This window comes from Kitasatospora sp. NPDC053057 (assembly GCF_044546945.1).
GTDB lineage: Bacteria > Actinomycetota > Actinomycetes > Streptomycetales > Streptomycetaceae > Kitasatospora.
Map to the genome: position 1 here is coordinate 1 of NZ_JBITZP010000020.1, position 57,671 is coordinate 57,671.

Consider the following 57,671-nt stretch of genomic DNA (forward strand, 5'->3'; position numbering starts at 1 on the left):
AACTACTTCCGGGTCGGCAACCTCACCGCCCTGCGCGAACTCGCCCTGCTCTGGGTGGCCGGGCGGGTCGACGAGGGGCTGCGCGACTACCGGGCGGCCCACAGCATCGACCGGGTCTGGGAGACCCGCGAGCGGGTGGTGGTCGCCCTCACCGGCGGCCCCGAGGGCGAGACCCTGATCAGACGCGCCGCCCGGATCGCCGACCGCACCGCCGCCGGCGACCTGCTGGCCGTCCACGTGACCCGCAGCGACGGCCTGGCCGGCGCCTCCTCCGGCGCGCTCGCCCAGCAGCGCCGGCTGGTCGAGACCCTCGGCGGCAGCTACCACGTGGTGGTCGGCGACGACATCCCCACCGCGCTGCTCGCCTTCGCCCGCGCCCACGACGCCACCCAGCTGGTGCTGGGCACCAGCCGCCGCGGCCGGATCAACCGCTTCCTCACCGGCCCCGGCATCGGCGAGACCACCGTGGACGCCTCCGAGGACATCGACGTCCACATGGTCACCCACGAGTTCACCGGCCGCGGCCGGCTGCCCTCGCTGGGCCGGCGCCACTCCCGGCGCCGCACCGTCGCGGGCTACGTGGCCGGCTTCGTGCTGCCCTGGCTGCTCACCGCCGTGCTCTCCCAGGCCCACGCCAGCATCAACCTCACCACCGACGCGCTGATCTTCCAGCTCGGCGTGGTCATCGTCGCCCTGCTCGGCGGCGCCATGTCCGCCCTGCTGGCCGCGTTCATCGCCTCGGTGCTGCTGAACTACTACTTCATCCCGCCGATCCACAGCCTGACCATCGGGGAGACCAACAACATCGTCGCCCTGGTGGTCTTCGCCGCCATCGCGCTCGCCGTCTCCACCGTGGTCGACCACGCCAGCCGGCTCACCAGCCGGGCCGCCCGCGCCACCGCCGAGGCCGAGACCCTCTCCACCCTGGCCGGCAGCGTGCTGCGCGGCGCCGACGCACTGCCCGCCCTGCTGGAGAAGTCCCGGACGGCCTTCGGCATGCGGACCGTCGCGCTGCTCTCCCGCTCCGACGGCGAGGTGCTCGCCCACTGCGCGGCCGAGCACCCGGACGACGGGGAGGCGCCGCACGAGACCACCGAGGTCCCGGTCGGCGCCGACGCCGTCCTGGTCCTGACCGGCCGCCGGCTGCCCGCCGCCGACCAGCGCGTCCTCACCGCCTTCGCCGCCCACGTCGGCGCCGCGCTGGAACGCGACCGGCTGGCCGTGGTCGCCGCCGAGGTCGAGCCGATCAAGGCCGCCGACCGGATGCGCACCGCGCTGCTCGCCGCCGTCAGCCACGACCTGCGCACCCCGCTCGCCGCCGCCCGCGCCTCGGTCGGCTCGCTGCGCAGCCCCGACGTCGAGTTCTCGCCCGAGGACCAGGCCGAACTCCTCGCCACCGCCGACGAGTCGCTGGTCAAACTCACCCGGTTGGTGGACAACCTGCTCGACATGAGCCGGCTCCAGGCGGGCGCGCTCACCCTGCACCTCACCGAGACCCACCTGGACGAGGTCCTGCCCAGGGCGCTCGACAGCCTCCCCGACCCGTACGCGCCGGTCCAGCCGATCGACCTGACTGTTGACATCCCCGAGGGCGCCCCGCCGGTGCTCGCCGACCCGCCGCTGCTGGAACGGGTGCTCGCCAACGTGATCACCAACGCGCTGCGCTACAACGCCCCCGGCGCGCCCGTCCTGGTCACCGCCAGCCACCACGCCGACCAGGTCGAGATCCGGGTGATCGACCGCGGCCCCGGCATCGCCCCCGAGGACCGCGACCGGGTCTTCCTGCCCTTCCAGCGCCTCGGCGACACCGACAACACCACCGGGGTCGGCCTCGGCCTCGCCCTCTCCCGCGGCCTCGCCGAGGCCATGGGCGGCAGCCTGGAGGTCGAGGACACCCCCGGCGGCGGCACCACCATGCTGCTCACCCTGCCCGCCGCCACCGAGCACACCGCCGAGCCCTTCGCCACCGAGCACACCGCCACTGGGGAGGCGCCACCGCATGAATGAGATCCTCGTCGTCGACGACGAACCGGCCCTGCTGCGCACCCTGCGGATCAACCTCAGCGCCCGGCGGTACGCCGTCCGCACCGCCGCCAGTGGCGGGGAGGCGCTCGACCGGGCAGCGCACTCCGTCCCGGACGCCGTCCTGCTCGACCTCGGCCTGCCCGACCTCGACGGCATGGAGGTGCTGCGCGGACTGCGCACCCGCAGCCCGATGCCGATCATCGTGCTCTCCGGCCGGTCCGACGCCGCCGACAAGATCGGAGCCCTCGACGCGGGCGCCGACGACTACCTCACCAAGCCGTTCCTGATGGACGAACTGCTGGCCCGGCTGAGGGCGGTGCTGCGCCGGCCGCTGGGCGCCGTCCCGCCGGAACGGCCGGTGATCGGCGACCACACCGTCGACCTCGCGGCCACCACGGTGCTCGGCCCGGGCGGCCCGGTACGGCTCACCCCGACCGAGTGGCGGATCCTCGGCCTGCTGCTCGCCAACCCCGGCCGGCTGGTGCCCGGGCGGCAGATCCTGCGCGAGGTGTGGGGGCCGGCCCAGGAGTCGCGCGGCAACTACCTGCGGGTCTACCTGGCGGGGCTGCGCCGCAAGCTGGAGCGCGACCCGGCCCGTCCGCGCCACCTGATCACCGAGCCGGGGATCGGGTACCGGTACGTGCCGTAGCCGTAGCCGTAGCCGTAGCCGTAGGGGCGCGCGACGCAAGGCGCGCGCCCCTTTGGCTGCCACCCTCAGCAGTCCGCGCCGCCGGACTGCCGGGGCAGCGCCAGCGCCACCGTGTCCGCGAACTCCCGGACCGCGCTGGTCCGGCTGACCACCCGGCCGCTGTGCACCACCAGCCGGCTGTGCCCGCCCGCGAGCGCCCCGGCCATGCTGTCCCCGCGCACCGCCAGCAGCTCCGCCGGGAACCCGGCGTCCACCCGGACCGGCGGCAGCCCGAGCGCCGCCCGGGCCTGGTTCGCCACCGCGTCGTACGCCGCCTCCGGCGTCAACTCTCCGCCCGCCGCGAGCAGATAGGCGGACTCCAGCGGATCGGCCCGGCCGACCGGGTTGGACTGGTCCCGCAGGGCGCCGCTGCCCGCCGCCAGCGGCACCCGGGCCGCGGCCAACTCCCGGACCAGGCCCGGCCGCGGACCGGAGGGCCGGCCTTCCAGCCCGGTGCAGCCGCCGTTCTGCGGCAGCCAGACCACCCGCACCCCGCTGGTCGCCAGCACGGTGGACGCGCCGGGGGCCAGCGCCCCGCACGGGCCGAGCGTCACCCGCGGCCGCATCGGCGCCAAGACGCTTGCCAGCCGGGCGAGTTGGGCCGCGTCCGCGGCGGTGGTGTGGAGGTCCACCGGGCAGTCCGCCTCCCGGGCGGCCTCCAGCAGCAGGTGCACGTACCCGGACGGGTCCGGGTCCAGCTCCGGGCAGCCGCCGGCCGCCGTGGCGCCCAGCTTGAGGGCCTCGCGCAGCTGGGCGCGACCGTCCGCGCCGGCCCGGCCGGTGAGCAGCCGGGGCATCGCCACCGCCTGGAGCTCGGCCAGGCCCCGCAGCGCCTGGCGGGCGGTGAGCACCGCCTCCAGCCGGCTCAGCCCGTGCACGTCGCCGATCCGTACGTGGGTGCGCTGGGCGGTGGCGCCGTAGCCGAGCGAGGTCAGCGCGGCCTCGGTCACCCTGCGGGTGAGGTCGGCGGGGGCGTCCGGCGGCGGGGTGGGCAGGGCGGCGGAGAAGGCGGTGTCGTAGTGGGCGTGCGCCTCGGCGGGGGCCGGGAGCAGCAGGTAGCCCCGGAGGTCGATCCGGGCGCCGGTGGTGACGGTGGGGGCACCGGGCAGGGCGGGCAACGGGCCGAGGCTGCCGACGGTGCCCACCGCCTGGATCCGGTCGCCGCTGATCCGGACGTCCACCACCCGTCCGTCGGCCAGTCGGGCTCCGGTGAGCAGCAGGACCGGGCCGTGTCCGAGCGGGTTGGCCGCCGGGCCGGGCCCGGAGTCCGGCCCGTCGGCGGCTGCGCTGTCCATCGACGGCTCCTTCTCGTGACCCGGCCAATGAGCGTCGAGCCTATGGCGCACGGGGGCGGGCCGCCGGGAGGCGGGCAATAGTCGTATCGGCTCGGGGCGCGCGGCTCGCGGGCCGATCGAACGCCCGGCCTTGGATCGGCCGTCCGTGCACCTCGCCGACCTGCGGTCTTCGCCCCGGGATACGGATTTCACCTCTGGGCGCGGAACGTGTAATCTCTTCCTCGTTCGCCCCTATAGCTCAGTCGGTAGAGCGTCTCCATGGTAAGGAGAAGGTCTGCGGTTCGATTCCGCATGGGGGCTCTGGTGAAAGGCAGTCAGCTTCGGTTGTGCTGCTGATCACTGTGGCGGTGTAGCTCAGTTGGTAGAGCAAGCGGCTCATAATCGCTGTGTCACCGGTTCAAGTCCGGTCACCGCTACCCCGCGTAGTCGGTCGGGAGATCGCACTCCCGGTCGGCTACTCTTGTTGTGTTCTTATTCGTTGTCCAAGGAAGGCACTCCCGTGGCTGCCACCGACGTCCGCCCGAAGATCACGCTGGCCTGCGTGGAGTGCAAGGAGCGGAACTACATCACCAAGAAGAACCGGCGTAACGACCCGGACCGTCTTGAGATGAAGAAGCACTGCCCCCGCTGCAACTCGCACACTGCGCACCGCGAGACCCGCTGACCCTGTCGCAGGGCGCCGGGCCTGTGTGAATTCAGGTCTTCGACTCCGGGCCGCATCCCTCAACAGGGGTGTGGCCCGGAGTCTTTTTCGTATCCGTCCGCGTTTCCACCCGCGTTCCGAGGAGCTGCCATGGCGCTCGACCCGTCCTTCATCGGGCGTAGTTACCCGCCCACCGATCCTTACGAGGTCGGCCGGGAGAAGATCCGCGAGTTCGCGATCGCGATCGGGGACGCCAATCCGGCGTACACCGACGCGGAGGCCGCGAAGGCGCTGGGCCACCCGGACGTGATCGCCCCGCCGACCTTCCCGTTCGCGATCGCCTTCCAGGCGGCCGGCCAGGTCGTCGAGGATCCGGAGCTGGGCCTGGACTACAGCCGGGTGGTGCACGGTGACCAGAAGTTCCGGTACACCCGTCCGGTGCGGGCCGGCGACCGGCTGACGGTCGCGGTCACCATCGACAACATCAAGTCGCTGGCGGGCAACGACGTGCTCACGGTGCGCGGCGAGGTGGCGGACGAGACCGGCGAGCACGTGGTGACGGCGATCATGACGCTGGTGGCCCGGGCCGCCGACGAGGCGGGGGAGTGAGCGCGATGGCGATCAACTACGACGAGGTCGAGGTCGGCACCCAGCTGCCGGCACAGTCCTTCCCGGTGACCCGCGCCACACTGGTGCGCTACGCGGGCGCCTCCGGCGACTTCAACCCGATCCACTGGAACGAGAAGTTCGCGCTGGAGGTCGGCCTGCCGGACGTCATCGCGCACGGCATGTTCACCATGGCCGAGGCGATCCGGGTGGTCACCGACTGGGTCGGCGACCCGGCTGCGGTGGTCGAGTACGGCGTCCGCTTCACCCGGCCGGTGCCGGTGCCGAACGACGGGGTCGGCGCGGTGATCGAGGTCTCGGCCAAGGTCGCCAAGAAGCTGGACGACCGCACGGTGCAGGTCGACCTGCTGGCCACCTCGGGCGGGCAGAAGGTGCTCGGGATGTCCAGGGCGGTCGTCCGGCTCGCCTGAGGCCCTCGTTCTCCGGCCTCTTCCCGGCGCTTTCCCAGGCCGTTCTCCGAGGTCAGCCGCCCCGGGGCCCGTTCGACGGGCTTCGAGGCGGTTTTTCGCGCTTGCAGAGATAGTGATTGGTCACTAACTTGGTTTCCGTGGCGAAGACGAGCATGCGGATGAGTGCGGAGGAGCGGCGTGAGAGCGTCGTCCGGGCTGCGGTGATCGAGTTCGCCAGGAACGGCTACCGGGGCACCTCCACCGAGGCGATCGCCCGTCGGGTGGGCGTCTCGCAGCCGTACCTGTTCCGGCTGTTCCCGAGCAAGCAGGCGATCTTCACGGCCGCCGCGGAGCGCTGCATCGAGGAGACCTGGCGGGTCTTCGACGAGGCGTCCGTCGGGCTGACCGGGGAGGAGGCCGCCGCGGCGATGTCCGAGGCGTACATGGGCCTGGTCGAGGACAGCGAGCAGCTCATGATGCAGATGCAGCTCTACGTCTCGGTGTTCGCCTCCCGGATGGCCGGGGAGGACGAGATCGGCGAGACCGCCCGGCAGCTGTGGGGGGAGCTGTTCGAGCGGGTCCGGGAGCGGGTCGGCGGTGACGTGCAGGGCACCACGGAGTTCTTCGCGTACGGCATGCTGATCAACGCCCTGGTGGCGCTGGGCTTCCCCCGGGAGCACCGGGTCTGGGACGGCTTCGGCGATCGCGAGGACGGGCGCGAGGACGATCGCGAGGACGGGCACGAGGGCGGGGAGTAGCGGGTCGCACGGCGGAGTCCGTGCGGCCTTTTTTCGGCCCTCGAAAGTTAGTGATCAATAACTATCTGGGAAACTCTGGGGGAAGTGGAGTCATGACGGAGATCACGACGAAGAACACGACGGAGCCCGCGACCGAGAAACCGGGCCTCGGACGCACCGGCGTCTGGACCCTGGTGATCACCAGCCTCGCCGGTTTCATGGCGGCCCTGGACAACCTGGTCGTCACCACCGCGTTGCCGTCCATCCGCGAGGAGCTCGGCGGCGGGCTGTCCGACCTGGAGTGGACGGTCAGCGCCTACACCCTCTCCTTCGCCGTGCTGCTGATGTTCGGCGCGGTGCTCGGCGACCGCTTCGGCCGCCGCCGGATGTTCGTGGTCGGCCTCTCGCTCTTCACCGCCGGCTCCGCCGCGGCCGCGCTCTCGCCCGGCATCGGCGCGCTGATCGCCGCCCGTGCCGTCCAGGGCGTCGGGGCCGCGGTGTCGATGCCGCTCACCCTCACCCTGCTGACCGCCGCCATCCCAGCGGTCAAGCGCGGGATGGCCTTCGGCATCTGGGCCGGCGTCAACGGTCTCGCCATCGCCACCGGGCCGCTGGTCGGCGGCACCCTGACCGAGAACCTCTCCTGGCAGTGGATCTTCTGGGTGAACGTGCCGGTCGGCGTCGTGCTGATCCCGCTGGCCGCCTGGCGGCTGCGCGAGAGCCGGGGGGCGAGCCCCGCGCTGGACGCCGTCGGCACGGTGCTGGTCAGCCTCGGCCTGTTCGGCGTGGTGCTCGGCCTGATCCGCGGCAACCCGGACGGCTGGACCAGCCCGCTGGTGCTGGGCGCGCTCACCGGCGGCGCGCTGCTGCTGCTCGCCTTCGTCCGCTACGAGCAGCGCGGCGCGAAGCACCCGATGCTCCCGATGCGGCTGTTCCGCAACCGGACCTTCACCGCCGTCAACGCCTCCGGCCTGCTGATGTCGCTCGGGATGTTCGGCTCGATCTTCCTGATCAGCCAGCACCTGCAGACCGTCGGCGGCTACACCCCGCAGGAGGCCGGCGTCCGGATGCTCCCGTGGACCGGGGTGGGGCTTATCGTCGCGCCGCTCGCCGGCATCCTGGCCGACCGCTTCGGCGGCCGTCCGATCGTGGTGCTCGGCCTGACGCTGCAGGGCGTCGGCCTGGCGCTGTACGCGGTGATCAACACCGGGATGGACCACTACGCGTACGGGCCGGTGGTGCCCGCCGTGGTGATGTGCGGCGTCGGGATGTCGATGTACTTCGCGCCGACCGCCGCCATGGTGATGGACAGCGTCCGGCCGGAGGAGCAGGGCATCGCCTCCGGGGCCAACAACGCGCTGCGCGAGGTCGGCGGCGCGCTCGGGGTGGCGGTGCTGGCGGCGGTCTTCTCGGAGCAGGGCGGCGACGGCACGGCGGGGACCTTCGTCCACGCGATGGGGCCCGCGCTGTACGTCGGCGCCGCGGTGGTGCTGGCGGCCGGGGCCTGCGGGCTGCTGCTGCCGGGCCGGCGGAAGCCGGGCGGGCGGCCCGCGGTGACCGAGTCGCCCGCGGTGGCCGCTCTGGTCGAACCGGGAGCGGCGGCCGCGCCGGTCGAGTCGGGAACGCCGGCGGTCGAGGACGCCGTCCCGGCCGAGGTCTCGAAGGCCTGAGCGGTGGGCGCGGGCCACCGGGGGCGGCCGACCGGCCGCCCCCGTCCCCGTACGCTGGTGGGCGTGCTGGTAGAAAACGACGCCCCCCTCGCCCCGCTGACCACGCTCCGGCTCGGCGGCCCGGCCCGCCGCCTGGTGACCGCCCACACCGACGACGAGGTGATCGCCGCCGTCCGCGAGGCCGACGCGGCGGGCGAGCCGCTGCTGGTCCTCGGCGGCGGCTCCAACCTGGTGATCGGCGACGCCGGCTTCCCCGGCACCGTGCTGCGGATCGCCACCACCGGCTTCGCCCTGGACGGCACGGTGCTGGAGCTGGCGGCCGGGGAGGTGTGGTCGGAGGCGGTCACCCGCGCGGTGCGCGAGCACGGCCTGGCCGGGATCGAGTTCCTGGCCGGCATCCCCGGCTCGGCCGGCGCGACCCCGGTGCAGAACGTCGGCGCGTACGGCCAGGAGGTGGCGCAGACCGTCACCGAGGTGGTCGCCTACGACCGCGCGGCGGGCGAGGTGGTCACCCTCACGAACGCCGAGTGCGCGTTCTCCTACCGGCACAGCCGCTTCAAGGCCGAGCCGGACCGCTACGTGGTGTTGCGGGTGCGGTTCGCCCTGGCGGACCGCGCGGGGCTCTCCACCCCGGTCAAGTACGCCGAGGTCGCCAGGCACTTCGGTGTCGAGCAGGGCGAGCCGGTGCCGCTGGTCGAGGCGTACGACGCGGTGCTGGGGCTGCGGGCCGGCAAGGGCATGGTGCTCGACCCGGCGGACCACGACACCTGGTCGGCCGGCTCCTTCTTCACCAACCCGGTGCTCACGGCGGCGCAGTACGAGTCCTTCCGCACCCGCCCGGGCACCGAGAACGCCCCCGCCTACCCGGCCCCGGAGGGCTGCACCAAGACCTCGGCGGCCTGGCTGATCGACCGGGCGGGCTTCGGCAAGGGCTACGGCGACGGCCCGGCGACGCTCTCCACCAAGCACACCCTGGCGCTCACCAACCGCGGCGCGGCCACCGCCGAGGACCTGCTGGCCCTGGCCCGGGAGATCCGGGACGGGGTCCGCGAGGCCTTCGGGGTGGAGCTGGTGAACGAGCCGGTGATGGTGGGCGTCAAGCTCTAGGCCCCCGTAGGGGCGTGCCCGTCCACCAGCCAGGCGTCGATGTCCGCCAGCAGCTCCTTGCGGACGGACTCCGGCGCGCACGAGCCGCGCACCGACTGCCGTGCCAGCTCGGCGAGTTCGGTGTCGCTGAAGCCCAGGACGTCCCGGGCCAGGTCGTACTGGGCGGCCAGTCGGCTGCCGAACAGCAGCGGGTCGTCCGCGCCGAGCGCCAGCGGCACCCCGGCGTCGAACAACCGGCGCAGCGGCACCGCCTCGGGGTGCTCGTAGACGCCGAGCGAGACGTTGGAGGACGGGCAGACCTCGCAGGTGATCTGACGGTCGGCCAGCCGGGCCATCAGCCGCGGGTCCTCGGCGGCCCGGACGCCGTGGCCGATCCGGCCGGCGCCCAGATCGTCCAGGCAGTCCCGGACGGACTCCGGGCCGGCCAGCTCGCCGCCGTGCGGGGCGGCCATCAGCCCGCCCTTGCGGGCGATCTCGAAGGCCCGGTCGAAGTCCCGGGCCAGGCCGCGGCGCTCGTCGTTGGAGAGGCCGAAGCCGACCACGCCGTGATCGGCGTAGCGGACGGCGAGCCGGGCCAGCGTCCGGGCGTCCATCGGGGACTTCATCCGGTTGGCCGCGACCAGCACCCGGATGCCCACCCCGGTGGCCTCGGCGGCGTGCTTCACCGCGTCCAGGATCAGTTCCAGCGCGGGGATCAGCCCGCCCAGCCGGGGCGCGTAGGAGGTCGGGTCGACCTGGATCTCCAGCCAGCGGGAGCCGTCCCGCCGCTCGTCCTGGGCGGTCTCCAGGACCAGCCGGCGGATGTCCGACTCGTCGCGGAGCACCGAGCGGGCGGTGTCGTACAGGCGCTGGAAGCGGAACCAGCCGCGTTCGTCGGTGGCCCGCAGTTTGGGCGGCTCGCCGGAGCTGAGGGCCTCCGGCAGCCGGACGCCGTGCTTGTCGGCCAGCTCCAGCAGGGTGGCGGGCCGCATCGAGCCGGTGAAGTGCAGGTGCAGGTGGGCCTTCGGGAGGCCCCTGACGTCTCGCGGGTTCAACAGGCGTTCCATTCGGCGATACTGCCGTATGCGGCCCCCAAACGGGAACCGCCCTCTTTCCATCCCCCGAAGGGGTGAAAGAGGGCGGTATGCCGGGTGAATCCCGTATGTCAGGTTGACGCCCGGGGTCGGCGAGAGGTCAGTCGCGGGCCTCGCCGAGCAGCTTCTGGACCCGGCCGATGCCCTCGACCAGGTCGGCGTCGCCGAGCGCGTAGGAGAGCCGCAGGTAGCCGGGGGTGCCGAAGGCCTCGCCCGGGACGACCGCGACCTCGGCCTCGTCCAGGATCAGGGCGGCCAGCTCACCGGAGGTCTGCGGGCGCTGGCCGCGGATCTCCTTGCCCAGCAGGGCCTTGACCGACGGGTACACGTAGAACGCGCCCTCGGGCTCGGGGCAGACGACGCCCTCGATCTCGTTGAGCATCCGCACGATGGTCCTGCGGCGGCGGTCGAAGGCGGTGCGCATCTCGTGCACCGCGGACAGGTCGCCCGCGACGGCGGCCAGCGCGGCGCGCTGGGCGACGTTGGAGACGTTCGAGGTGGCGTGCGACTGCAGGTTGGTCGCGGCCTTGATCACGTCCTTGGGGCCGATCACCCAGCCCACCCGCCAGCCGGTCATCGCGTAGGTCTTCGCGACGCCGTTGACCACGATGCACTTGTCGGCCAGCTCGGGCAGCAGGGCCGGCAGCGAGGTGAAGCTCGCGTCGCCGTAGACCAGGTGCTCGTAGATCTCGTCGGTGAGCACCCACAGGCCGTGCTCCAGCGCCCAGCGGCCGATCGCCTCGGCCTCGGCCTCGGTGTACACCGCGCCGGTCGGGTTGGACGGCGAGACGAAGAGCACCACCTTGGTGTTCTCGGTGCGGGCGGCCTCCAGCTGCTCGACCGAGACCTTGTAGCCGGTGGTCTCGTCGGACACGACCTCCACCGGGACACCGCCGGCCAGCTGGACGGACTCCGGGTAGGTGGTCCAGTACGGGGCCGGGATGATGACCTCGTCGCCCGGGTCCAGGATCGCGGCGAAGGCCTCGTAGATCGCCTGCTTGCCGCCGTTGGTGACCAGCACCTGGGAGGCGTCCACCTCGTAGCCCGAATCGCGCAGCGTCTTGGCGGCGATCGCGGCCTTCAGCTCGGGCAGGCCACCCGCCGGGGTGTAGCGGTGGTTCTTCGGGTCGCGGCAGGCCTCGACGGCCGCCTCGACGATGTAGTCCGGCGTGGGGAAGTCGGGCTCGCCGGCACCGAAGCCGATCACCGGACGGCCGGCCGCCTTGAGGGCCTTGGCCTTGGCGTCCACTGCGAGGGTCGCGGACTCGGCGATCGCGCCGATCCGGGCGGAGACCCGGCGGTCGGCGGGGCGGATGGACTGGTCGGGCTGCGGGGTGGAAGCGCTCATGCCTGCATCGTCGCAGAACCGGGACGGACCGGTCATCGCGGTTTCACCATCCGTACGGCCCCGTCCGCATGGCGGCCCCCGCCGATCCGCCGGTGATCGCCGCGCCGGGCCGGACATCCGCCGGGCGGGCGGTGGCCCCGGAAGAAGAGGTTCGACCAAACAGCCTCCGACCACGTACACTCGCTCCTCGACGGCCCACCGAAAAAGACCGGAGCTTTCACCGCCTGTACAGACGGCGGGGGGAGATACGGTAGGTTGGTCGCCACCAGGAGCCGCGAGGTTCCGTAGGGCAATAGCTCAATTGGTAGAGCACCGGTCTCCAAAACCGGCGGTTGGGGGTTCGAGTCCCTCTTGCCCTGCTGCTTGATCCGTATTCAGCCCGTTCGCTCCACAGAGCGAGCGGGCTTGATGCGGAGAGGGCACCGATCAGCACCGCTTAAGCCGACCGCTCGTGCCTGAAACGGGTACGCAGGCGATGTTCGGCCGGACCCGGATTCAGGTGAGGACGAGTGACGGAGACCACGGGCTCCACCGCAACGCCTGAGAGCGGCAACCCCGAGGGGACCGACGGCGCTGCCGAGACCACTGCTGCCGAGGGCGACAAGAAGTCCGGCAAGCAGAAGAAGTCCGGCAAGCGGGCGAAGAAGGGCCTGTTCGCGCGGATGGGCCTGTTCTACCGCCAGATCATCGCCGAGCTGCGCAAGGTCGTCTGGCCCACCAGGAGCGAGCTCACCAACTACACCGCGGTCGTGGTGACCTTCGTCGTGGTCGTGATGGGCTTCGTCTACGGCCTCGACTACGGCTTCGCCAAGCTGAGCCTCTTGGTCTTCGGCTGATCGAGCCCCCACCTCCGAACCACCTCCCGACCCGGGCCGAATCATCGGTCCGGGTCGAGCTGTCGGCGGCGGACGTACGCGCGCGTACCGTGGACTCGGTACTGTTGAAGTCTCCGAGACCTTTCCTGGCGCCCGCGCGAGCGGCCGCGCGCCGGTCCGGTTTCGGAGCGCGCCACCTTCACCATCTCCAGGAAAGAAGCAGCCACCGTGTCTGAGTCCCCCCTGTACGACGCCGACGAGACCGTCCGCGAGGCGGATGTCGCCGCCGAGCTGGACGCGGCCGAGCTGGCTGACGACGCCGAGTCCGCCGAGCAGATCGTCGACGCCGCGGACAGCGACGAGGACGAGGTCGAGGCGTACGACGAGGCCGAGGCCGGCGAGGCCGCCGAGGAGTCCGCTCTGCACGTGGAGGTCGCCGCGGCGGAGGCCGGCACCGAGGAGCTCGCCGACGAGGAGTCCACCGAGGAGGCCGAGGAGGCCGCCGAGGCCGAGGTCGAGGTCGACCCGGTCGCCAAGTTCCGCGAGGACCTGCGCTTCATGCCGGGCGAGTGGTACGTGATCCACACCTACGCCGGCTACGAGAACCGGGTGAAGCAGAACCTGGAGCAGCGCGCCGTCTCGCTGAACGTCGAGGAGTACATCTTCCAGGCCGAGGTGCCGCAGGAGGAGGTCGTCCAGATCAAGAACGGCGACCGCAAGACCATCCGCCAGAACAAGCTCCCCGGCTACGTCCTGGTGCGCATGGACCTCACCCCGGAGTCCTGGGGCGTCGTGCGCAACACCCCGGGTGTCACCGGCTTCGTCGGCAACGCCTACGACCCGTACCCGCTGACCCTGGACGAGGTCGTCAAGATGCTCGCCCCGGACGTCGAGCGCCAGGCCGCCAAGGAGGCCGGCAAGCCCTCGCCGGTCAAGCCGACCGAGATCCAGGTGCTGGACTTCGAGGTCGGCGACTCGGTCACCGTCACCGACGGCCCGTTCGCGACCCTGCAGGCGACCATCAACGAGATCAACCCCGACTCGAAGAAGGTCAAGGGCCTGGTCGAGATCTTCGGCCGGGAGACCCCGGTCGAGCTCTCCTTCGACCAGATCCAGAAGAACTAGTCATACGGTCTTCGGATCCGGGGCGGGGCCGAGGGCCCTGCCCCGGATCCGTTTTGGTCCAGCGGCGCTGACGCGTTAGCCTGGTCCGATGTGTGTGCTGGCGACCGGGTGTCGCCCCGGTTCCGCACGCACCAGCAATCACCTCTCGGAAGGACCCGGAGAGACATGCCTCCCAAGAAGAAGAAGGTCACGGGGCTTATCAAGCTCCAGATCAACGCCGGCGCGGCCAACCCGGCGCCGCCGGTCGGCCCCGCGCTGGGCCAGCACGGCGTCAACATCATGGAGTTCTGCAAGGCCTACAACGCTGCGACCGAGTCGCAGCGCGGCATGATCGTGCCGGTGGAGATCACGGTCTACGAGGACCGTTCCTTCACCTTCATCACGAAGACGCCGCCGGCCGCGCGCCTCATCCTGAAGGCCGCCGGTATCGAGAAGGGCTCGAGCGAGCCGCACAAGACCAAGGTCGCCAAGCTCACCAGCGCCCAGGTCCGCGACATCGCCACCACCAAGATGCCCGACCTGAACGCCAACGACCTGGACGCGGCGGAGAAGATCATCGCCGGCACCGCCCGGTCGATGGGCATCACGGTCGAGGGCTGACCAGCCCCCGTTCCGTCAGGGACAGATCCGGCTCAGCCGTTCCCCGTGGTAGGGCCTGCGCAGGCCCGTTGACTACCACAACTCCCATCACCATTCAGGAGCAGCAGTGAAGCGCAGCAAGGCTCTGAAGGCCGCGGACGCCAAGGTCGACCGCGAGCGCCTTTACGCCCCCCTCGAGGCCGTCCGCCTCGCCAAGGCGACCAGCACCACCAAGTTCGACGGCACCGTTGAGGTCGCCATGCGTCTGGGCGTCGACCCGCGCAAGGCCGACCAGATGGTCCGCAGCACCGTGATCCTCCCGCACGGCACCGGTAAGACCGCTCGGGTCCTGGTCTTCGCGACCGGCGAGCGTGCCGAGGCCGCGCGTGCTGCGGGCGCCGACATCGTCGGTGCCGACGAGCTGATCGACGAGGTCGCGAAGGGCAAGCTGGACTTCGACGCCGTCGTCGCCACCCCGGACCTCATGGGCAAGGTCGGCCGCCTGGGCCGCGTGCTCGGTCCCCGTGGTCTGATGCCGAACCCGAAGACCGGCACCGTGACCCCGGACGTCGCCAAGGCTGTCAACGACATCAAGGGCGGCAAGATCGAGTTCCGCGTCGACAAGCACTCGAACCTGCACTTCATCATCGGTAAGGCCTCCTTCACCGACGAGCAGCTGGTCGAGAACTACGCCGCCGCGCTGGACGAGGTGCTCCGCGCCAAGCCGTCCGCCGCCAAGGGCCGCTACATCAAGAAGACCGCGTTCTCGACCACCATGGGCCCCGGCATCCAGGTGGACCCGAACCGCACCCGCAACCTCCTCGTCGAGGAGGACCCGGCCGCGGTCTGAGCCCCAGCGCTCTAGAGCAGTCCGTACGGCGGGCCCGCACCCCCTTCACCGGGGGGGCGGGCCCGCCGTCGTTCGTTTCCGGCCGCTGTCCGGCCGCTGCCCGGCCCCGCACGGCCCGGGAGGCGGAAACGGTTGCGGGATCGGAACACGGGCGGATGGGAACGGTTGACCGAGTCGTCGTACGCTCTGCCGGTCAGTTCATATGGGGAACCTGTGACCGCCGGAGTGTGCCGTGCCGCCCGCCCTTCGCCCCGCCGCGCTCGCGGCGGCCCTGCTGCTGCTCGGCGCCGCCAGCGGCTGCAGCATGCTGGCCGCCCCCGGCACCCAGGTCCCCGGCGAGCCGGCGCCGGTGCCGCCCAAGCAGGTGGTGCTCGCGGCCGCCCAGGCGCTGGACGACACCGGCGGCGCCCGGATCGACGTGGTGCGGGAGGGCCCGGACGGCCGGCGCACCGCGAGCGGCACGCTGGTCTGGGGGGACCGGGACGAGGCCGCGCTGGCCGTCACCGACGAACTGGGCACCGGGCAGCTGGCCCTCCACGACGGCGCGATCGACCTCGCCTACCAGGGCGCCGCGGCCAAGCACGCGGACCGCACCACCGCGGAGTCGCTCGACCCGAAGGCCGGCATCGACCCCGGCGGCTACGCGGGCGGCTGGATGAGCACGCTGGTCACCAACCCGGGCAGCCGGGCGTACGCGATGGCCCAGAGCGACCGGCTCGGTTCGCTCGGCGGCGAGCAGCTGGCCGGGGCGACCGTCGCGCACTACCGGGGCGCCGCCCCGGTGGCCGACTACTTCGGCGCGGACGGGGAGTTGAGCCCCCAGCGGCTGGCCGCGGTGGTCGACTGGTACCGGCAGCGCGGGGTCGCGCAGATCGGCTACGACGTCTGGGTCGGGCCGGGCCGGCGACTGCTGCGACTGCGCGAGACGGCGCAGGGGACTGCCGGAACCACGGTGACCACGACGGATGTCTCAGCCTCCGGGGCGGGGGACACCACGCCCGCCGCGGCCGGGTGACGGCAGGGGGGATATCCGGTGCGGGTCGGCCCGGGCGATCCGTTAGAGTCCGCGTGAGAAGAAGCTGAGGATCGGCTCTTCCGAAGAACTTACGGGGGGTACTTCCATGCGTGCCGTGCGTCTCGCCGCTACCGTCGTGACCGCCGCCGTCCTGCTGGCCGGCGCCACCGCCTGCGGCAACAAGGGCGGCAGCGACAGCAAGGCTGCCGGTGACACCAAGGACGCCGGGTCGGTCCCGGCCGGGCTGACCGCGGACCCGAAGGCCGCGCTCACCGCCGCCGCCCTGGTGATGCAGAAGGCCGGGAACGGCAAGGTCACCATGACCTCCCCCGACCCCTCCAGCCCGGGCGGCGCCGGCACCGTCGACTGGAAGGACCCGGGCAAGGTCGCCCTGGACGTGTCCAGTGACATGGACGGCAAGAAGCTCAAGATCCGGGTGATCGGGGCCGACGCCTACGTCGGCGGCGACGACGCCGCGGCCCTGCAGGGGAAGCACTGGATCAAGGTGCCCACCTCGGAGGAGATGGGCGGCGCCTTCGTGGTGATGGGTCAGATGACCAACCCGGTCGCCCAGCTCACCATCGCGGCCGGGACCGGCAAGCTGAGCAAGGTCGGCCAGGAGAGCGTGGACGGCGTCCAGACCACCCACCTGCGGGCCGTCGAGGAGACCGCCACCCTGGTGGCCGGGATGACCGCGCTCACGCCGGAACAGCGCCAGTCCGTCCAGAAGACGCTGGAGCAGGACGGGAAGACCCTCACCATCGACTTCTGGCTGAACGACAAGCAGGAGCTCGTCAAGTACCAGGAGTACGGCGACACCAACGGCGAGTCGAAGGCCGCCACCGTCAAGTACTCCGACCTGGGCAAGGGCACCAAGGTCGAGGCGCCCGCCGCCGGTGACCTCGGCTCCCAGGCCGACCTGCTCAAGCTGTTCGGCTGATCCGGCCGGACGCTCGCACCGGCGCTGCTCCGGGCCGATCCGCAGCAACCACCGGCTACCACCCCCGGGCGCACCGCGCGCCCGGGGGTTCTCAAGGGGGGAACACCATGGCTGGAACCCGTAAGGCCGCCGTCGCCGTCGTCCTCGCCGCGCTGGCGCTGACCGCGACCGCCTGCAACGACAACAACGACTCCGCCGGCAAGAACGCGGCCCCGGCCGCGCCGACCACGGCTGCCGCCGCCGCGACCACCCAGGCGGCCCCACCGGTCAAGGTGAGCCCGGCGGTCTTCCTGGAGCAGGTCAGCAAGAAGACCGGCGCCGCCAAGTCCGCCAAGGTCACCGAGTCGATCGCGATCGGCGGCATCACCATGAAGGCCGACGGCGCGATGGCCTGGGGCGACGGTCTCCAGGGCGACATGACGATGGACATGTCCGGCATGCCGGGTGCCGACAAGATGACCACCAGCATCGGCGGCACGGCCTTCGTCTACCGGTTCGTCACGGACGGTATGTACATGAAGCTCGGTGGCGACGCCCTGCAGGCGTCCGACGGGCGGCACTGGGTGCACATCGGCTACGACGACGTGGCCAAGATGCAGGGCGCCGCCGCCGGCGGCGGCGCGGGCGGTGCCGACCAGTTCAAGAAGGCCGACCCCGTGGAGGGCGTGCGGACCCTGATCGCCTCCGGCAGCGTGACCGAGGTCGGCCAGGAGACGGTGAACGGCAAGCCGGCCACCCACTACAGCGGTGAGCTGAACGTGGCCGACATGGCGAAGGCCAACAGCGGCCAGCTGACCGCCGAGCAGCTCGACCGGATGAAGAAGTCGCTGTCCGCCATGGGCATCACCAGCGAGACCATCGACGTCTGGGTGGACGCCGACCAGCTCGTGGTGAAGCGGAGCGAGCAGGCCGACACCAAGGCCGGCGCGATGAAGGTCACCGTCACCTACTCGGACTACGGCACCCCGGTCACCACGACCGCGCCGGACAAGTCCGACACGATCGAGATCACCGAGCTGGCGAAGCTCGGCAAGAACGCCGCCGCGGACAGCTGACCCCGGTCCCCGTTCCGGCCCCGACTCGTCCGACCGGTGGACGGGCCGGGGCCGGTGGGGTCCGACCAGGGGGCCGCCACCGGCGGATCCGGGTCCGGATGGCAAGGTGGCCCGGTGAGAGAGGAACGGACGATGGCGGGACGGCAGCGGCTGGCGGCACTGGCCGTGGTCGCCGTGCTCGCGAGCGGACTGACCGGCTGCGGCGGGGGCGACGACGCGCCCGCCGCGCCGTCCGCCGGGTCGAGCGCGAGCAGTGCCTCGCCGACCACCGCCACCTCGACCGGGCCGGCCAAGCCGACCGACCGTTCGCCGCACGGGGTGCTGCTCTCCGCCGAGCTGGCCATGCAGACCGCCCGCCGGGCCAAGGTCAGCTACCGGCTGGGCGCGGACGCCGGGTCCGGTCCGCTGTTCTGGGCGCCCAAGACGGCGCTGCAGATCAAGCGCTCCACCCCGGGGGACGCCGAGCAGCTGATCGTCGTGGACACCGTCGCCTACCAGGGCGGCGACGCCGCCACCGCGGCCAGGAACGGCGGAAAGCACTGGGAGCGCTTCTCCGTCCCGCCCGACCCGGACGGCCACAAGGATGTCCCGTACGCGGGGCTGATCGACCTGCTGAACCCGGTCGAGGCGCTGGCCGCGGCCACCGCCGACGGGGCGGACGCGAGCTTCGTCGGCGAGGAGAAGTACGAGGACTCGACCGTCGAGCACTACCGGGTGACCACCACCGCCGAGAAGTACGCGGCCGCCCAGACCGGGCTGACCCAGGCCCGCCGGGACGGCCTTCGGGCCGCGCTGGCCCCCGGCGGCTCGATCTCGCTCACCCTGGACCTCTGGCTGAACGACAAGGACCAGCTGGTCCGGCTCCAGCGCACCGGCAACGGGGACAGCGGCCGGGCTGACGACTCGGTGCTCTACTCCGACCCGGCCGGCCCGCTGCTCTCGGCCCAGGCCCCGGCCGAGACGGACACCGTGGACACCGGCGTCCGGACGGTCTCCCCACTGGCCCGCTGAACCGCCCCTGACCCGCCCGGGTTCACCCGTCCGAGGGCGATTTGCGTCGTCCGGACGAGTCCGGTTACTGTTGCCGAAGCCAAAGACCGCTGGTTGTCGCCGCGCCCGTCAGGGAGCAGGTGGCCGAAGGATCTGCGCTTCGTCGCAGGCGGCCCGCGCAGGTGTGTCTGGAGCTTCGACTTCCGGGTACCGCGTCCGCGCGGCCGCCCGTCGAGGTCGTTCCGAGCCCCGTGCGCCTGCGCACCGGGGCTCATTGCATTTCGCAAGAGCCTTCCTTCCGTCCGGTCGGTTCGAGGCCTGAATGGTCGACTTCACGGTCGGCCGGACTTCGACATCACGGAAGGAGGCGTAAGCCTATGGCCAGGCCCGACAAGGCTGCTGCCGTTGCCGAGATCACGGACAAGTTCCGTGGCTCCTCCGCGGCGCTGCTGACCGAGTACCGCGGTCTCTCGGTGAAGCAGGTCAAGACCCTGCGTCGCTCGCTCGGCGACAACGCCGAGTACGCCGTGGTGAAGAACACGCTGACCAAGATCGCGGCCAACGAGGCCGGGATCTCCGAGCTCGACGACCTGTTCAACGGTCCGACGGCTGTTGCCTTCGTCACCGGTGACCCGGTGGAGTCGGCGAAGGCTCTGCGTGACTTCGCCAAGGAGAACCCCGCTCTCATCATCAAGGGCGGTGTCCTTGACGGTAAGGCGCTGTCCGCCGATGAGATCAAGAAGCTCGCGGACCTCGAGTCCCGCGAGGTGCTGCTCGCCAAGCTGGCGGGTGCCCTGAAGGCCAAGCAGTCCCAGGCTGCCGCGCTCTTCCAGGCCCTGCCGTCGAAGCTCGTCCGCACCGTGGACGCGCTGCGCGACAAGGTCGAGCAGGGCGGTGCCGGTACGCCGGCTCCCGCCGCCGAGGACGAGGCCGCCGAGTAATTCGGCAGGCTCACGCCTCGCTGCGGGCCCGTACGCCCGCCAACCCGTACATCCGGCACCACCTGCCGATTTAGTGGAAGGACGCCAATCATGGCGAAGCTGTCCCAGGACGAGCTGCTCGCGCAGTTCGAGGAGCTCACCCTCATCGAGCTCGCTGCCTTCGTGAAGGCCTTCGAGGAGAAGTTCGACGTCACCGCCGCCGCCCCGGTCGCCGTCGCCGCCGCCGGTGTCCCCGGTGCCGCCGCTGAGGCCGTCGAGGAGCAGGACGAGTTCGACGTCATCCTCGACGGTGCGGGCGACAAGAAGATCCAGGTCATCAAGGAGGTGCGCACCCTGACCTCCCTCGGCCTGAAGGAGGCCAAGGACCTCGTTGACACCGCCGGTGCCAAGGTCCTGGAGAAGGTTGCCAAGGACGTTGCCGAGAAGGCCAAGGCTGCCCTCGAGGCCGCTGGCGCCAAGGTCACCGTCAAGTGACTTCTCGCCCCCTCTGAGGGGGCCTGAGGCCGGGCCGATCACCCTTGTGGGTGGTCGGCCCGGTCTCTTTTGCGTTCCCGGAGCCGTCCGAGAACCACCGGTGTGGCCGATCGCTCACTCGGTACTGTCGGCGTCGAGGAGTATGGTGATCACCGTCGTCGACACTGGTCCCGACCACGGCTTCTGTAACGCCGGAGGGGTTCGGGCCGATAGACGGGTCGAGGTCCGCGCCGCCGGCGGGCCCTTGACGAACCTGGCGGGGCGCGCGATTCTCAAGGCGCGAGTCCGCCCGGGTTGGTTCGCCGCTGGATGCATAACCAGCGGCTCGGGCGGGAAATGACTCCACGTGAGTTAGAGCAGTACCCGGTGGGCGTCCGCGCCCCCGGCTACCGGGAGGAGTCTCCGATTCGGTTTCCGAATCAGAGCTGGACAGCAGTGTGGCCATTGGCTACACTGTCCCTTTGCGCTGCCTGTTAGCTTCTCCGTGACTCGTCGCCCGGAGTTTGCGTTGCCCTGATGGGGTCTGGCACTGCCTCCGCAAAGCGGCTCTGACCTGGGATTTCGACCCTGGCAGAGGCCAGCGGCGAGGGAGGCGGCTCCAAGCCCAAGCAGGCCCGGCTGGTACGCGCGTAGTGAGCTCCGAGCCCTCGGAAGGACCCCCCTCTTGGCCGCGCCGCGCAACGCCTCGAACAATTCCGCCGCATCCACCGCCCCGCTCCGCGTCTCGTTCGCGAAGATCAAGGAGCCCCTCGAGGTCCCGAACCTCCTGGCCCTGCAGACCGAGAGCTTTGACTGGCTGCTCGGCAACGCGGCCTGGAAGTCCCGGGTCGAGCAGGCGCTGGAGTCTGGTCAGGACGTCCCCACCAAGTCCGGTTTGGAGGAGATCTTCGAGGAGATCTCGCCGATCGAGGACTTCAGCGGGTCGATGTCCCTGACCTTCCGCGACCACCGTTTCGAGCCGCCGAAGAACTCCATTGACGAGTGCAAGGACCGCGACTTCACGTACGCGGCTCCGCTCTTCGTCACGGCCGAGTTCACCAACAACGAGACCGGTGAGATCAAGTCTCAGACGGTCTTCATGGGCGACTTCCCGCTCATGACCCACAAGGGCACGTTCGTGATCAACGGCACCGAGCGTGTCGTCGTGTCGCAGCTGGTCCGCTCCCCGGGTGTGTACTTCGACTCCACCCTGGACAAGGTGTCCGACAAGGACATCTACTCCTGCAAGGTCATCCCCTCGCGTGGTGCCTGGCTGGAGATGGAGATCGACAAGCGCGACATGGTCGGCGTCCGCATCGACCGCAAGCGCAAGCAGTCCGTCACCGTGCTGCTGAAGGCTCTCGGCTGGACCAACGAGATGATTCTCGAGGAGTTCGGCGAGTACGAGTCGATGCGCAACACCCTGGAGAAGGACCACACCCAGGGCCAGGACGACGCGCTGCTGGACATCTACCGCAAGCTGCGTCCGGGCGAGCCGCCGACGCGTGAGGCCGCGCAGACGCTTCTGGAGAACCTGTACTTCAACCCGAAGCGCTACGACCTGGCCAAGGTCGGTCGTTACAAGCTCAACCGCAAGCTGGGCAACGCCGAGTCGCTGGACTCCGGCGTGCTCACCGAGCCCGACATCATCGGTGCGATCAAGTACCTGGTGAAGCTGCACGCGGGTGAGACCGAGTGGCGTGACGAGACCGGCCGCGACATCGTGGTCGAGGTCGACGACATCGACCACTTCGGCAACCGCCGCCTGCGCAACGTCGGCGAGCTCATCCAGAACCAGGTCCGTACGGGTCTCGCCCGCATGGAGCGCGTCGTGCGCGAGCGCATGACCACCCAGGACGTCGAGGCGATCACGCCGCAGACCCTGATCAACATCCGGCCGGTCGTCGCCTCCATCAAGGAGTTCTTCGGCACCAGCCAGCTGTCGCAGTTCATGGACCAGACGAACCCGCTGTCGGGCCTGACCCACAAGCGTCGTCTGTCCGCCCTCGGTCCCGGTGGTCTCTCCCGTGAGCGCGCCGGCTTCGAGGTCCGTGACGTGCACCCCTCGCACTACGGCCGCATGTGTCCGATCGAGACCCCGGAAGGCCCGAACATCGGTCTGATCGGGTCGCTGGCCTCGTACGGCCGGGTCAACGCCTTCGGCTTCATCGAGACCCCGTACCGCAAGGTCGTCGACGGTGTCGTCACCGAGAAGGTGGACTACCTCACCGCCGACGAGGAGGACCGCTACGTCATCGCCCAGGCGAACGCCCCGCTGACCGCGGACCTGCACTTCGCCGAGCCGCGCGTCCTGGTCCGCCGCCGTGGTGGCGAGATCGACTACATCCCGGGCTCCGAGATCGACTACATGGACGTCTCGCCGCGCCAGATGGTGTCGGTCGCGACCGCCATGATCCCGTTCCTCGAGCACGACGACGCCAACCGCGCGCTCATGGGCTCGAACATGATGCGCCAGGCGGTGCCGCTGCTGAAGAGCGAGGCCCCGCTGGTCGGTACCGGCATGGAGTACCGCTGCGCCGTCGACGCCGCCGACGTCATCACCGCCGAGAAGTCCGGTGTGGTGCAGGAGGTCTCGGCCGACTACGTCACCGTGGCCAACGACGACGGCACGTACACCACGTACCGCGCCGCCAAGTTCACCCGCTCCAACCAGGGCACCGCCTTCAACCAGAAGGTGCTCGTGGACGAGGGCGCCCGGGTCGAGGTCAACCAGGTGCTGGCCGACGGCCCGTGCACCGACGAGGGCGAGATGGCCCTCGGCAAGAACCTGCTCGTGGCGTTCATGTCGTGGGAGGGTCACAACTACGAGGACGCGATCATCCTGTCGCAGCGCCTCGTGCAGGACGACGTCCTCTCCTCGATCCACATCGAGGAGCACGAGGTCGACGCCCGTGACACCAAGCTCGGCCCCGAGGAGATCACCCGGGACATCCCGAACGTCTCCGAGGAGGTCCTCGCGGACCTGGACGAGCGCGGCATCATCCGGATCGGCGCCGACGTCGTCACCGGTGACATCCTCGTCGGCAAGGTCACCCCGAAGGGTGAGACCGAGCTGACCCCCGAGGAGCGCCTGCTCCGCGCGATCTTCGGTGAGAAGGCCCGTGAGGTCCGCGACACCTCGCTGAAGGTCCCGCACGGTGAGTCCGGCAAGGTCATCGGCGTGCGCGTGTTCGACCGCGAGGAGGGCGACGAGCTCCCCCCGGGTGTCAACCAGCTGGTCCGCGTCTACGTGGCCCAGAAGCGCAAGATCACCAACGGTGACAAGCTCGCCGGCCGTCACGGCAACAAGGGTGTCATCTCCAAGATCCTCCCGGTCGAGGACATGCCCTTCCTCGAGGACGGCACCCCGGTCGACATCATCCTCAACCCGCTGGGTGTCCCGTCCCGAATGAACCCGGGACAGGTCCTGGAGATCCACCTCGGGTGGCTCGCCAAGCAGGGCTGGGACGTCTCCGGTCTCGCCGACGAGTGGGCCCAGCGCCTGCAGGCGATCGGCGCCGACCAGGTCGCCGGTGGCACCAACCTCGCCACCCCGGTCTTCGACGGCGCCCGCGAGGACGAGATCACCGGTCTGCTGGACAACACCACCCTCACCCGTGACGGTGAGCGCCTGGTGAACTCCACCGGCAAGGCCCGCCTGTTCGACGGCCGCTCCGGCGAGCCGTTCCCGATGCCGGTCTCGGTCGGCTACATGTACATCCTCAAGCTGCACCACCTGGTCGACGACAAGCTGCACGCCCGTTCGACCGGTCCGTACTCGATGATCACCCAGCAGCCGCTCGGTGGTAAGGCGCAGTTCGGTGGTCAGCGCTTCGGTGAGATGGAGGTGTGGGCCCTTGAGGCGTACGGTGCCGCGTACGCCCTGCAGGAGCTGCTCACCATCAAGTCCGACGACGTCCTCGGCCGCGTGAAGGTCTACGAGGCCATCGTCAAGGGCGAGAACATCCCCGAGCCCGGCATTCCCGAGTCCTTCAAGGTTCTCATCAAGGAAATGCAGTCGCTCTGCCTCAACGTGGAGGTGCTGTCCTCGGACGGCCAGTCCATCGAGATGCGGGACTCCGACGAGGACGTCTTCCGCGCCGCCGAAGAGCTCGGCATCGACCTGTCCCGGCGCGAGCCGAGCAGCGTCGAAGAGGTCTGACGGAGGTCGGGCCGGCTCGCGCTTCTGAATCAAGCAGAGTGCGCAGCCGGCCCGCCCCCAGGCCCCCCTCAGACCACAGACAAACTCTCGAATCACGAAAGAGGGCTTGACGACCAGTGCTTGACGTCAACTTCTTCGACGAGCTCCGCATCGGCCTGGCCACCGCCGACGACATCCGCCAGTGGTCGCACGGCGAGGTCAAGAAGCCGGAGACCATCAACTACCGCACCCTGAAGCCCGAAAAGGACGGACTCTTCTGCGAGAAGATCTTCGGCCCCACCCGGGACTGGGAGTGCTACTGCGGAAAGTACAAGCGCGTCCGCTTCAAGGGCATCATCTGTGAGCGCTGCGGCGTCGAGGTGACCCGCGCCAAGGTGCGCCGCGAGCGGATGGGCCACATCGAGCTGGCCGCCCCGGTCACCCACATCTGGTACTTCAAGGGTGTGCCGTCCCGCCTCGGCTACCTGCTCGACCTGGCGCCGAAGGACCTCGAGAAGGTCATCTACTTCGCCGCCTACATGATCACCTGGGTCGACGACGAGCGCCGCCAGCGCGACCTGCCGTCCCTGGAGGCGCACGTCTCGGTCGAGCGCCAGCAGATCGAGAACCGCCGCGACTCCGACCTCGAAGCCCGCGCCAAGAAGGCCGAGACCGACCTCGCCGAGCTGGAGGCCGAGGGCGCCAAGGCCGACGTGCGCCGCAAGGTGCGCGAGGGCGCCGAGCGCGAGATGAAGCAGCTGCGCGACCGCGCGCAGCGCGAGCTCGACCGCCTCGACGAGGTGTGGGCCCGCTTCAAGAACCTCAAGGTCCAGGACCTCGAGGGCGACGAGCTGCTCTACCGCGAGCTGCGCGACCGCTTCGGCACCTACTTCTCCGGCTCGATGGGCGCGGCGGCCCTCAAGGACCGCCTCGAGACCTTCGACCTGGCGGAGGAGGCCGAGCGCCTCCGCGAGATCATCCGCACCGGCAAGGGCCAGAAGAAGACCCGTGCGCTCAAGCGCCTCAAGGTCGTCTCCGCGTTCCTGCAGACCAGCAACAAGCCGAACGGCATGGTCCTGGACTGCGTCCCGGTCATCCCGCCGGACCTGCGTCCGATGGTGCAGCTGGACGGTGGCCGCTTCGCGACCTCCGACCTGAACGACCTGTACCGCCGCGTCATCAACCGCAACAACCGCCTGAAGCGCCTGCTCGACCTCGGTGCCCCCGAGATCATCGTGAACAACGAGAAGCGCATGCTCCAGGAGGCCGTCGACGCGCTGTTCGACAACGGCCGCCGCGGCCGTCCGGTCACCGGCCCGGGCAACCGCCCGCTGAAGTCCCTCAGCGACATGCTGAAGGGCAAGCAGGGTCGTTTCCGTCAGAACCTGCTCGGCAAGCGAGTCGACTACTCGGCCCGTTCGGTCATCGTCGTCGGCCCGCAGCTCAAGCTGCACCAGTGCGGTCTGCCGAAGGCCATGGCGCTGGAGCTCTTCAAGCCGTTCGTGATGAAGCGCCTGGTCGACCTGAACCACGCGCAGAACATCAAGTCGGCCAAGCGCATGGTCGAGCGTGCCCGCCCGGTCGTGTGGGACGTGCTCGAAGAGGTCATCGCCGAGCACCCCGTCCTGCTGAACCGTGCGCCCACCCTGCACCGCCTCGGCATCCAGGCCTTCGAGCCGCAGCTGGTCGAGGGCAAGGCCATCCAGATCCACCCGCTCGTCTGCACCGCGTTCAACGCGGACTTCGACGGTGACCAGATGGCCGTCCACCTGCCGCTCTCCGCGGAGGCGCAGGCCGAGGCCCGCATCCTGATGCTGTCCTCGAACAACATCCTGAAGCCGGCCGACGGTCGCCCCGTCACCATGCCGACCCAGGACATGGTGCTCGGTCTGTTCTTCCTGACCTCGGACCGCGACAACGTGAAGGGCGCCGGCCGCACCTTCTCGTCGACCGCCGAGGCGATCATGGCCTTCGACGCCCGCGAGCTGGACGTCCAGGCCCCGATCGAGCTGCGCCTCGGCGCTGGCACCGTCCCGCCCCGCGGCTGGACCCCGCCGGTGGACGAGGACGGCCAGTCGAGCTGGTTCGACGGCGAGCCCTTCCGCCTGAGCACTACCCTGGGCCGCGCGCTCTTCAACGAGCTGCTGCCCGAGGACTACCCGTTCGTCGACTACGAGGTGGGCAAGAAGCAGCTCTCCGCGATCGTCAACGACCTGGCGGAGCGCTACCCCAAGGTCGTCGTCGCGGCGACCCTGGACAACCTGAAGGCGGCCGGCTTCCACTGGTCGACCCGTTCCGGTGTCACCGTCTCGATCTCGGACGTCATCGTCCCGCCGAGCAAGCCCCAGATCCTTGAGGGCTTCGAGGCCAAGGCGGAGAAGGTCCAGAAGCAGTACGAGCGCGGTCTGATCACCAACGACGAGCGCAAGCAGGAGCTCGTCGGCATCTGGACCCAGGCGACCAACGAGGTCGCCGAGGCCATGGCCGCGAACTTCCCGAAGACGAACCCCATCTTCATGATGGTCGACTCGGGTGCTCGTGGAAACATGATGCAGATGCGTCAGATCGCCGGTATGCGCGGTCTGGTGTCGAACGCCAAGAACGAGACCATCCCGCGACCCATCAAGGCGTCGTTCCGTGAGGGTCTCACCGTGCTGGAGTACTTCATCTCCACCCACGGTGCCCGTAAGGGTCTGGCCGACACCGCGCTCCGTACCGCCGACTCCGGCTACCTCACCCGTCGTCTGGTCGACGTCTCCCAGGACGTCATCATTCGCGAGGAGGACTGCGGCACCGAGCGCGGCCTGAAGCTGTCGATCGGTTCCGTGGGCGCCGACGGCGTGCTGCGCAAGGCCGACGACGTCGAGACCAGCGTCTACGCCCGCATGCTCGCCGAGGACATCACCGTCGACGGCAAGCTGCTCGCCACCGCCAACACCGACCTCGGTGACGTGCTGATGGACGAGCTGATCCGCCACGGCGTGTCCGAGGTCAAGGTCCGCTCGATCCTGACCTGTGAGTCGGCCGTCGGCACCTGTGCCATGTGCTACGGGCGCTCGCTGGCCACCGGCAAGCTGGTCGACATCGGTGAGGCGGTCGGCATCATCGCCGCCCAGTCCATCGGTGAGCCCGGTACCCAGCTGACCATGCGTACCTTCCACACCGGTGGTGTGGCCGGTGACGACATCACCCAGGGTCTGCCGCGTGTCGTCGAGCTCTTCGAGGCCCGTACCCCGAAGGGTGTGGCCCCGATCTCCGAGGCCACCGGCCGGGCGCGGATCGAGGACACCGAGAAGACCCGCAAGATCGTCATCACGCCGGACGACGGCAGCGAAGAGATCGCCTACCCGGTCTCGAAGCGCGTGAAGCTGCTCGTCAGCGAGGGCGAGGCGGTCGAGGTCGGCCAGAAGCTGACCATGGGTGCCACCAACCCGCACGACGTCCTGCGCATCATGGGCCAGCGTGCCGTCCAGATCCACCTGGTCGCCGAGGTCCAGAAGGTCTACAACTCGCAGGGCGTGTCGATCCACGACAAGCACATCGAGATCATCATCCGGCAGATGCTCCGCCGCGTGACGATCATCGAGTCGGGCGACGCCGAGCTGCTCCCGGGCGAGCTCGTCGAGCGCGGCCGCTTCGAGCAGGAGAACCGTCGCGTGGTCTCCGAGGGCGGTCACCCCGCCTCCGGCCGTCCGCAGCTGATGGGTATCACCAAGGCCTCGCTGGCCACCGAGTCCTGGCTGTCGGCCGCCTCCTTCCAGGAGACGACCCGGGTCCTCACCGACGCGGCGATCCACGCCAAGTCGGACCCGCTGCTGGGCCTCAAGGAGAACGTCATCCTCGGTAAGCTCATCCCGGCCGGTACGGGTCTGCCCCGCTACCGCAACATCCGGGTCGAGCCGACCGAGGAGGCCAAGGCCGCGATGTACTCGGCCGTCGGCTACGACGACTACGATCTGTCGCCCTTCGGCGCCGGCTCCGGCCAGGCGGTCCCGCTGGACGACTACGACTACGGCCCGTACACCGGCTGAGTCACCTCTTCGGCCGGCAACGGTCGCTGATCTCAGGGCGGTCACCCCTCACGGGGTGGCCGCCCTGCGGCGTTTCCGGCTAGCGGGCGGCCGCGGCCGCCCGCCAGTCCTCCAGGCGGCGGATCCGGGTGTGGGTGTCCGGGTGGGTGGAGAGCAGGCGCTGGCCCAGGCCCGGCCGGACGGCCCGGCCGCCGTTCTCCCGCGCGGCGATCTCCAGGGCCGCCTCCTCGTCCCGCAGGAAGCCGTGGAAGACCTCGATCATGGCGTCGGCGAACCCGAGTTCGGCGGCCTGGACGTCCGCCCGCAGCTCGGAGCGGCGGCCGACGGCGGCGAGCAGGTACGGCGTGACCAGGACCAGCAGCAGCGGCGGGAAGGAGAGGGCCACGGCCACCACCAGGACGATCGAGACCAGCCCGACCACGAGGGCGCCGAGCAGCGAGAACACCGAGGCGATCCGGAACGCGATGACCGCCGCGATCCGGAAGGCCGCCCAGGCGATCCGGGCCGGCATCGAGTACCAGTAGCCGAGCAGGGTCGCCCAGGCGTGACCGCCGCGGTGGTGGCCGAGCTCATGGGCGAGCACGGCGGCCAGCTGGGCGTCGGGGAGGGTCTCCAGCGCGTACCGGGTGACGCCGACGATGTGGCCGGCGGCCGCGGTGGCGTTGACGGCCTTGTGGTCCTCGATCCACAGGTCGTACGTCTCCGGGCTCACCCCCGCCTTGGCGGTCACCTGGCGCCAGATCGGCTCCAGCCGGGTCAGCTCGGAGTGCAGCGCCGGACGCATCCGGAACAGGTAGCGGGCGAGGACCTTCTCGGTCGGGCGGTGGAAGACCAGCGCGCCGGAGGCGATCCAGAGGCCGATCAGCACCAGGTTGAGCGGCTCGGGGAGGAGCAGCGAGACCAGCGTGACGACCAGCAGGCTGCACAGGAAGTGCGGGAGCTGGAAGACCAGTTGGCCGATCGCGGTGGCGTCGGCGCCGCGCTGGCGGGCGGCCAGGTGGATCCGGCCGGTGTGCGGGGCGATGTCGACGGTGGGGTCGAGGACGGGCGGCTGCGGCGGGGCGGGCGGCGGGGCGAAGCCCTGGGCGGGGATGCGGGGCGGTTGCTGCGGGGGGTGCGGGGGCGGGGTGGCGGTCGGGTACTGCGGCGGGGGCGCGGTGGGGTACTGGGGCGGTACGGCGGTGGTGGGGTACTGCGGAGGGGGCGCGGTGGGGTACTCGGGCGGGGGCGCCGCCGGGTACTGCGGCGGGGTCGCGGTCGGGTGCTGGGGAGCGCCCTGCGGGTACTGCGGCGGGACGGTCGGGTACTGGGGCGGGGCGCCGGGGTACTGCGGTGGCGGGGCGTCCGGGTAGGTCGGTTCGGTCATGGCGAGGTCCTCGGGGACGGGACGCGCGCGACGGCGGCGTCCGTACGGTGATGGGCTGTGCATGACGGTGCTGGACGGGCGTGCGGCGCCGGGTCAGCCCAGGAACAGGGCGGTGACCAGCGGGAACAGGCCGGCGCCGAAGGCGAGGATGCCGACCCGGACCCAGGAGTGCTTCCGCGAGACGATCAGGCTGTTCTCCGCGAGCGCGGTGCGGACGGCCTCGGCGGCCAGTTGCTCGGTGTCGGCCAGGGCGTCGGCGAGCAGTCCCTGCTCGGCGGCCAGCCGGATGTCCCCGAAGTAGCCGAGCGGGCGGCCCGGGCGCCAGGTGCTGCGGCGGAAGCGGGGCAGCACCGCGAACAGCAACGAGACCAGGGAGACGGCGATGCCGAGCCCGCCGAGGGCGAGCAGCACCTTGGCGGCGCCGGAGAGCTGCTGCGGTGCCCAGCCGGTGCTGGTGAGCAGGCCGCCGAGCACCCCGACGATCACGCCGAGGGCGGCGACCAGGACGGCGGCCTTGCTGTCCGCGCGGGCGATCTCGGTGCGCAGTTCGGCGAGCAGGGCGGCGCCGGGCGGTGGTGCCAGCAGGGTATTGGTGGGCGCGGCGGTGGTGGGCGGGGCGGACACGGTGGGGCTCCTCGGGTTCACTGTGCGAGCGGAGGGTTCGGGCCCTTGTCGAGCCGGGGCCCACCCGGGCCGGGCGCACTCGGGCCGGCGGGCCGCTGCCGCAGGAGGGCTTCGAGCGCGGCCCTCGCGTCCTGGCGCGGGCCCTCCAGCTCGAATTCCTCCAGGGCGTTCTGGTCGAGCAGCCGCTCGATCACGTGGAGCTGGCCCTGGACCAGTTCCTGCTGCTCGTCCTTCAGGTACTTGAGGGCCTCCTTCAGGTCCTCGGGGTGGGCGGCGACCTGGAGGGCCCAGGCGGTGACCCCGCCCTGCTCCAGGTGGTACTGGTAGAACTTCGCCTTCGCGGCGAGGATCTCGTGGGACTCCTCGACCTGCCGGAGGGCGTGCGGGTGCGCCTGGGTGTCGAAGTGGTAGAGGCGCAGCCGCTCCTTCTGGTCGCGGGCCGCCTGGTCGATGTCCAGCTGGACGGCGCAGCGCACCCGCAGGCCCTCGGCCTCGGCGACGGGGTACTCGTCCAGCGCCTGCTGGACGGCGGTCTCGGCCTCGCCGCTCTGGTCGGTGGTCAGGTGGCGGGTGACCGCCCGCATCCGCTGCCGGACCCGGGGGACGAGCAGCGCCGGGACGTCCCGGATCCGGCTGGCCACGACCAGCTCCGCCGCCGACACCTGCCAGTCGATCTCCACCACGGCCTCGAAGGCGCCGACGTCGTCCCGGCCGGGCAGCCGTTCCTCGACCCGCAGGTGGTGCAGGCCGAGGTCGACCTCGAAGGCGGCCTGGTAGCCGCGGCCGACCAGGTCGCTGAAGCCAGGGCGGTGCGGCGGGAGGTAGACCTGGTGGTCACCGGACGGCGTGGTCAGGACCAGGGCGGAGTCGGCCCGGGCGTTCGGCCGCTTGGGCAGGCCGAGCGCGCGGCCGAGCGGGTGGACCATCAGGACCGGGTCGACGAGGTCGCCGGCGGGGAAGTCTGGGCGGTGTCGTGCCGACATGCGCGGGTGCTCCAGGATCGGGACGGGTTCGGGTGGTGCGGCTTCAGCCGCCGGGCAGGAACGGGGTCGCCGGGCTGCCGGGACGGACGGAGCGGACGAGGTGGTCGAGCCGCTGGCGGTCGCGCTCGGTGACGGCCAGGTCGTCGAACAGTTCGGTGAGTCGGGCGGTGGTCGCGGGCTGGTCGGCGGCACCGATCAGCCAGCCGCGCAGCACGTCCAGGGCCGCGTCGCGGTAGCGGCGGTCCTCCAGCGCCGTGCGCCACAGGGCGACCAGCAGCGAGCGGACGGGTACGGGCTCCTCGGGGGCGGCCAGCACCGTGACGCTGACCACGCTCCCCGGCTCGGGGCGCGGGCTGCGGGCGTACCAGTCGAGCAGCAGCGGTCGGCCGACGGCGGTGTCCTCGGTGCGCCGGGCGGCGGTCAGGAAGACGGCCAGGGCCAGCTGTCGCAGGGCGGCCGGGCCGGAGAGCCAGCGGACCAGGGCACGCAGCGTCTGCTCGGCCTCGGCGGAGAGCAGCAGCAGTTCGGCCGCTTCGAGCAGCCCGAGCACCTGGAAGCGGTCGCCCTGGCCGGCGGCCGGGAGCTGGTCCCCGTCGCCGGACCGGAACCTGGCGGCGAGCTGGTCGAGCTCCCCGGTGCTCAGCCGCTCGGCGGCCAGCACGAAGGCCTCCAGGGCCTGGTCGGGCAGGAGCGGGCCGAGCAGGGCGTAGCAGCGGATGGCGGTCCAGCGGCGGCGGGCGTTGTCGTCACCGGCCCAGCTGCGCAGGATCCGCGGAACGGCGGCGGTGCCCGCGTGGTAGGCGAGGGCGAGGCTGTTGGCGGCCTGGAGGCAGAGCCGGAAGTCCTTGGCGCCGGACCAGGGGCCGAGCAGTCCGCTCATGGTGGCGGAGAGGTCGACGGAGGCCAGCAGGGCGGTGGTGGAGGCCACCCGGGCACGGACCAGGGCGCGGGAGTCGGTGGCCAGCGCGTTGAGCCAGCCGGTGATCGCGGGGCGGGCGGAGGGGTGGCTCGTCCACACCTCGCGCAGCAGGGTGGGCGAGGTGCGAGGGTCCAGGAAGGAGGCCATCCGCTGCGGGACCGGGCCCCACGGGGTCTGCTCGGTCTCCTCGGTGAGTTCGGCGCGGGCCAGGGCCATGCGCTCCTCGATCGAGCTGCCGAAGGGCGGGATGCCGTGCGGTTCCCCGGCGGTGCGGATGGTCTCCAGGCGGCGGAACAGCTTGTCGGCGCACTCGGCGGCGAGGGTGTAGGGGGCGTGGTCGAAGACGGCCAGGGAGATCAGGAACGCCTTCTCCTGGAGGGGGAGTTTGTCGTCCCCGAACCAGCGGCCCACCTTTTCCTGGACGATGCCGTGGCCGAAGTCGGCGAGGTCGGCGAGTCGGTCGGTCTCGGGGGAGTAGCGGGCCAACTTGACGGCGAACTCGGCCACTTCACGGATCGGCGGGTACTTGGCCAGGAACTCCTGGACGGGTTCCAGGGTGAGCAGGTGCCGGCCGGAGGCCTGGCCGTCCCGCAGGGCGTCCAGGTGGGCGCCGAGTACGAGCCCGGGGTCGGGCGGCTGCCAGTCGACGGTGGGGAGTTCGCGGATCGCGCCGGAGGGGGTGGTGGTGATGACCAGGTAGCCGTCCTGCTTGGCGAGGCTCTCGCGCAGGCGGTCGAGGTCGGATCGGAGCAGCGGGCGGGCGCGGGAGGTCGTGTAGTCGGCGAGCAGGTAACCCTGGGCCGGTTCGGCGCCGGTGAGCAGCGCGGTGGGGGAGACGTCGGGGTCCAGGTTGCGGATCCGGTGGATGCCCAGCGTGTGCAGCAGCATCAGTGCGGCGGAGCGCCGCCCGGTGTCGGCCCGGCCGGTGAGGATCAGGACGCGCTGCTCGCGCAGCCGCTGCAGGGCCTGCTGGAAGGCTGATCCGGGTCGGAAGACCGCGGTCAGGGCGGTGAGTTCCTCGGCCGGCACCTCGCCGGAGGCGTGCGGCGGGGCGCCGAAGGCGGAGCCGAACTGGTAGACGGTGGTCTTCGGGCCGGTGACGACGTCGCCGTGGACCTGCCCGCCGGAGACGGTGTGCCGGTCCCCGCCGATGAGGTCGCCGCCGAAGTCGGGATTGCCGCCGGCGAACAGGTAGTTGCGGCCGGCGAAGCCGTCCGGGACGTGCTCCAGCAGCTCCTGGACGGCCTCCAGGGCGTTCTGCGGTTCCTCGGGCGGGGCCTCCTGGAGGTCGTTCTCCTGGTCCTGGGCCTGCGGCTCGGCGGCGGCGGTCATCGGTCACCGCCGACGGTGTTGCCGGTGTTGACGTCGCCGTGGACCTCGCCGCCGGAGACGACGTGCTGGTCGCCGCCGATCAGGTTGCCGCCGAAGGTCGGGGTGCCGCCGAGGAACTGGAAGGTGGCGGGGGCGCCCTGGGGCTGGGGGGCGCCTTGGGGCACGGGGGCGGCGGCCGGGGCGGGGGCGCCTTGGGGCACGGGGGCGGCGGCCGGGGCGGGGGCGGGCTGGGCGATCGGGGCCGCGGCGGCCGGAGTGGCACTCGGGGCGCCGACCGGCGTGGGCGCGGGTTCGCCGTGCAGCCAGGCCGGGAAGTCGCCCTCCTTGCCCTGGACGGTGACCCGGTGGAACGCCTCCGGCAGCAGCCCGCCGTGGCCGTGCCGGACGATGCCCTGGTAGAGCGCGTCGGAGACGCCGAGCACGCAGGGCCCGTCCCGGTGCCGCAGTGCGTCGCGCAGGGGGGTGGAGTCCAGCAGCCGGAAGGCCTGGTTGAGGTCCCAGCCGACGGCGCCGCCGAGTGCTCCGCCGAGTTCCTGGACGGCCACCTCGCCGGAGGCGAGCACGATCCGCAGCCGTACCCGGGCGCTGGCGGCCGAGAGCCGGTTGTTGGCGTGCAGCAGGGTGGGGGTCTCGTTGATCAGCGCGTGCAGCAGCCGGGGCTTGGGGACGGTGGGGCTGATCAGGGCCATCACCGAGTCGCCACGGTCCTCCAGGCGCTGTTCGGCTGGTTCGACACCGGCGCTGCGCAGCGTCTCGTGCAGGACGGAGTAGAGCATCCGGCGCATGAAGGCCTGTTCGACGTCGTCCCGCCTGCCGAACTGCTCGATGTCCAGCAGCAGGATGGTGTGGTTCACCGGGTCGGTCATGGTCGCCTCTCGGTTCGTCGTCGGGCCTCAGCCTGCCCGTTGCGGGCGTGTCGGTGTGAGCGCCGATGAGGCACTCGCTCTGTGACGGTGTGCACAGAACTCTCGTGCGGATCAGCGGACTTGGCCGGGCCTCCGGAGCAGTTCGGGGCGCGCGATGACCAGCGAGCGGCGGCTCGTGACGACGATGCCGCGGTCCCGCAGGGACTTGAGCAGCCGAGCGACGGCCTCCCGGGAGGCGCCGACCGAGCCGGCCAGTTCCTGCTGGCTGAGCGGGACGGACACGACGATGCCCTCGGGGGTGCGGCGGCCGTGGGTGCGGGCGAGTTCCAGCAGCAGGTCGGCGAGCCGTTCGCTGACGCTGAGCGAGGCGAACTTCAGCCGGTGGTGGTCGGCGGCGCGCAGCCGGTCGGTGGAGAGCGCCAGCAGCTGCATCGAGGCCGCGGGGGTGCGCTGGAGGTAGGCGGTGAACGCGGCCCGGTCGACGGCGGTCGTCTCGACCTGTTCCAGCGCGGTGACGGTGGCCGCCCGGGGCCTGCCGCTGAGGGCGGCGGATTCGCCGACGATGTCGCCGGGGCCGCGCAGGGCGAGCAGCGCCTCGTACCCGTTCTCGGCGGCGGCGGTCACCTTGAGCCAGCCGCGCAGCACGAGCAGGACGTGGTCGGAGGGTTCGCCCTCGCGCAGTGCGGTGGCCCGCGCGGGGTAGTCGAGCCGGCGGCCGAGGGCGAGCAGTGCGGTGCGGTCGGCGTGGTCGAGCCGGGCCAGGAAGGGCACGCGGTCGTCGAGGCCGTGACCGGTCGCGGGACCTGGTCCGCCGGGCGGCGTGTTGGCCATGCCTGATCAGCCCTCGCTGGGTTCGCCTTGGCGCGGTCGGGCTCGGGAACGGTGGAGCGCGGGCCAACAAGTTACTCGCGAAGCGGCCCCTCCGCCGGTGAATCCGCGAATTCCCCTCGACCTCCCTCCCCCTCGCGGGGGAGCCGCGGGAACCGCTCCGGCGGGGGAGGTGGCGGAGGGGGCGGCCGCGGGAGGCTTCTCGGTGTCGGGATGACGGGGCTTGCGAAGGGGGCCGGACATGAAGCGGGTGCTGGGCGCGGTGGCGATCACGGCGGGGGTGCTGGTCGGGATGTCGGGCTGTCTGCCGATCGGGGACGACCAGGAGCACCGGACGGTCGGCTACGGCGTGGCCGAGCAGGTCAAGGAACTGGTGATCGAGGGGCAGAACGGCGGTGTGGTGGTGACCGGCGGCGGCGAGGCGGTACACGTGGTCGAGGACCAGAACTACCGGGGGGACGCGCCGAAGAGCACCCACGAGGTGAAGGACGGCGTGCTCCGGCTGACGTATGACTGCGACTCCTGCGGGATCGGGTACACCGTCAACGTGCCGGCCGGGACCAAAGTGCGGGTCAAGGAGACGAACGGCGGCATCAAGCTGTCCGGGCTGGCCGCCGACGCCGAGGCCGACGTGAAGAACGGCGGGGTCGAGGCCAGCGGGCTGACCTCCCCGCAGGTGCGGCTGACCGCCGTGAACGGGGGCGTGCGGGCCGACTTCGCCAGCGCGCCGTCGAAGCTGGAGGCGACGACCTCGAACGGCGGGGTGAATCTGAAGGTGCCGTCCGGGGAGGCGTACACGGTGGACGCGCAGGCCACGACGGGCGGGACCGACGTGAGCATCCCCTCGCAGCCGGGCGCGGCGCACAGCATCACCGCGCGGGCGGAGACCGGCGGTGTGACGGTCAGCGGTGTCTGACCGGGCGGTGCCGGAGGTTCTGCCGGTAGGGCATGATCTTCTCCGCGGGGGCGGGGTCCCCGGGTACGGGGGAGGGGCGACGGTGGAGCGCGCGGCGCGTTGGCGGAGCCGTACGGCCGGGCTGAGCCCGTACGTGCTGGACACCTTCCTGGCGGTCTGCTCGGTGGCGGTGTCGGTGTGGTCGGTCTACAACGACGACACGCACTGGCCCTGGTGGGTGTACCTGCTGGCGGTGTCCACCTCGGCGTTCCTGCCCTGGCGGCGCCGCGCCTCGCTGGCCCTGCTGCTCGTCGGCAGCGTGCCCTCGGTGGTGCTGTCGGTGGTGGCGCACTCGGCGAACCCGCAGGTGCCGCTGTACGCGGTGATCGGGATGTACACGGTGGCGGAGCGCTTCCCCGACCGGCAGCGCTGGACGGTGCTGGCGGTGGTGGTGGCCGCCAACGTGATCGGCACCCACTCGCCGAACGGCGCGCTGTTCAGCGTGCTCACCTCGGCGGGCTCGTTCGTCTTCGGCGCCCTGGTGCGCACCCAGCGGCAGTTGGTCCGGGTGGAGGCGGAGCGGGCGCGGGAGGCCGGGGTGCGGGCGGCCAGCGAGGCGGCCCAGGCGGTCGCGGAGGAGCGGGCCCGGATCGCCCGGGAGATGCACGACATCCTGGCGCACGCCGTCTCGCTGATGGTCATCCAGGCCGAGGCCGGGCCGCTGGTGGTGCGCGACAACCCGGACCGGGCGATCCGCGCCTTCGACACCATCGCCGACTCCGGCCGCGACGCGATGGTCCAGCTGCGGCGGGTGCTCGGGGTGTTGAAGGACCCGGAGGCGGGCCGGGAGCTGGCGCCGCAGCCCCGGCTGGCCGAACTCGCGGACGTGGCCGAGCGGGTGCGCCGGTCCGGCCTGGGGGTCGAGCTCGAACTCGCGGACGGGCTGGGCGCGCTGCCCGCCGACGTCGAGGCGGCCGCGTTCCGGATCGTGCAGGAGGCGCTGACCAACACCGTCAAGCACTCCGGGGCCGACCGGGCCGCGATCCGGGTGCGGTGCTCCGGCGAGGTGCTGGAGGTGGTGGTCTCCGACAACGGCCGCGGCGTGCCGCTGACCGCCGACCGCACGGTGGCCGGCTGGTCCGGCGGGCGCGGCCTGGTCGGCATCCGCGAGCGGGCGGCGGCCTGCGGCGGACGGGCCGAGGCCGGTCCCGGGCCGGAGGGCAGGGGTTTCCTGGTGAGTGCCCGGCTGCCGCTGGGGCCGGCGGGCGTGGTGGAGAGGGTGGGCGGATGATGCCGATACGGGTGGTGGTCGCGGACGACCAGGAGCTGGTGCGGGCCGGGTTCGGGATGATCCTGGACGCCCAGCCGGACATCGAGGTGGTGGCCGAGGCCTGCGACGGCGCCGAGGCCGTCGAGGCGGTGCGCGCGCACAACCCGGACGTGCTGCTGCTGGACGTCCGGATGCCGGTGATGGACGGCCTGGAGGCGGCCCGCCGGGTGTGCGAGGAGTTCCCGGCCACCAAGGTCATCATGCTGACCACCTTCGACATCGACGACTACGTCTTCGACGCGCTGTACGCGGGCGCCAGCGGCTTCCTGCTGAAGGACGTCCGACGGGACGACCTGGCGCACGGGGTGCGGATGGTCGCCTCGGGGGAGGCGCTGCTCGCGCCCTCGGTGACCAAGCGGCTGATCGGCGAGTTCGCCGCCCGCCGGCCGGGCGGCCGGGAGCGGGCGGTGCGGCCGCCGTCCAAGCTGCTGGAGCAGCTGACCCTGCGCGAGCGGGAGACGCTGCGGCTGATCGCGCGCGGGCTGTCCAACGCGGAGATCGCGGCCGAGCTGGTGGTCAGCGAGCACACCGTGAAGACCCACGTCAGCAATGTGCTGAGCAAGCTCGGGCTGCGCGACCGGGTGCACGCGGTGGTGTTCGCGTACGAGGCCGGGGCGGTGGTGGTGGGGGAGTCCTGAGGCACTCCCCCGCACGGGGGAGGCGCCGGGTTCGCCGGTGCGGGCGATCCGCGACGAGGGGCTCGGCCGGAAGGCTCTGGGGTGTCGGAACGGACACGGCAAGCGGACCCGGACAGCGGTCCCGCGGGCCACGGACACCACGGGAGAACCTCGCATGAACGCCCTTCGGAACAGCCGCCTCGCCGCCTACGCCGCCGTCGGCGCCCCCGCGCTGATGGCCCTCTACGGCGGGATCCGCCTGGTGCCCGGCTCCCGCGAGCCGGGCCTCGGCTGGACCGCCGGGCACACCGCGATGTTCGCCGGCCTGCTGCTGTTCGTCCCGGTGCTGCTCGCTCTGCGCGCCCTGCTGGCCCCGCGCGGCACCACGGCCGGGAAGCTGGCCGCGAACGCCGCGCTGGGGACGGCGTTCGCGGGCCTGCTGGCCTCGCTGGCGCAGATCGGGATCGACCTGTACGTCGGCGTGGTCTCGGCGGCCAAGGACGAGCAGTCGCGGCTGTTCGAGCGGATCCAGGACGTCCCCGGGGTGCTCCCGGCGGTGTACAAGGTCGGCCCGCTGCTGTTCTACGTCGGCCTGCTGGCGCTGCTGGTCGCCGCCTCGGTGGGGGCGGGCCGGACGCTGCGCTGGTGGAGCCCGGTGCTGATGCTGGCCGGCACGGTCGCCTCGGCGGCCGACCTGGCCTTCATCCCGCTCGCCGCCGCCTGCTACCTCGGCGCCCTCGCCCCGCTGACCCGCTCGGCCACCGCCCTGCGCCCGGCGCTGGCCTGACCGGCCGTCGGCCTTCAGCTCATCCGGAACACCGGCCCGCGCGGAGTGAACGGCAGCCCGGCCCCGCGCGGGACGAGGAAGGCGTGCTCGCGGCGCACCCGCAGCACGTCGCACTCGCCGTCGGTGATCACCAGGACGGGCGCCCCGGGCGGGAAGTCCTCGGCCCGCTCCAGCAGGTCGATGCCCGGCTGGAGGACGGTACCGCCGCGACCGTGCACCCGGAGCCGCCCGGCGATCTCCTCGACCGGGAGGTACCCGGCGTCGTGCGGGGCGGCGTCGCAGTGCACCACCCGGGCGGCCGGGACGTCCCGGGCGGCGGCGTACGAGGCGATCGCGCCGAGCGCCTTGCCGAGCAGCGTCCGGTCCATCGAGCCCGAGGTGTCCAGGACGACCCCGAAGGTGCAGCGCGGGACCTCCTCCTCGGGGTGGTAGCGGCCGGCCCGGGGGATGTCCGGGGTGGCGGACTGCCGACGGGCCGGGCGGGAGTAGCTGCGCACCGGCTCCGGGCGCGGCACGAACTCGTCGAACCAGCGCGCCAGCCGGGCGTCCCAGGGCAGCGGGGGGTGGGCGAGCGCGCGGATCTCCTCGACCAGCCCGGCCGGGAGCAGGCCGCGGTCGCGCTGGTGCAGCTCGAAGCCCTGCTGCAGCCCGCGCCGGTAGAAGTCGTCGAGGTCCACGTAGGTGCGCCGGTCGCGGACCAGCGGTTCGCCGAGGACGTCCGGACGGTTCTTCCCGGCCAGGGTGGCGAGGCGGCGGATCCTGCGCTGGTCGCGGGCGATCCGGTCGTACACCTCCTCGGCCGACAGGCCCTTCAGCTGAGGGTCGTGCAGCAGCCCGTCGGGCATCTCGCCGACGCCCATCTCCAGCAGCCAGCCGTTGATGACGTAGTCGGCGGCGACGTTGAACAGGAACGGGTCCCGCCCGCCGCGGCGCTCGCCGTGCCGCAGGGCGGCGTGCAGGATCTCGTGGCCGAGGATGAACCGCCACTCCTCGTCGGAGTGGTGGCGCAGCGGGTTGACGTAGATCTCGCCGACCTCGGCGTTGACGGCGGCGACGGCGATGTCGTGCGCCCGGGCGAGTTCGGCGTCGGCCACGACGGTGAGACCGGCCGCGATGCCGCCGAGCAGGGGGTACGAGGAGACGAACCAGTTGAGCGCCCTGGTCCAGGGCCGCTCGGGCAGGCGCTCGCCGGTCTCGGTGTCGATCCGCCCGCCGGCCCGGTCCATCGCGGCGGACATGGTGCGGGTGAGGGCGGCCGCGAAGGCCGTCTGCCAGTCCTCGGGCGCCTGGGCGTGGCCGCGCCACTCCACCAGCAGCTGGTCGCAGCCGCCGGTGCCGGCCGTGCCGGCCGTCCCGGCGGCCCCGGCCGGCGGCAGGCCGTCGCGGCGCCAGCGGGCGGCCAGCTCCTCCTCGTCGCCGCCCGGGTACTCCTGGGGGAGGGCGACCGGGGCGCGGCCGACCGGGAAGGTGGCGAGGAAGCGGTTGACCACGGCGCAGCGGGCGGCGGCCGCGTGCGGGTCGGGCTGGACCCGGGTGCCGCGGGCGCCCGGGAGGTGGCCGAAGCCGAGGTGCAGCAGGCAGTGGGCCACCACCCAGGCCCACTCCTCGGGCTCGGCCCGGCGGCGCGGGTTGACGTGCACGGTGCCGTTGGAGTCGACCACCGCCCAGCCGTCCGGCGGGGCGGTGGTGCAGTCCGGGGTGCGGCAGAGGTCGGCGCGCAGGGCGGCGAAGGCCGGGTTGCGGCGCAGCAGTTGGACGCCCTCGGCGAAGGCCTCGGCGCCCGGGTCCGGCTTCTTCGCGGCGGAGGGCTTCACCGGCGGGCCTCGACCAGCCGGGGCATGTCCCGGGCGGCCTCGATCAGGAACCAGGAGGGCAGCACCGGGTTGCCGTCCGCGCCGTCGGCGATCACCGTCTGGGCGACCTCCACCGAGATCTCCGCCAGCTGCACCAGCAGCGACTTGGCCCGGAAGGCGGTCTGCCGCTGCGCCCCGGAGGCGTGCTCCTTGCGGGCGGGCAGCTCCTTGACCAGGCGGCCGCGGAAGGCGTCGGCCAGGTAGTAGAGCAGGTCGCGGTCCTCCAGCCGGTGCGGCCAGCGGGCGTCGCCCTTGAGGATCGCCTCCAGGCCGTAGGAGTTGCGGACGATCTTCGCGTAGCCGCAGAAGGCGACCGCGTGCGGTGCGCTGAGCAGCCCGTACGTGACGACCTTGAGGGTCTCCTCGTCCAGGGTGGGGCCGAAGGAGTGCAGCGCGTCGGAGAGCATGTGCCAGGCGCGCGGGGTGGAGAACGGCTCCTCGGTCTTGGGCGGGGCGGACCACAGGTGGTCGGGCCGGTCGGTGAGGTGGTCGACGATCCAGGGGTGGATGCCGGCGCCGGCCGCCCAGCGCAGCCAGTCCTCGGCGCTGGCCCGCAGATGGACGTGGACCATGCGGTTGACCAGCGCGGACGCCATCGGGCGGGCGAGCGCACCGTCGGTGGCGCGGTTCCCGGCGCCGATCACGATCGAGCCGGGCGGCAGCTCGTACGAGCCGATCCGGCGGTCCAGGATCAGCGAGTAGAAGGCCTTCTGGACGTCCGGCGAGGCCGCGTTGAGCTCGTCCAGGAACAGGCAGTACGGCTCGTCGCGGGCGATCTGCTCGGGCGGGCAGAACCGGGAGCGGCCCTCCGGGGTGAGCTGAGGGACGCCGATCAGGTCCTCCGGGGCGAGCTGGGTGCCGACCAGGCTCACGCACTCCAGGCCCAGCGACTCGGCGAACGCCCTGACCAGGGAGGACTTTCCGATCCCGGGGGCGCCCCAGAGGAACACCGGGCGGACGGTGGCCAGGCCGAGCAACAGCTCGGGGATCTGGGCGGGCGAGACGCTGACTGCTCCCTGCACGGGGCTCCTTCACGGCAATGATGGTGACCGGCCCAGTCTGCGGCGGGAGTTGGCCGGGCGCACCGGATTTTCGGTGGCCGCGGGCGGCGCGCGGCCGTACCGTCCGGGGTATGAACGCGAAGCGCCCCCTGATCGCCGTGCTCACCGGCGCGGGCATCTCGACCGACTCGGGCATCCCCGACTGCCGCGGCCCGCAGGGGCTTTGGCAGAAGGACCCGTCGGCGCAGAAGCTCGTGACCATCGGCCCGTACCTGGCCGATCCGGAGGTGCGCCAGCGGGCCTGGCTGCTGCGCCGCGACGCCGGTGCGCTGGCCGCCGAGCCGAACGCCGGGCACCGCGCGCTGGTGGACCTGGAGCGCTCCGGGCTGCCGGTGCGGGTGCTCACCCAGAACGTGGACGGGTTGCACCAGCGGGCCGGCCTGCCCGCCCGCAAGGTGCTCGAACTGCACGGCACCGCGCGGGAGGTGCAGTGCGTGCGCTGCCGGGTGACCGGGTCGATGGAGGAGGCGCTGGCGCGGGTCGAGGCGGGCGAGCCGGACCCGGCGTGCCGGGAGTGCGGCGGCATCCTCAAGCCGCGCACGGTGATGTTCGGGGAGGCGCTGGACCCGGTGGTGCTCCAGCAGGCCGACGCGATCGCCAAGGCCTGTGACCTCTTCCTCGCGGTGGGAACGAGCTTGCAGGTCTATCCGGTGGCCTCGCTGCCGCAGATCGCCGTGGAGCACGGCGCCCGCCTGATCGTCATGAACGGTGAGCCCACCCCCTTCGATGAGGCGGCGGACGAGGTGATCCGGGAGCCGATCTCAACCGCTCTCCCGGAGCTGGTGCGGAAAGTGCTCGCAGAACAGGCTTAAAAACGGACGTACCGCGTGCATACGATGATCCTTCCGGCTCCCCCTCACGGCCTGGAGATCGACCGATGACGACGACGGCGAAGTTCGACCCCTGGTCGGCGGCGTTCGTGGCCCACCCGTACGACGCGTACGCCGAACTGCGCGAGCACGCGCCGGTGGCGTACCACGAGCCGACGAACCAGTGGCTGGTCTCGCGCCACGAGGACGTCAGCGCCCTGCTGCGCGACCGGCGGCTCGGCCGCACCTACACCCATCGGTTCGGCCACCAGGAGTTCGGCCGCCCCGAACCCGACCCGGCGCACGAGCCCTTCCACACCCTCAACGACCACGGGCTGCTCGACCTGGAGGCGCCCGACCACACCCGGATCCGCCGCCTGGTCTCCAAGGCCTTCACCCCGCGCATGGTCGAGGGACTGCGGCCGACCGTCAAGCGCCTGGCCGGGGAACTGGTCGACGGGCTGCTCGCGGCCGGCGGCGGCGACCTGATCGCCGCCGTCGCCGAGCCGCTGCCGGTCGCCGTGATCGCCGAGATGCTCGGCGTGCCGGAGGGCGACCGGCACCTGCTGCGCCCCTGGTCCGCCGACATCACCGGGATGTTCGAGCTCAACCCGAGCGAGGAGGTCGCCCGCCGGGCCGTCACCGCGAGCATCGAGTTCTCCGACTACCTGCGCGCCCTGATCCGCGAGCGCCGCACCGCCCCCGGCACCGACCTGATCAGCGCGCTGATCCAGGCCCAGGAGGGCACCGACGCGCTCAGCGAGCAGGAGATGGTCTCCACCTGCGTGCTGCTGCTCAACGCCGGCCACGAGGCGACCGTCAACACCACCGGCAACGGCTGGTGGGCGCTGTTCCGCGACCCCGGCGAACTCGCCCGGCTGCGCGGTGACGTGGACGGGCTGCTGCCCACCGCCGTCGAGGAACTGATGCGCTGGGACACTCCGCTGCAGATGTTCGAGCGCTGGGTGCTGGAGGACGTCGAGGTCCGCGGCGTCACCATCCCGCGCGGCGCCGAGATCGCCCTGCTCTTCGGCTCCGCCAACCGCGACCCGGAGCGCTTCGCCGACCCCGACCGCCTCGACCTCGGCCGCACCGACAACCCGCACATCACCTTCGGCGCCGGAATCCACTTCTGTCTGGGCGCACCGCTTGCGAGACTGGAGCTCACCGAGTCCTATGGAACGCTGCTGCGCCGGGCCCCGGGCCTGCGGCTGGTCCGCGAGCCCGAGTGGAACCCGGGCTACGTGATCCGCGGGCTCAAGGAACTGCTGGTCGAAGTCTGACAGCCGAGAAAACTGACAATCGAGAAGTCCGACGACTGAGGGGGAGAAGGCCGTGGGCAAGGCGACGGGGGCGCTGCTGGGGCTGGCGATCGGCGACGCGATCGGCCGGGTGACCGAGTTCAAGAGCGTCGAGGAGATCGCCGCCGTCCAGCCGGACTGGCGGCAACTCCCGTTGCCGAAGAAGGCGTTGGTCACCGACGACACCCAGATGACGCTCGCCCTCGCCCGCGGCCTGCGCACCGCCCTGGCGCGCGGGCCGCTCACCCCGCTGCGCCTGGAGCGGCCGGTCCGCGAGGAGTTCGTCGACTGGTGGCGCTCCCCGCAGAACAACCGCGCCCCCGGCATGACCTGCCTGCGTGCCTGCGAGCGGCTCAGCCACGACGAGTACCGCTGGCAGCAGGCCAGCGACGTCGGTTCCAAGGGCTGCGGCGCCAACATGCGGGTGGCCCCGATCGGGCTGATCCGCGAGCTGGACGCCCGGCAGCTCTCCGGCGCCGCCCAGCTGCAGTCCGCGCTCACCCACGGCCACCCGACCGCCCTCGCCGCCAGCGACCTCACCGCGTACGCCGTGCGCAAGCTCGCCGAGGGCGTCCCGCCCGCCGGGCTGCCCGCGGTGCTGCGGGCGTACGCGCTGGCGAGCCGCGAGCGGTACGACGAGTTCTGGCTCGGCGACCTCGCCGACCGCTGGTACGGCGCGTCGCCGCAGGCCGTGCTCGCCCGCGGCTGGGACGACTGCCTCAAGGTCCTCGACCAGCTGCAGGCCGCGCTCGCCGCGCCCGACCTGGAGGCCGACCCCTGCCTGGCCACCGGCGAGGGCTGGGTCGCCGAGGAGGCCTTCGGCACCGGCCTGCTCTGCTTCCTGCTGCTGCCGGACGACCCGGTGGCCGCCGTCCGCCGGGCCGCCTACTCCAGCGGCGACTCCGACTCGCTCGCCTGCCTGGCCGGCGCCTTCGCCGGTGCGTACCACGGCGAGGCGGTCTGGCCGGGGGAGTGGGTCGAGCGGATCGAGCACCGGGACGAGCTGCTGGAGCTCGGGGCGCTCTGGGACTGAACTCCGGGATCGAGTCGGAACCCGATCCCGGGGCAGTGCGTCGAAGGGCCATGACGAACAGCCGCACCGGAACCCGTCGTCGCACCCCCCGCCGCCCGGCGGCGCTGCTCCTCGCCGCCGCCCTCGCCACGCCGCTGGTCGCGGGCTGCGGCAGCACCGGGGCCGCCACCGGCACGGAGCTGAAGGCATCCGCGCCGGCCGGCCGGCCCGCGGTGGACCCGGCCCAGGTGGCCGCCACCGCGCAGGGCACCGACGCCTTCGGGCTGGACCTCCTGCACGGCCTCACCGCGACGCCGGACGGCGCCGGGCGCAACACCGTGGTCTCGCCCGTGGGGCTGGCCACCGTGCTCGGGATGCTGTTGCCCGGCGCCCGCGGCGCGACCGCCGAGGAGCTGGCCAAGGCCCTGCACACCGACCTCGGCCCGAAGCAGTACGCCCTCGCCGTCGGCGCGCTGGACCGCCCCGCCCCGGCCACCGACAAGGTCACCCTGCGCGAGAGCGACGAGGTCTGGGCGAAGCAGGGCATGGCCGTCTCACCGGACTACCTGGCCACCCTCGCCACCGCCTTCGACGCCGGGGTGCACACCACCGACTTCGCCAAGAACCCGGAGGACGCCCGCAAGGCGATCAACGCGGCCGTGGAGAAGACCACCGAGGGCCGGATCAAGGACCTCATCCCGTCGAACGCGATCACCGCCGACACCCGGCTGGTCCTGACCGACGCGCTCTACCTCAAGGCGAAGTGGGCCTCCGAGTTCAAGCCCGCGAACACCGCCGACCGGCCCTTCCACAAGCTCGACGGCTCGACCCCGGCCGTCCCGTCGATGAGCCAGCACGGCGACTTCAAGTACGCCGACGGCTCCGGCGGGATCGTCGGCGAGCCCTGGCAGGCCGTCGAACTCCCCTACGCGGACGGCAACCTGGCGATGGACCTGATCGTCCCCGCGCAGGGCGGCTTCGCGGCCTTCAGCAAGGGGCTGGACCAGCCCCAGCTGGACCGGATCCTCGGCGCCCTGGCCGAGCAGCCCGTCGACCTCCAGCTGCCGCGCTTCCACTTCGACACCTCGAACGAGCTCAGCTCCGCGCTGCGCTCGCTCGGCGTCCACGCGGCCTTCGAGAAGCCCGACTTCGGCGGCATCGCCCAAGAGCCGCTCGGCCTCAGCGCGGTGCTGCAGAAGGCCACCGTCGAGGTCGACGAAGGCGGCACGGTCGCGGCGGCCGGCAGCGGTGCCGTGGTCGCCGGGGCGGCGGCGCCGTCCCCGCGCCAGCCCGCCCAGCTGCACATCGACCGGCCGTTCCTGTTCCTGATCCGGGACACCTCCACCGGCCGGCCGCTGTTCCTCGGTCAGGTCACCGACCCGCAGGCGAAGTAGCTCCTACCAGGCCGGGTAACGCCCGCCGAGCGCCGGGTGGGCCGGGTCGCGGCTGCCGAACAGCACCAGCAGGTCGTCCGCGACCGTCAGCAGCTCGGCCCGCCCCTCGACCGCCCGGACCCACTCGCCGGGCAGTGCCGAGGCGCCGTACGCGGCCCCGACCAGGTTGCCGCAGACCGCGCCGGTGGAGTCGCTGTCCCCGGAGTGGTTCACCGACAGCAGCAGCGCGGTGCGCACCGGGTCGGGGTCGAGGGTGGCCGCCAGCAGCGAGTACACCCCGATGGCCAGGCACTCCTCGGCGATCCAGCCGAGCCCGACCCGCTCCACCGTCTCCGCCGCGGGCTCGGCCTCCTGGGCCAGCCGCACCGCCCGGGCCAGTGCCTGGACGGTCTCCTTGGAGCTCGGCAGCTCGCGGATCTGCTCCACCGTCTCGCCGACCGCCGCCCACGGCTCCGTCCCGGCCGCCAGCCGCTCGACCAGTGCCGCGAAGGCGCCCGCCGCGAGGTAGCCGGTCGGGTGCCCGTGGGTGAGCTGGGCGCACTGCACGGCCAGCCCGAAGGACTGCTCCACGCCGAGCCGGGCCAGCCCGAACGGCGCCGAGCGCATCACCGTGCCGCAGCCCTTGGAGCCGGGGTTGATCGGCCCCGGCCGTCCGATCGCGGACGGCGCCTCGAACTCCGGGTGCTCGGACACCCCGCTCAGGCAGGCGTTGCCCGGCGCCCGCCGCGCGTACAGGAACGGCCGGCTCAACAGCCAGCCGTCGTACGGGCGGGGCTGGGGCTCGGTGTCCGGCGAGTGCTGGTACTGGGTCTGCAGCCAGCGCCGGTAGGCGCCGTGCATGGCCTCCGGCACCGAGCCGCCGCCGCCCGTCCAGCCGCGGACGAAGCCGCGGATCAGGCCCTCGGCGGTGAACAGCGTCATCTGGGTGTCGTCGGTGACCTCCACCGGCCCGCCGTTCGCGGCCGGGAGCGCGGTCACGCCCTGCGGTCCGAACCGGTCCTGGATCTGGTGCAGTTGCTGGAACTCCACCGGCCAGCCCAGCGCATCGCCGATCGCGCCGCCGAGCAGCGCACCGCGCACCCGGTCCCGGTATCCCGACTCCGCCGCCGACTCCGTCACGTCGAATTCCCCCTTCGTTCGTGGCGGGTCGTTTCTATCAGGCTGGCCGTCAGGTGTGGATCTCGCCCCGCCCGTGCAGCGCGGCGCGGTCGGCCGCGGCCCGCCCGGCGGCCCAGCCCTCGCCGTCGCTGACCCGGACCCGCTGCGAGACCAGTTTCGGGAACAGCCTCCCGACCTCCTCGTCCACCGCCGCCGAGCGGGCGGCCAGCGCGGGCAGCAGCCGCTCGTCCGGCAGCAGCTGCTCCTCGGTGCCGTCCTCGCGCAGGTGGCGGCCGGCCGCGGCGGCACTGGTGGTCCGCTCGGTGGCGGCGGTCAGCCGCTCGCGGATCCGCGCCGCGTACGCGACCAGGAAGGACTGCCGGAACGCCTTGCTGCGAGAGTCCTTGCCGGAGCCGGCCTTGTTGAGCGCGTGGGTGGCCTGCACCAGCAGCGAGGTGTAGAGCAGCTCGACGCCGTCCAGGTCGCCGTCGAAGCCGATCACGGTGCAGAAGCCGAACTCCTTCGCCCACACCACCCGGCACCGGTTCGCCGCCGCGACGGCGTCCAGCAGCATCGTCTTGGGGCCCTCGTACGGGTTGTCCACGCCGATCCGCAGCGCCGCCGGGGTGTCCCGGTCGGCCGCGGCGGCGGCCACCAGCGCCTCGTCGATGCTGTGCTGGGCCATCAGCTGCTGGGCCTTGGCGGTCAGCGCCTCGGCCTCCTCCGGGTACTCGGTGGACTCGGCCTTGGCCAGCAGCGCCCGGATCCGGGCCAGCATCCGCGGCTCGCCGGCCAGTGCTCCGGGATGCTGCGGCCCGGCGGGGCGCCGCACCGTCGCCGACTGGCCCGCCTGCCCCGGGGCGGGGCCGACCGGGGCGATCGGGGGCAGCCGGCCCCAGCTGCGCAGCAGCTCCAGGACGGCGGTGGCGAGCGCGAAGCGGTCCAGCCGGTGCCGGTGGGCGAACGCCCCGAGGTACTGCTCGTCGGCCGGCCACCAGACCTCGGCCTCCAGCTCGCGCAGCTGCTCCTGCCAGCGCCGGTCCAGGCCCGCGGCGGGGTGGCGGCGGCCCTCGGCGGCGATCAGATCCACCGCGAGCGCCAGGTGGACGGGCTTCAGCCCGCGCCGCACCACCCGCACCAGGTCCGCCGGGCGCCACCCGGCCGACCAGCAGCGGCCCACCGCGGTGTCCGCGTACCCCAGCAGCGCCCGGCTGACCGCCGGCCACTGCCCGACCGAGGCGGCCAGCAGCGAGGCCCCGGTGTCCAGTGCGAGGTCCAGCCCCTCCTCGGGGGCGGTGAGCACCGACCGCACCGCCTGCTCCAGCAGCGGCCCGGCGTTCCCGTCGCCCTGCTGCTGCGCGCGCTTGCCCACGGTGTGTCCCTGCTCTCCTCGACGGTTCGGCCCCTCCGGCCCATGATGCCGGAGGGGCCGGGGAGACCGATCTACCGCTCGATGGCCTTGGCCATGATCTCCGGGATCCGGTCCAGCAGCCGGGAGGCCGCCAGTCGGATGCCCAGGGTGGCGATCAGGCCGCCGTACAGCGGGCCGAGCAGCAGCAGCGGCCAGGTCGGCCCGTCCGTGCCGAGCGCCCAGAACAGGTAGCCGCCGACCGGCAGGGCGAGCACCGCGACGCCGATCATCGAGCCGAACTGGTTGAGCAGGATCAGCCCGCCCTGCCCCGGGGCGGCGTTGCGCATCGGGTTGCTGTCGGCCGGCATGGTGTACGGCGCGAGCACGCTGAACACCGAGCCGAGCGCGATGCCGCAGCCGAGCACCGCGACCGCCAGGCCGACCGCGGACGGCAGCCCGGCCCAGTCGCCGGTGACGGCGGCCAGCACCAGCCCGAGCACCACGGCGACCGGGACGGCGTACGACAGCACCGCGTACGCCCGGCCGCGCAGCTCGTCCCGGGCGTCGGCCGGGGTGCGCAGGGTGGCGGCGACCATCCAGAACGCCGAGCCGTCCATGCCGAACAGGTTGAGCATCTGCAGCCCGAGGAAGGTCCCGGTCATCGCCAGCAGGTAGACGCTCGACCAGCCCTGGACCACCGACAGCACGCAGATCACCAGCGTCATCCCGACGCTGGTGAACAGCGCGGCCTTGGCCCGCGGCTCGCGCCAGGCGTATCGCAGGTGCCGCTGCATCACCGCGCCGGTGCGGCCCTCGGGCAGGAAGCGCCAGCCGCCCGTGTTCTGTACCCCGCGCGCCACCTCCACGGTGGAGGCGTCGGCGGTGACCATCAGCTCCCGCAGGCTGCCGCGCCACCAGCGCAGCAGCAGGACGAGCAGCGCGCCGGCCGCGGCCAGCTGGAGCAGCCCGAGCGCGTAGTGGCCCTCGCCGACCGTGCGCGGGGCGTCCGCCGCGCTGATCGGCGGGATCCAGCGCAGCACCGAGGCGATCGGCTTCAACGGGCTGAGGTCGATGTCCTTGTCGTGCCTGCGGCCGAAGATGCTCTGCGAGCCGACGTTGGCGGCCTGGACGAGCAGGGCGAAGGCCAGCCCGCCGAAGATCGCGAAGTCCTTGCCGCGGCGACTGGAGAGCATCCGGGCGTTCCCGGCCGCGACCGCCCGGGACAGCGTGACCAGGCAGAGCAGCGCGAGCGGCACCCCGACCACCGCGGCCGCGGCCGAGGCGCCGCCCACCGCGCCGGACAGCACCGCGCCGGTCACCAGCACCAGGCTGATCAGCGGACCGGGCCCGATCAGCGAGGCCAGCAGCGATCCGCGCAGCAGCGGGCCGGGCCGCAGCGGCAGCATGGTGAGCCTGGTCGGGTCGGCGCTCTCGTCGCTGGAGAACAGGAACAGCGGCAGCGCGGCCCAGCCCAGGGTGAGCACGCCGAGCAGCATCACCCCGGTGTCCCCGGACCCGGCGTAGCGCCCGTTCAGCACCGCCATGCCGAAGGCCATGCCGCTCGCGACGACCAGGCCGAGGACGCCGCCGATGACGTACACGGCGGTCCGGCCGGGGCTGCGGCGCAGCCCGTTGCGCAGCAGCCGCAGCTTGAGCGCGACCAGGCCGCGCACCACCGTCCGCCCGTCGGGCACCGTCGCAGTCGTCACTGGATGCTCCCGGACTGCCCGCCACCGAGCCAGCCGAGCGCCTGCCCGTCGTCCTCGCGGACGCCGATCAGCTCCAGGAAGGCCTCGTGCAGGCTGCGCCCGTCGCGGACGGAGTCCAGCGGTCCCTGGGCGATCACCCGGCCGGCGTTGACCACGGCGACCCAGTCGCAGAGCTGCTCGACCAGTTCCATCACATGGCTGGAGAAGACCACCGTGGAGCCGGCCGCCGCGTACCGCTTGAGTACGCCGCGGATGGTCTGGGCGGAGACCGGGTCGACGCCCTCGAAGGGCTCGTCCAGGAACAGCACGTCGGGGTTGTGCAGCAGCGCGGCGGCCAGGCCGATCTTCTTGCGCATGCCGGTGGAGTAGTCGGCGACCAGCTTGTCGGCGTCCCGGGCGAGGTCCAGGACGGCCAGCAGCTCCTCGGTGCGGCGGTCCACCTCGGCGGCGGGCAGGCCGCGCAGCCGGCCGGTGTACTGGAGCAGTTCGCGCCCGCTGAGCCGCTCGAACATCCGCAGGCCCTCGGGGAGGATGCCGATCCGGGCCTTGACCGTGACCGGGTCGGCCCACACGTCGGTGCCGTGCACCAGCACGGTGCCCTGGTCGGGCCGGAGCAGGCCGGTGACCATGGACAGCGTGGTGGTCTTGCCCGCGCCGTTCGGCCCGACCAGGCCGATGAACGCCCCGGCGGGCAGTTCCAGGCTGAGCCCGGCCACGGCGGCCTGGCTGCCGAAGTGTTTCCACAGTCCTTGGATGCTGACGGCGGACGGGGTGCCCGGTCCGCCGTGGCCGGCCGGACCGGGTTCGGAGGGCGACGGTGCTGACGCCTGCATGGCGGCCTTCTGTCTGTGGTCGTGGGTGGACGAACGGGTGGACGTACGGGTGGTCGGGCGGTTGCTCCCGGCCCAGCCTGTCACCGCGGCAACGGGCTGTCGCCCGCTTTGAGCATCCCCTGAGCGTGCCCGCCGACCGGGTGGGGCGGGCCGCCCCCGGTGGCCGGGTTCCGGCGGTCGCCGGTTCGATCCGGCAACTACTCAGTTCCCTTGTTCGTCCTGCACTATGAGGAGCAGTGAGCGCGCGGGGAGCCGCGCTGCCAGGAGGTGGCGGATGTCCGTTCAATCGTGGGGCGAGTCCGGCCCCGCCCATCGGCACGGCCACCAGCCGGCGGCCGCCGGCTGGCAGCCCGCGCCGCCACCGCAGGCGGCGATGCGGGCGAGCCACGCGGACCGCGACCGGACGGTGGACGTGCTGAAGGCGGGGTTCGCCGAGGGCCGGCTGTCCGTCCAGGAGTACGAGCAGCGCCACGAGGCCGCGGCCCGGGCGCTGACCTACGGCGAACTGGCCGCGCTGGTGGCCGACCTGCCGAGCGGGCCGATGGCGGCGCCGCTCCAGTCCGCGCAGCCCGTTCCGGCGACCTTCCTGGTGTCGCCGCCGTTGCCGCAGATCCGGCCCACCAACGTGCTGGCGGTGGTCTCGCTGGTGTGCAGCCTGATCGGGCTGTCGCTGCCCGCGGTGGTGACCGGCCACATCGCCCGCTCGCAGATCCGCGAGCGCGGCATGGACGGCGACTGGGCGGCGGTCCTCGGCCTGGTGCTCGGCTACCTGGGCAGCGCCTTCTGGACGCTGATGATCCTGCTGGCCGCCGCGTAGCGCGCCCGCCGCCCCCCGCCGCCGCCGCTCCGCTGGCGGGCACCCGCCGACTGTGGTAGAGCAGGTGAAGGGCGGCCCGACACCGGCCGGTCGCGTACGGGACACCGAGGCGACACCCGGCCGTAGGCCGCGACCTGCGGCGTTGCATTTGTTTTGACCGAGCCCCATGCGCTAGGTACGCTCTGACCTTGTGCCTGGGGTGTCCCCGGGTCCTTGTGCGTGCATGCACACCGGCCGCCGCGCCGAGCCGGAGCGCTTCCCAGCGCACCGCGCGTAGAGCGCCGTCGCTGTACATCAGCCATGGGATTCCGTGTCGGAAAACGCCCAACACACCCGACCGCGTGGGTCGACCACGGGGTCGTGTGCGAGGGAGACACCGCAGGTTAGTTCCACCAAGCCTTGGCACAAAGAAAACGGAGAAACGGTGCCTACGATCCAGCAGCTGGTCCGAAAGGGCCGGCAGGACAAGGTCGAGAAGAACAAGACTCCCGCGCTGAAGGGCTCCCCGCAGCGCCGTGGGGTCTGCACGCGTGTGTACACGACCACCCCGAAGAAGCCGAACTCGGCTCTCCGCAAGGTCGCCCGTGTGCGCCTCACCAGCGGGATCGAGGTCACCGCTTACATCCCGGGCGAGGGCCACAACCTGCAGGAGCACTCCATCGTGCTGGTGCGCGGTGGTCGTGTGAAGGACCTTCCTGGTGTCCGCTACAAGATCATCCGCGGTTCGCTCGACACCCAGGGTGTCAAGAACCGCAAGCAGGCTCGCAGCCGCTACGGCGCCAAGAAGGAGAAGTAAGAATGCCTCGTAAGGGCCCCGCCCCGAAGCGCCCGGTCATCATCGACCCGGTCTACGGCTCCCCGGTCGTCACCCAGCTGGTCAACAAGATCCTGCTGCACGGCAAGCGCTCCACCGCCGAGCGGATCGTGTACGGCGCCCTTGAGGGCGTCCGCGAGAAGACCGGCTCGGACCCGGTCGTCACGCTGAAGCGTGCGCTGGAGAACGTCAAGCCGGCCCTCGAGGTCAAGTCCCGCCGTGTCGGTGGCGCGACCTACCAGGTTCCGGTCGAGGTCCGTCCGGGCCGTGCCAGCACCCTGGCGCTGCGCTGGATGGTCGGTTACTCCCGCGCCCGTCGCGAGAAGACCATGACCGAGCGTCTGATGAACGAGATCCTCGACGCCAGCAACGGTCTGGGCGCTTCCGTGAAGCGTCGCGAGGACACCCACAAGATGGCCGAGTCCAACAAGGCCTTCGCGCACTACCGCTGGTAGTCCGTACCCCGTCACTAGACAGAGAGAGAACGAGCCACCATGGCTGCAACCTCCCTTGACCTCGCCAGGGTCCGCAACATCGGGATCATGGCGCACATCGACGCGGGCAAGACCACCACCACCGAGCGGATCCTGTTCTACACCGGTGTCTCGTACAAGATCGGTGAGGTCCACGATGGCGCTGCCACCATGGACTGGATGGAGCAGGAGCAGGAGCGCGGCATCACGATCACGTCGGCCGCGACGACCTGCCACTGGACGGTCGACGGCGTCGACAACACCATCAACATCATCGACACCCCGGGTCACGTCGACTTCACCGTCGAGGTGGAGCGTTCGCTGCGCGTCCTCGACGGTGCCGTGACGGTGTTCGACGGTGTCGCCGGTGTCGAGCCCCAGTCCGAGACCGTGTGGCGGCAGGCTGACCGCTACGGCGTCCCGCGCATCTGCTTCATCAACAAGCTGGACCGCACGGGCGCGAACTTCTTCTTCTGCGTCGACACCATCGTGGAGCGCCTCGGCGCCACCCCGCTGGTGATGCAGCTGCCGATCGGTGCCGAGGCGGACTTCCAGGGCGTCGTCGACCTGGTCCGCATGAAGGCGCTGGTCTGGTCGGCCGAGGCCGCCAAGGGCGAGATGTACGACGTCGTCGACATCCCGGCCGAGCTGCAGGAGCAGGCGGACGAGTACCGCACCCAGCTGATCGACACCGTCTCGAACGTCAGCGACGAGATCATGGAGCTCGCCCTCGAAGAGGCCGAGATCCCGGTCGAGCTGCTGCAGGACGCGATCCGCAAGGGCACCCTGAACTCGGACTTCACCCCGATCTTCTGCGGTACCGCCTTCAAGAACAAGGGCGTTCAGCCCCTGCTCGACGCGGTCGTCAAGTACCTGCCGTCGCCGCTGGACATCGAGTCCATCGAGGGCACCAAGCCGAACGACCCGGAGACCAAGATCTCCCGTAAGGCTTCGGACGACGAGCCGCTGGCCGCGCTGGCGTTCAAGATCATGTCCGACCCGCACCTGGGCAAGCTCACCTTCGTCCGGATCTACTCCGGCCGCCTGGAGTCCGGCACCTCGGTGCTGAACGCCGTCAAGGGCAAGAAGGAGCGCATCGGCAAGATCTACCGCATGCACGCGAACAAGCGTGAGGAGATCGAGTCGGTGGGCGCCGGCGACATCGTCGCCGTCATGGGCCTGAAGCAGACCACCACCGGTGAGACGCTGGCCGACGAGAAGAACCCGGTCATCCTGGAGTCCATGGACTTCCCGGCCCCGGTCATCCGCGTCGCCATCGAGCCCAAGTCCAAGGGTGACCAGGAGAAGCTGGGTGTCGCCATCCAGCGTCTCGCCGAGGAGGACCCGTCCTTCCAGGTCAACACGGACGAGGAGACCGGCCAGACCATCATCGCGGGCATGGGCGAGCTGCACCTCGAGGTGCTCGTCGACCGTATGCGCCGTGAGTTCAAGGTCGAGGCCAACGTCGGCAAGCCGCAGGTCGCGTACCGCGAGACGATCCGTCAGGCCGTCGAGCGCATCGACTACACCCACAAGAAGCAGACCGGTGGTTCCGGTCAGTTCGCCAAGGTGCAGATCGCGATCGAGCCGCTCGAGCAGGCCGAGGGCTACGAGTTCGTCAACCAGGTCACCGGTGGCCGCGTGCCGCGGGAGTACATCCCGTCGGTCGACGCCGGTTGCCAGGAGGCCATGGAGTTCGGTGTTCTCGCCGGCTACCCGCTGCAGGGTGTCCGCGTGAAGCTGCTCGACGGTCAGTCGCACGACGTCGACTCCTCCGAGCTCGCGTTCAAGATCGCCGGTTCGATGGCCTTCAAGGAAGGCGCGAGGAAGGCCAAGCCGGTCCTCCTCGAGCCGATGATGGCCGTCGAGGTCACCACGCCCGAGGACTACATGGGCGATGTGATCGGCGACATCAACTCTCGCCGTGGCCAGATCCGGTCCATGGACGAGCGTCACGGTGCCCGCGTCGTCACGGCGCTGGTGCCCCTCTCCGAGATGTTCGGCTACGTCGGTGACCTGCGCAGCAAGACCTCTGGTCGCGCGAGCTACTCGATGCAGTTCGACTCGTACGCCGAGGTCCCCAAGGCCGTGGCTGAGGAGATCATCGCCAAGTCGAAGGGCGAGTGACGTCCCGACATTCGGGATGATTCACACCCCTTAGGCTATTAGGAGGCGACCCGGGAGGATCCGCTCGGATTCTCCCGGGGCCTCCGGCCCCCACCCACGGGCCGGTGCGAGGTGCTTCACCCGTACCGGGCCCGATCAAAGACCAACTGACGTCAGCACGGCGTACAGGAACTGTCCTCAGGAGGACTCAGTGGCCAAGGCGAAGTTCGAGCGGACGAAGCCCCACGTCAACATCGGCACCATCGGTCACATCGACCACGGCAAGACCACGCTGACCGCGGCCATCACCAAGGTGCTGCACGACGCGTACCCCGACCTGAACCCCTTCACGCCGTTCGACCAGATCGACAAGGCCCCGGAGGAGCGTCAGCGCGGTATCACCATCTCGATCGCGCACGTCGAGTACCAGACCGAGGACCGTCACTACGCGCACGTTGACTGCCCGGGTCACGCTGACTACATCAAGAACATGATCACCGGTGCCGCCCAGATGGACGGCGCCATCCTGGTGGTCGCCGCCACCGACGGCCCGATGCCGCAGACCAAGGAGCACGTCCTCCTGGCCCGCCAGGTCGGCGTTCCGTACATCGTCGTCGCCCTGAACAAGGCCGACATGGTGGACGACGAGGAGATCCTGGAGCTCGTCGAGCTCGAGGTCCGCGAGCTGCTCTCCGAGTACGAGTTCCCGGGCGACGACCTGCCGGTCGTCCGCGTCTCCGCGCTGAAGGCCCTCGAGGGCGACGCCGAGTGGGGCCAGAAGCTCCTCGGCCTCATGAAGGCCGTCGACGAGAACATCCCCACCCCGGCCCGCGCCGTGGACCAGCCGTTCCTGATGCCGATCGAGGACGTCTTCACGATCACCGGTCGTGGCACCGTCGTCACCGGTCGCATCGAGCGCGGCATCCTCAAGGTCAACGAGACCGTCGACATCATCGGCATCAAGACCGAGAAGACCACCACCACGGTCACCGGCATCGAGATGTTCCGCAAGCTGCTCGACGAGGGCCAGGCCGGTGAGAACGTCGGTCTGCTGCTCCGTGGCATCAAGCGCGAGGACGTCGAGCGCGGCCAGGTCATCATCAAGCCGGGTTCGGTCACCCCGCACACCGACTTCGAGGCCCAGTCGTACATCCTGTCGAAGGACGAGGGTGGCCGCCACACCCCGTTCTTCAACAACTACCGCCCGCAGTTCTACTTCCGTACCACGGACGTGACCGGCGTCGTGACCCTCCCCGAGGGCACCGAGATGGTCATGCCGGGCGACAACACCGCCATGACCGTCGCGCTGATCCAGCCGATCGCCATGGAGGAGGGCCTGAAGTTCGCCATCCGTGAGGGTGGCCGCACCGTCGGCGCCGGCCAGGTCACCAAGATCCTCAAGTAATTGATGATCTGACCTGCCTCGCACAGGCCAGTCCGAAGGGCCCCACGCACCTTGCGGTGCGTGGGGCCCTTCGGCGTGTAACCCGGCGCTCACCTGGGCGCACTTCCTCTCACGGACAGCTCATGGCCGACTGTTATGGTCGGCTCACCATCCAGCCCCCGCCGTCGCGGAAAGTGGGACCCAACGCATGTCTACGGCACCGCTGTTGTCGGTCGTGATGCCGATCTACAACGAGCAGGAGGCGCTCCCGCTGACCGTCGAGCGGCTGCGTCCGATCCTGGACGGGCTGGGCGTCGACTACGAGGTCGTCGGCGTGGACGACGGCAGCCGGGATGCCACACCCGTGCTGATGCAGAAGATCCGGCAGGACTGGCCGGAGTTCCGGATCGTCCGCTTCGCCCGCAACTCCGGCCACCAGGCGGCGCTCACCGCGGGCATCCACCGGGCGCTCGGCGACTACGTCGTCAGCATCGACGCCGACCTGCAGGACCCGCCGGAGAAGATCCCGGAGATGCTCGACCTGGCCCGCGAGCAGAGCCTCGACGTGGTCT

The 57,671-nt window shown here is 71.7% G+C and carries 49 protein-coding genes and 3 tRNA genes (1 of these 52 running past the window's edge); 37 read left to right on the forward strand and 15 right to left on the reverse strand.

Going from position 1 to position 57,671, the window contains the following annotated elements:
* The coding region (locus ACIG5E_RS21475) for an ATP-binding protein (protein WP_396535577.1) at positions 1 to 2,007 on the forward strand (2,007 nt) is incomplete at its 5' end.
* Positions 2,000 to 2,674, forward strand: a complete 675-nt coding sequence (locus ACIG5E_RS21480; protein WP_396535579.1) for a response regulator — start codon at positions 2,000 to 2,002, stop codon at positions 2,672 to 2,674. The genes ACIG5E_RS21475 and ACIG5E_RS21480, both read left to right, overlap by 8 nt.
* Before the next feature lie 65 nt (positions 2,675 to 2,739).
* Here ACIG5E_RS21480 and ACIG5E_RS21485 read toward each other — a convergent pair whose 3' ends face one another.
* Positions 2,740 to 4,008 (reverse strand): hydrolase, encoded by a 1,269-nt coding sequence (locus ACIG5E_RS21485; RefSeq protein WP_396535581.1) that lies wholly within the window; start codon positions 4,006 to 4,008, stop codon positions 2,740 to 2,742.
* Positions 4,009 to 4,235: 227 nt separating this feature from the next.
* On the opposite strand from ACIG5E_RS21485, the gene ACIG5E_RS21490 reads away from it, so the two are divergent.
* The 8 genes from ACIG5E_RS21490 to ACIG5E_RS21525 all read left to right on the forward strand — a co-directional run bounded on the left by ACIG5E_RS21490 (position 4,236) and on the right by ACIG5E_RS21525 (position 9,181).
* Positions 4,236 to 4,308 (forward strand) — tRNA-Thr (locus ACIG5E_RS21490).
* Positions 4,309 to 4,351: 43 nt separating this feature from the next.
* Positions 4,352 to 4,424 (forward strand) — tRNA-Met (locus ACIG5E_RS21495).
* A gap of 83 nt (positions 4,425 to 4,507) precedes the next feature.
* The gene (gene rpmG, locus ACIG5E_RS21500) at positions 4,508 to 4,672 is read left to right on the forward strand and encodes a 50S ribosomal protein L33 (protein WP_006604855.1); all 165 of its coding nucleotides are present in this window, start codon (positions 4,508 to 4,510) and stop codon (positions 4,670 to 4,672) included.
* Between the two features lie 129 nt (positions 4,673 to 4,801).
* A complete protein-coding gene (locus ACIG5E_RS21505) occupies positions 4,802 to 5,260 on the forward strand; it encodes a MaoC family dehydratase N-terminal domain-containing protein (RefSeq protein WP_396535583.1) in 459 nt (152 codons plus the stop codon).
* 5 nt (positions 5,261 to 5,265) lie between these two features.
* Positions 5,266 to 5,688, forward strand: a complete 423-nt coding sequence (locus ACIG5E_RS21510) for a MaoC family dehydratase (protein ID WP_396535585.1) — start codon at positions 5,266 to 5,268, stop codon at positions 5,686 to 5,688.
* 158 nt (positions 5,689 to 5,846) lie between these two features.
* Entirely contained in the window at positions 5,847 to 6,425 is a 579-nt protein-coding gene (locus ACIG5E_RS21515; RefSeq protein WP_396535775.1) for a TetR/AcrR family transcriptional regulator, read from the forward strand.
* Between the two features lie 197 nt (positions 6,426 to 6,622).
* Positions 6,623 to 8,074, forward strand: a complete 1,452-nt coding sequence (locus tag ACIG5E_RS21520) for an MFS transporter (protein ID WP_396535777.1) — start codon at positions 6,623 to 6,625, stop codon at positions 8,072 to 8,074.
* A gap of 63 nt (positions 8,075 to 8,137) precedes the next feature.
* Positions 8,138 to 9,181: a UDP-N-acetylmuramate dehydrogenase gene (locus ACIG5E_RS21525; RefSeq protein WP_396535587.1), complete on the forward strand. Its 1,044-nt coding sequence runs from the start codon at positions 8,138 to 8,140 to the stop codon at positions 9,179 to 9,181.
* On the opposite strand, the gene ACIG5E_RS21530 is transcribed toward ACIG5E_RS21525, so the two are convergent.
* Together ACIG5E_RS21530 and ACIG5E_RS21535 are read right to left on the reverse strand one after the other, a co-directional pair.
* The gene (locus ACIG5E_RS21530) at positions 9,178 to 10,227 is read right to left on the reverse strand and encodes an adenosine deaminase (RefSeq protein WP_396535589.1); all 1,050 of its coding nucleotides are present in this window, start codon (positions 10,225 to 10,227) and stop codon (positions 9,178 to 9,180) included. The genes ACIG5E_RS21525 and ACIG5E_RS21530 overlap by 4 nt on opposite strands.
* A gap of 127 nt (positions 10,228 to 10,354) precedes the next feature.
* On the reverse strand, positions 10,355 to 11,602 hold the full coding sequence (locus ACIG5E_RS21535; RefSeq protein WP_396535591.1) for a pyridoxal phosphate-dependent aminotransferase: 1,248 nt from the start codon (positions 11,600 to 11,602) through the stop codon (positions 10,355 to 10,357).
* 286 nt (positions 11,603 to 11,888) lie between these two features.
* Here ACIG5E_RS21535 and ACIG5E_RS21540 point away from each other — a divergent pair.
* From ACIG5E_RS21540 to ACIG5E_RS21600, 13 genes are all read left to right on the forward strand, one after another.
* A tRNA-Trp gene (locus ACIG5E_RS21540) sits at positions 11,889 to 11,961 on the forward strand.
* A 150-nt stretch (positions 11,962 to 12,111) separates the two neighbouring features.
* Positions 12,112 to 12,438: a preprotein translocase subunit SecE gene (gene secE, locus ACIG5E_RS21545; RefSeq protein WP_396535593.1), complete on the forward strand. Its 327-nt coding sequence runs from the start codon at positions 12,112 to 12,114 to the stop codon at positions 12,436 to 12,438.
* A gap of 207 nt (positions 12,439 to 12,645) precedes the next feature.
* A complete protein-coding gene (nusG, locus tag ACIG5E_RS21550) occupies positions 12,646 to 13,542 on the forward strand; it encodes a transcription termination/antitermination protein NusG (protein WP_396535595.1) in 897 nt (298 codons plus the stop codon).
* A gap of 165 nt (positions 13,543 to 13,707) precedes the next feature.
* Complete coding sequence (gene rplK, locus ACIG5E_RS21555) at positions 13,708 to 14,142, forward strand: 50S ribosomal protein L11 (RefSeq protein WP_030232334.1); 435 nt, start codon at positions 13,708 to 13,710, stop codon at positions 14,140 to 14,142.
* Positions 14,143 to 14,248: 106 nt separating this feature from the next.
* Entirely contained in the window at positions 14,249 to 14,971 is a 723-nt protein-coding gene (rplA, locus tag ACIG5E_RS21560) for a 50S ribosomal protein L1 (RefSeq protein WP_030290441.1), read from the forward strand.
* Positions 14,972 to 15,203: 232 nt separating this feature from the next.
* A complete protein-coding gene (locus ACIG5E_RS21565) occupies positions 15,204 to 15,986 on the forward strand; it encodes a hypothetical protein (protein WP_396535598.1) in 783 nt (260 codons plus the stop codon).
* A gap of 115 nt (positions 15,987 to 16,101) precedes the next feature.
* Entirely contained in the window at positions 16,102 to 16,926 is an 825-nt protein-coding gene (locus ACIG5E_RS21570; RefSeq protein WP_396535600.1) for a hypothetical protein, read from the forward strand.
* A gap of 107 nt (positions 16,927 to 17,033) precedes the next feature.
* Complete coding sequence (locus tag ACIG5E_RS21575; RefSeq protein ID WP_396535602.1) at positions 17,034 to 17,981, forward strand: hypothetical protein; 948 nt, start codon at positions 17,034 to 17,036, stop codon at positions 17,979 to 17,981.
* Between the two features lie 132 nt (positions 17,982 to 18,113).
* Entirely contained in the window at positions 18,114 to 18,992 is an 879-nt protein-coding gene (locus ACIG5E_RS21580) for a hypothetical protein (protein ID WP_396535604.1), read from the forward strand.
* A 356-nt stretch (positions 18,993 to 19,348) separates the two neighbouring features.
* A complete protein-coding gene (gene rplJ, locus ACIG5E_RS21585; protein ID WP_030290437.1) occupies positions 19,349 to 19,912 on the forward strand; it encodes a 50S ribosomal protein L10 in 564 nt (187 codons plus the stop codon).
* Between the two features lie 90 nt (positions 19,913 to 20,002).
* The gene (gene rplL / locus ACIG5E_RS21590) at positions 20,003 to 20,386 is read left to right on the forward strand and encodes a 50S ribosomal protein L7/L12 (RefSeq protein ID WP_396242212.1); all 384 of its coding nucleotides are present in this window, start codon (positions 20,003 to 20,005) and stop codon (positions 20,384 to 20,386) included.
* Positions 20,387 to 21,050: 664 nt separating this feature from the next.
* The gene (gene rpoB, locus ACIG5E_RS21595; RefSeq protein ID WP_350503604.1) at positions 21,051 to 24,527 is read left to right on the forward strand and encodes a DNA-directed RNA polymerase subunit beta; all 3,477 of its coding nucleotides are present in this window, start codon (positions 21,051 to 21,053) and stop codon (positions 24,525 to 24,527) included.
* Positions 24,528 to 24,643: 116 nt separating this feature from the next.
* The gene (locus tag ACIG5E_RS21600; protein ID WP_396535607.1) at positions 24,644 to 28,537 is read left to right on the forward strand and encodes a DNA-directed RNA polymerase subunit beta'; all 3,894 of its coding nucleotides are present in this window, start codon (positions 24,644 to 24,646) and stop codon (positions 28,535 to 28,537) included.
* 79 nt (positions 28,538 to 28,616) lie between these two features.
* On the opposite strand, the gene ACIG5E_RS21605 is transcribed toward ACIG5E_RS21600, so the two are convergent.
* From ACIG5E_RS21605 to ACIG5E_RS21630, 6 genes are all read right to left on the reverse strand, one after another.
* Positions 28,617 to 29,903, reverse strand: coding sequence for a M48 family metalloprotease (locus tag ACIG5E_RS21605; protein ID WP_396535609.1), 1,287 nt, complete (start codon positions 29,901 to 29,903; stop codon positions 28,617 to 28,619).
* Positions 29,904 to 29,996: 93 nt separating this feature from the next.
* On the reverse strand, positions 29,997 to 30,527 hold the full coding sequence (locus ACIG5E_RS21610) for a Pycsar system effector family protein (RefSeq protein ID WP_396535611.1): 531 nt from the start codon (positions 30,525 to 30,527) through the stop codon (positions 29,997 to 29,999).
* 17 nt (positions 30,528 to 30,544) lie between these two features.
* Positions 30,545 to 31,510: a hypothetical protein gene (locus tag ACIG5E_RS21615; protein ID WP_396535613.1), complete on the reverse strand. Its 966-nt coding sequence runs from the start codon at positions 31,508 to 31,510 to the stop codon at positions 30,545 to 30,547.
* A 43-nt stretch (positions 31,511 to 31,553) separates the two neighbouring features.
* On the reverse strand, positions 31,554 to 33,761 hold the full coding sequence (locus tag ACIG5E_RS21620; RefSeq protein WP_396535615.1) for a hypothetical protein: 2,208 nt from the start codon (positions 33,759 to 33,761) through the stop codon (positions 31,554 to 31,556).
* Complete coding sequence (locus tag ACIG5E_RS21625; RefSeq protein WP_396535617.1) at positions 33,758 to 34,627, reverse strand: hypothetical protein; 870 nt, start codon at positions 34,625 to 34,627, stop codon at positions 33,758 to 33,760. The genes ACIG5E_RS21620 and ACIG5E_RS21625 overlap by 4 nt, the downstream gene beginning before the upstream one ends.
* Before the next feature lie 111 nt (positions 34,628 to 34,738).
* The gene (locus ACIG5E_RS21630; protein WP_396535619.1) at positions 34,739 to 35,458 is read right to left on the reverse strand and encodes a Crp/Fnr family transcriptional regulator; all 720 of its coding nucleotides are present in this window, start codon (positions 35,456 to 35,458) and stop codon (positions 34,739 to 34,741) included.
* Between the two features lie 238 nt (positions 35,459 to 35,696).
* Between ACIG5E_RS21630 and ACIG5E_RS21635 the strand changes: the two genes are divergently transcribed.
* The 4 genes from ACIG5E_RS21635 to ACIG5E_RS21650 all read left to right on the forward strand — a co-directional run bounded on the left by ACIG5E_RS21635 (position 35,697) and on the right by ACIG5E_RS21650 (position 39,084).
* The gene (locus tag ACIG5E_RS21635) at positions 35,697 to 36,371 is read left to right on the forward strand and encodes a DUF4097 family beta strand repeat-containing protein (protein ID WP_396535621.1); all 675 of its coding nucleotides are present in this window, start codon (positions 35,697 to 35,699) and stop codon (positions 36,369 to 36,371) included.
* A gap of 82 nt (positions 36,372 to 36,453) precedes the next feature.
* Complete coding sequence (locus ACIG5E_RS21640) at positions 36,454 to 37,641, forward strand: sensor histidine kinase (RefSeq protein WP_396535623.1); 1,188 nt, start codon at positions 36,454 to 36,456, stop codon at positions 37,639 to 37,641.
* Positions 37,641 to 38,318 (forward strand): response regulator, encoded by a 678-nt coding sequence (locus ACIG5E_RS21645; protein ID WP_396535779.1) that lies wholly within the window; start codon positions 37,641 to 37,643, stop codon positions 38,316 to 38,318. Before ACIG5E_RS21640 ends, ACIG5E_RS21645 begins: the two co-directional genes overlap by 1 nt.
* 154 nt (positions 38,319 to 38,472) lie before the next feature.
* Positions 38,473 to 39,084 carry a hypothetical protein gene (locus ACIG5E_RS21650; RefSeq protein ID WP_396535625.1) on the forward strand — a complete coding sequence of 204 codons (612 nt, stop codon included), beginning with the start codon at positions 38,473 to 38,475 and terminating at the stop codon, positions 39,082 to 39,084.
* A 14-nt stretch (positions 39,085 to 39,098) separates the two neighbouring features.
* On the opposite strand, the gene ACIG5E_RS21655 is transcribed toward ACIG5E_RS21650, so the two are convergent.
* Complete coding sequence (locus ACIG5E_RS21655; protein WP_396535627.1) at positions 39,099 to 40,898, reverse strand: hypothetical protein; 1,800 nt, start codon at positions 40,896 to 40,898, stop codon at positions 39,099 to 39,101.
* A complete protein-coding gene (locus ACIG5E_RS21660; protein WP_396535629.1) occupies positions 40,895 to 41,959 on the reverse strand; it encodes an ATP-binding protein in 1,065 nt (354 codons plus the stop codon). The genes ACIG5E_RS21655 and ACIG5E_RS21660 overlap by 4 nt, the downstream gene beginning before the upstream one ends.
* A gap of 110 nt (positions 41,960 to 42,069) precedes the next feature.
* On the opposite strand from ACIG5E_RS21660, the gene ACIG5E_RS21665 reads away from it, so the two are divergent.
* From ACIG5E_RS21665 to ACIG5E_RS21680, 4 genes are all read left to right on the forward strand, one after another.
* The gene (locus tag ACIG5E_RS21665) at positions 42,070 to 42,810 is read left to right on the forward strand and encodes an SIR2 family NAD-dependent protein deacylase (protein WP_396535631.1); all 741 of its coding nucleotides are present in this window, start codon (positions 42,070 to 42,072) and stop codon (positions 42,808 to 42,810) included.
* A 65-nt stretch (positions 42,811 to 42,875) separates the two neighbouring features.
* Positions 42,876 to 44,090: a cytochrome P450 gene (locus ACIG5E_RS21670; RefSeq protein ID WP_396535633.1), complete on the forward strand. Its 1,215-nt coding sequence runs from the start codon at positions 42,876 to 42,878 to the stop codon at positions 44,088 to 44,090.
* A gap of 52 nt (positions 44,091 to 44,142) precedes the next feature.
* Entirely contained in the window at positions 44,143 to 45,141 is a 999-nt protein-coding gene (locus tag ACIG5E_RS21675; protein ID WP_396535635.1) for an ADP-ribosylglycohydrolase family protein, read from the forward strand.
* 50 nt (positions 45,142 to 45,191) lie between these two features.
* The gene (locus ACIG5E_RS21680; RefSeq protein WP_396535637.1) at positions 45,192 to 46,514 is read left to right on the forward strand and encodes a serpin family protein; all 1,323 of its coding nucleotides are present in this window, start codon (positions 45,192 to 45,194) and stop codon (positions 46,512 to 46,514) included.
* Positions 46,515 to 46,517: 3 nt separating this feature from the next.
* Here the strand turns inward: ACIG5E_RS21680 and ACIG5E_RS21685 are convergent, their stop codons facing one another.
* The 4 genes from ACIG5E_RS21685 to ACIG5E_RS21700 form a co-directional block, all read right to left on the reverse strand.
* On the reverse strand, positions 46,518 to 47,633 hold the full coding sequence (locus tag ACIG5E_RS21685) for an ADP-ribosylglycohydrolase family protein (protein WP_396535639.1): 1,116 nt from the start codon (positions 47,631 to 47,633) through the stop codon (positions 46,518 to 46,520).
* 49 nt (positions 47,634 to 47,682) lie between these two features.
* The gene (locus ACIG5E_RS21690) at positions 47,683 to 48,984 is read right to left on the reverse strand and encodes a DUF2786 domain-containing protein (protein WP_396535641.1); all 1,302 of its coding nucleotides are present in this window, start codon (positions 48,982 to 48,984) and stop codon (positions 47,683 to 47,685) included.
* Positions 48,985 to 49,055: 71 nt separating this feature from the next.
* Positions 49,056 to 50,672 (reverse strand): transporter, encoded by a 1,617-nt coding sequence (locus tag ACIG5E_RS21695; RefSeq protein WP_396535643.1) that lies wholly within the window; start codon positions 50,670 to 50,672, stop codon positions 49,056 to 49,058.
* Entirely contained in the window at positions 50,669 to 51,505 is an 837-nt protein-coding gene (locus tag ACIG5E_RS21700; RefSeq protein ID WP_396535645.1) for an ABC transporter ATP-binding protein, read from the reverse strand. Before ACIG5E_RS21700 ends, ACIG5E_RS21695 begins: the two co-directional genes overlap by 4 nt.
* A gap of 274 nt (positions 51,506 to 51,779) precedes the next feature.
* Here ACIG5E_RS21700 and ACIG5E_RS21705 point away from each other — a divergent pair, with 274 nt between their 5' ends.
* From ACIG5E_RS21705 to ACIG5E_RS21730, 6 genes are all read left to right on the forward strand, one after another.
* A complete protein-coding gene (locus tag ACIG5E_RS21705; RefSeq protein WP_396535647.1) occupies positions 51,780 to 52,322 on the forward strand; it encodes a DUF1707 and DUF4190 domain-containing protein in 543 nt (180 codons plus the stop codon).
* Between the two features lie 424 nt (positions 52,323 to 52,746).
* A complete protein-coding gene (gene rpsL / locus ACIG5E_RS21710; protein ID WP_014144289.1) occupies positions 52,747 to 53,118 on the forward strand; it encodes a 30S ribosomal protein S12 in 372 nt (123 codons plus the stop codon).
* 2 nt (positions 53,119 to 53,120) lie between these two features.
* On the forward strand, positions 53,121 to 53,591 hold the full coding sequence (gene rpsG, locus ACIG5E_RS21715) for a 30S ribosomal protein S7 (RefSeq protein ID WP_030055803.1): 471 nt from the start codon (positions 53,121 to 53,123) through the stop codon (positions 53,589 to 53,591).
* A gap of 39 nt (positions 53,592 to 53,630) precedes the next feature.
* Positions 53,631 to 55,736, forward strand: a complete 2,106-nt coding sequence (fusA, locus tag ACIG5E_RS21720) for an elongation factor G (RefSeq protein ID WP_396535649.1) — start codon at positions 53,631 to 53,633, stop codon at positions 55,734 to 55,736.
* 190 nt (positions 55,737 to 55,926) lie between these two features.
* The gene (gene tuf, locus ACIG5E_RS21725; protein WP_396535651.1) at positions 55,927 to 57,120 is read left to right on the forward strand and encodes an elongation factor Tu; all 1,194 of its coding nucleotides are present in this window, start codon (positions 55,927 to 55,929) and stop codon (positions 57,118 to 57,120) included.
* A 187-nt stretch (positions 57,121 to 57,307) separates the two neighbouring features.
* On the forward strand, positions 57,308 to 57,671 hold the 5' portion of the coding sequence (locus ACIG5E_RS21730; protein ID WP_396535653.1) for a glycosyltransferase family 2 protein. Its footprint extends 596 nt past the window's final position; only the first 364 of its 960 coding nucleotides appear in the window; the start codon lies at positions 57,308 to 57,310; its stop codon lies beyond the right edge, outside the window.

Bases quoted from the DNA above. Each gene is read 5' to 3' on its own strand.
- ACIG5E_RS21480 (WP_396535579.1), top strand. From the start codon at position 2,000: ATGAATGAGATCCTCGTCGTCGACGACGAACCGGCCCTGCTGCGCACC.
- ACIG5E_RS21485 (WP_396535581.1), bottom strand. From the start codon at position 4,008: ATGGACAGCGCAGCCGCCGACGGGCCGGACTCCGGGCCCGGCCCGGCG.
- ACIG5E_RS21505 (WP_396535583.1), top strand. From the start codon at position 4,802: ATGGCGCTCGACCCGTCCTTCATCGGGCGTAGTTACCCGCCCACCGAT.
- ACIG5E_RS21510 (WP_396535585.1), top strand. From the start codon at position 5,266: ATGGCGATCAACTACGACGAGGTCGAGGTCGGCACCCAGCTGCCGGCA.
- ACIG5E_RS21515 (WP_396535775.1), top strand. From the start codon at position 5,847: ATGAGTGCGGAGGAGCGGCGTGAGAGCGTCGTCCGGGCTGCGGTGATC.
- ACIG5E_RS21520 (WP_396535777.1), top strand. From the start codon at position 6,623: ATGGCGGCCCTGGACAACCTGGTCGTCACCACCGCGTTGCCGTCCATC.
- ACIG5E_RS21530 (WP_396535589.1), bottom strand. From the start codon at position 10,227: ATGGAACGCCTGTTGAACCCGCGAGACGTCAGGGGCCTCCCGAAGGCC.
- ACIG5E_RS21535 (WP_396535591.1), bottom strand. From the start codon at position 11,602: ATGAGCGCTTCCACCCCGCAGCCCGACCAGTCCATCCGCCCCGCCGAC.
- rplK (WP_030232334.1), top strand. From the start codon at position 13,708: ATGCCTCCCAAGAAGAAGAAGGTCACGGGGCTTATCAAGCTCCAGATC.
- ACIG5E_RS21575 (WP_396535602.1), top strand. From the start codon at position 17,034: ATGGCTGGAACCCGTAAGGCCGCCGTCGCCGTCGTCCTCGCCGCGCTG.
- ACIG5E_RS21580 (WP_396535604.1), top strand. From the start codon at position 18,114: ATGGCGGGACGGCAGCGGCTGGCGGCACTGGCCGTGGTCGCCGTGCTC.
- rplJ (WP_030290437.1), top strand. From the start codon at position 19,349: ATGGCCAGGCCCGACAAGGCTGCTGCCGTTGCCGAGATCACGGACAAG.
- rplL (WP_396242212.1), top strand. From the start codon at position 20,003: ATGGCGAAGCTGTCCCAGGACGAGCTGCTCGCGCAGTTCGAGGAGCTC.
- ACIG5E_RS21605 (WP_396535609.1), bottom strand. From the start codon at position 29,903: ATGACCGAACCGACCTACCCGGACGCCCCGCCACCGCAGTACCCCGGC.
- ACIG5E_RS21615 (WP_396535613.1), bottom strand. From the start codon at position 31,510: ATGTCGGCACGACACCGCCCAGACTTCCCCGCCGGCGACCTCGTCGAC.
- ACIG5E_RS21620 (WP_396535615.1), bottom strand. From the start codon at position 33,761: ATGACCGCCGCCGCCGAGCCGCAGGCCCAGGACCAGGAGAACGACCTC.
- ACIG5E_RS21625 (WP_396535617.1), bottom strand. From the start codon at position 34,627: ATGACCGACCCGGTGAACCACACCATCCTGCTGCTGGACATCGAGCAG.
- ACIG5E_RS21630 (WP_396535619.1), bottom strand. From the start codon at position 35,458: ATGGCCAACACGCCGCCCGGCGGACCAGGTCCCGCGACCGGTCACGGC.
- ACIG5E_RS21635 (WP_396535621.1), top strand. From the start codon at position 35,697: ATGAAGCGGGTGCTGGGCGCGGTGGCGATCACGGCGGGGGTGCTGGTC.
- ACIG5E_RS21645 (WP_396535779.1), top strand. From the start codon at position 37,641: ATGCCGATACGGGTGGTGGTCGCGGACGACCAGGAGCTGGTGCGGGCC.
- ACIG5E_RS21650 (WP_396535625.1), top strand. From the start codon at position 38,473: ATGAACGCCCTTCGGAACAGCCGCCTCGCCGCCTACGCCGCCGTCGGC.
- ACIG5E_RS21665 (WP_396535631.1), top strand. From the start codon at position 42,070: ATGAACGCGAAGCGCCCCCTGATCGCCGTGCTCACCGGCGCGGGCATC.
- ACIG5E_RS21670 (WP_396535633.1), top strand. From the start codon at position 42,876: ATGACGACGACGGCGAAGTTCGACCCCTGGTCGGCGGCGTTCGTGGCC.
- ACIG5E_RS21680 (WP_396535637.1), top strand. From the start codon at position 45,192: ATGACGAACAGCCGCACCGGAACCCGTCGTCGCACCCCCCGCCGCCCG.
- ACIG5E_RS21700 (WP_396535645.1), bottom strand. From the start codon at position 51,505: ATGCAGGCGTCAGCACCGTCGCCCTCCGAACCCGGTCCGGCCGGCCAC.
- ACIG5E_RS21705 (WP_396535647.1), top strand. From the start codon at position 51,780: ATGTCCGTTCAATCGTGGGGCGAGTCCGGCCCCGCCCATCGGCACGGC.
- rpsG (WP_030055803.1), top strand. From the start codon at position 53,121: ATGCCTCGTAAGGGCCCCGCCCCGAAGCGCCCGGTCATCATCGACCCG.
- fusA (WP_396535649.1), top strand. From the start codon at position 53,631: ATGGCTGCAACCTCCCTTGACCTCGCCAGGGTCCGCAACATCGGGATC.